The sequence below is a fragment of the Streptomyces gobiensis genome (assembly GCF_021216675.1).
GTDB classification, from domain to species: Bacteria; Actinomycetota; Actinomycetes; order Streptomycetales; family Streptomycetaceae; genus Streptomyces; species Streptomyces gobiensis.
In genome coordinates, this window is record NZ_CP086120.1 from 3,222,501 (window position 1) to 3,279,610 (window position 57,110).

Here is a 57,110-nt window from a genome sequence, read left to right on the forward strand (position 1 = left end):
AGAGACCAGCGAGAAGCGACTGTTTACTAAAAACACAGGTCCGTGCGAAGCTGTAAGGCGATGTATACGGACTGACGCCTGCCCGGTGCTGGAACGTTAAGGGGACCGGTTAGTTCTGCTTTGGCAGGGCGAGGCTGAGAACTTAAGCGCCAGTAAACGGCGGTGGTAACTATAACCATCCTAAGGTAGCGAAATTCCTTGTCGGGTAAGTTCCGACCTGCACGAATGGCGTAACGACTTCTTGACTGTCTCAACCATAGGCCCGGTGAAATTGCATTACGAGTAAAGATGCTCGTTTCGCGCAGCAGGACGGAAAGACCCCGGGACCTTTACTATAGCTTGATATTGGTGTTCGGTTCGGCTTGTGTAGGATAGGTGGGAGACTGTGAAGCCCGTACGCCAGTATGGGTGGAGTCGTTGTTGAAATACCACTCTGGTCGTGCTGGATGTCTAACCTGGGTCCGTGATCCGGATCAGGGACAGTGTCTGGTGGGTAGTTTAACTGGGGCGGTTGCCTCCTAAAGGGTAACGGAGGCGCCCAAAGGTTCCCTCAGCCTGGTTGGTAATCAGGTGTTGAGTGTAAGTGCACAAGGGAGCTTGACTGTGAGACTGACGGGTCGAGCAGGGACGAAAGTCGGGACTAGTGATCCGGCGGTGGCTTGTGGAAGCGCCGTCGCTCAACGGATAAAAGGTACCCCGGGGATAACAGGCTGATCTTCCCCAAGAGTCCATATCGACGGGATGGTTTGGCACCTCGATGTCGGCTCGTCGCATCCTGGGGCTGGAGTCGGTCCCAAGGGTTGGGCTGTTCGCCCATTAAAGCGGTACGCGAGCTGGGTTTAGAACGTCGTGAGACAGTTCGGTCCCTATCCGCTGTGCGCGTAGGAGTCTTGAGAAGGGCTGTCCCTAGTACGAGAGGACCGGGACGGACGGACCTCTGGTGTGCCAGTTGTTCTGCCAAGGGCATGGCTGGTTGGCTACGTTCGGAAAGGATAACCGCTGAAAGCATCTAAGCGGGAAGCCTGCTTCGAGATGAGGACTCCCTCCCCCATGAGGGGTTAAGGCTCCCAGTAGACGACTGGGTTGATAGGCCAGATATGGAAGACCGGTAACGGTTGGAGTTGACTGGTACTAATAGGCCGAGGGCTTGTCCGCAGTTGCTCGCGTCCACTGTGTAGGTTCTGAGGTAACGACCAGAACCAGAACCGGTTTTTTTGGTTGTGAACTTCATAGTGTTTCGGTGGCCTTGGCGAAGGGGAAACGCCCGGTTACATTTCGAACCCGGAAGCTAAGCCTTTCAGCGCCGATGGTACTGCATGGGGGACCGTGTGGGAGAGTAGGACGCCGCCGAACAATCATTGATGAGAAGCCCCGTTGGGAAACCAACGGGGCTTCTCTGCGTTGCCGTCGCCAGATACGGTGTCGGGATGAGCGGCGGCGCACAGGTGATGTGGGACGAGGCGGTCACCGGCTATGACTTCGGTCCCGGGCATCCGATGGATCCGGTCCGGCTTGCCCTGACCATGCGGCTTGTCGAGGCTTTCGGACTTGACCGGAAGGCCGATGTGGTGGCGGCCAATACCGCCGGAGACTCCACGCTGCGGCTGGTGCACCGTGCCGACTACATCGAGGCTGTACGACGGGTATCGGCGGCGCCGAAGAGCGCGGATGGTTCCTACGGTCTGGGGACCGAGGACGATCCGGCGTTCGCCGGAATGCATGAGGCGTCCGCGCTGATCGCCGGTCAGTCCGTCGGGGCGGCCGAGGCGGTGTGGCGCGGAGAAGTGCCGCATGCCGTGAACTTCGCGGGCGGACTGCATCACGCCATGGCAGGGGCGGCGGCGGGCTTCTGTGTCTACAACGACGCCGCCCTCGCCATCGCGCGACTGCTGGAGCTGGGCGCCGAGCGCGTCGCCTACGTGGATGTGGATGTGCACCATGGTGATGGGGTGCAGGCGGCGTTCTGGGGTGATCCGCGGGTGCTGACCATCTCCGTGCATGAGCACCCTCGCCTTCTCTTTCCCGGCACCGGCTGGCCCGAGGAGGCCGGGGGACAGGGCGCTGAGGGCACCGCGGTCAATGTCGCGTTGCCGCCGGGGACGACGGATGACGGCTGGCTGCGTGCGGTGCATGCGGTGGTGCCGGAGCTGTTGAGTGCTTTCCGGCCCAGTGTGCTGGTGAGCCAGCATGGTGCCGATACACATATCGAAGACCCGCTCGCACATCTGGCGGTGACGGTGGACGCGCAGCGGGCGGCCTCGGTGGCCCTGCATGAGTGGGCGCACGAGTATGCCGATGGGCGGTGGGTCGCGCTGGGAGGCGGGGGCTACGCGGTGGTGGATGTGGTGCCGCGCAGCTGGGCGCATCTGGTGGGGATCGCGGCCGGAGCGCCGATTCCGCCGGAGACCGAGGTGCCGGAAGAGTGGCGGCAAGAGGCGTACCTGATGACGCGGCAGACGGCGCCACTGCGGATGACGGATGGGGCCGATCCGCAGTGGCGGGACTGGCACGAGTCGGGATACGACCCGGCGGACCCGGTGGACCAGGCCGTGCTCGCTACTCGGCGGGCGGTTTTCCCGGGGCATGGCCTGCTGCCCTAGGTACGTGTGTGCGAAGGGTGATGGTGCGGGGTTTCCGGCCCGTATGACGGGCTGGACGCGTAAGCATGGCGGCCGTGTTGAGTGTGGACGCCCTTCGGGCGCATCTGCTGGCGGCCAGGCTCGCGGGAACGATCGCGACCACGCGGGAGAAGAGCCTGCGCCGCTACCGGCTCTTCGCGGCCCGCGACCCAAGGACGCTGCTCGGGCTGGAGCCCGAACGGGACTGGACCGTACCGCAGCTGCTGACGTTGATGGCGAAGGAGTGCGGGGTATCAGCCGACCCGGCGACGGTTTCCGGTCAGGATACGATCGATCCCGACCAGACCATTGCGGCTCTCGATGCCTTCGCCGAACGGCTCGCGCTGGCTGCGCTGCGGCGTACGCCTGTGTTGCTGGGTACCGGGCATCCTGACCGGCTCCTTGGGTTCTACGCCGATTTGGCCTATGCCCTGTCGGCGGCGGGGTGTTCTGTTCTCACCCCAGCGAAGGGGAGATGTATCGACATAACGACCCGGTTTGGCGTACGCCCGTACAACCTTTGCTACGTGCGGGGAGTCGCATTGATCCACGCGGCGGGAGTGCGGCCCGGTTCCGGTGCGCCGGGCGCACACAGCCATTCTCCGCTGCCGCTTCGGATCGCGCTCGCCGCCGCGACGGCCACCGGAAGTCCGCTGCCAGGGCTCGTGATTGGGGACCATGGTTGGGTTTGCGGTGCAGGTCAGCTAGGCATTGAGGCTATGGGACCGGCCGATACGGACGACCCCGCGGTGTTCGTCGGTCAGGCCGAGGGACGGGTGTCCGTGGCCGTTCCACTTGATGACGCTGTGCGGTCCGAGCACTACCGCCCACTCACGCGCTATGTACTCAATCGGGCGTGTCTGTCCCAGTAGGAGGCCGATCGCTACTCCTCTTCCCCACTTGCATCACCCGCCCCTAATCTGGGGAGGAGCGCACATGCGAGCAGGAGTCACCGGAGGGGAAGCCGGTGCCCGACATGTGCGGAAGGTTCAGGTGTGATATGGCTGCTGAGGCAAGGCCTCTGAACGAGGTTGTGTTCCTGACCGTGGCGGAAGTCGCCACGGTGATGCGTGTATCCAAGATGACCGTGTACCGGTTGGTGCACAGTGGTCATCTGCCGGCGATCCGGGTGGGCAGGTCCTTCCGGGTCCCTGAGCAAGCTGTTCACGAATACCTCCGAGAGTCCTATGTGGGGGTGGAAAGCGCCTGACAGGCGATCCGTGACTGCCCTCGGATTACGACCATCACTCGGCGGCGGGTAGGCTGGGCCGACGTAGGTAGTGTGGGCTCGGACGCCCCGCACCGAGTGAATCGAAGTGAGCGAGGGTAGTCGTGGGCTCTGTTATCAAGAAGCGGCGCAAGCGGATGGCGAAGAAGAAGCACCGCAAGCTGCTCAAGCGCACGCGTGTGCAGCGCCGCAACAAGAAGTAAGCAGTAAGCAGCAAAGCGAGCGCGCAGCACGCAGGTCTTAAGACCGATCTTCCGCAGCCCTCCCACCGCATCGTCGGTGGGAGGGCTGCGGTGTGCGGACATGCGGTGTGCGGACATGGGTGTGCCGACATGCGGGCGTAGCGGACCGTATGGATCGCGTCACTTTGGGCATCCAGAGGTCACGACAGCGCAATATCCACCCGATACGGTGGCCACGGGCGTGGACGCAGCGGTGAGGGAGGGGTTTTGGGCAGGGTCGTACTCATCACTGGAGTCGCCCGGCAGCTGGGCGGTCGCCTGGTGCGGCGTATTCAACGCGAACCCGATGTGGACCGGGTGATCGCCGTGGATGCCCTGGCGCCAGCGCACCATCTCGGCGGCGCGCAGTTCGTCCGGGCCGACATCCGGCAGCCCGCGATCGGCAAGCTGCTCGCTGAGCACGCTGTCGACACGGTCGTCCACATGGATGTGAACGGCACCCCGCTGACCCCGCGCAGCGGCCGGGCGTCGGTCAAGGAGACCAACGTCATCGGCACCATGCAGCTCCTGGGAGCCTGCCAGAAGGCGCCTTCCGTGCGGCGCCTGGTGGTGAAGTCCAGTACGAATGTCTACGGCTCCGCGCCCCGCGACCCCGCTGTCTTCGTTGAGTCGACCGCACCCAAGGCGCTGCCCAGCGGTGGCTTCGCCAAGGACACCGTCGAGGTCGAGGGGTATGTGCGCGGCTTCGCCCGGCGCCGTCCCGATGTGGCGGTCACCGTGCTGCGTTTCGCGAACATCCTGGGGCCGTGTGCGGACTCCTCATTCGCCGAGTACTTCAGATTGCCGGTGCTGCCGACCGTATTCGGCTATGACCCGCGGCTGCAGTTCGTACATGAAGACGATGCGATCGACGTGCTGTCGCTGGCGGCCGGAGAGCCGCGGCGCGGCTCGCTGAACGCCGGGACGTTCAATATCGCGGGCGACGGCGTACTGCTGCTGTCGCAGTGCGCGCGGCGGCTCGGGCGGCCCACGCTGCCGCTGCTGCTCCCGGCGATCAGCTGGGCCCGTACGGCGCTGCGTGCGGTCGGCGTCACGGACTTCTCGCCGGAACAGATCCGGCTGCTCACCCATGGCCGGGTCGTGCTCACCACGCAGATGCGTGAGGCCCTCGGTTTCGAACCCAGGCATACAACGGCCGATACCTTCGCCGACTTCGCGCGGACCCATGGACCCGGGCTGCTGCCGCCGGAGACCCTCGCCCATGCCGTCGACCGGATACAGGAGGCCGTCCGCAATGGCTGACGCCAAGGTCATTCCCTTCGACGACGACCGTTCGCGAGGTACGGGCAATACGGCGGGGCGGGGTCGGCGCAGCGGGCGGCGTAAGGGCGACGCGGCGCCGTCGCTGGCCTCCGTGCCCGTAACCGGGCAGTCACCCGCACAGCAGGCGGAGGCGGCCCCGGAGCCGCCTTCGGGGCCGCTTGCGGAGTCCCGGCTGCTGGACCGGCTGCTGGGCGGTGGCTGGGACCGTAAGGCGGCCCAGGGGCTGTCTTTTCTACGGCGGCGGGTCACCGGGGAGTACGAGGTCGACGACTTCGGCTATGACGCGGAGCTGACCGACCAGGTGCTGATGTCGCTGCTGCGGCCGATGTACGAGAAATACTTCCGGGTTGAGGTGCGGGGGGTTGAGAACATCCCGGCGGATGGCGGCGCGCTGGTGGTCGCCAACCACTCGGGGACGCTGCCGTGGGACGGGCTGATGCTTCAGGTCGCCGTCCATGACCACCATCCGGCCGACCGGCATCTGCGGTTGCTCGCCGCCGATCTGGTCTTTGTGCTGCCGGTCGTCAACGAGCTGGCCCGTAAGGCCGGGCACACTCTCGCCTGCGCGGAGGACGCCGGGCGGCTGCTGGAGCGCGGCGAGGTCGTCGGGGTGATGCCCGAGGGCTTCAAGGGGATCGGGAAGCCCTTTTCGGACCGCTACAAGCTGCAGCGCTTCGGCCGGGGCGGCTTTGTCTCCACGGCGCTGCGTGCGGGGGCGCCGATTGTGCCGTGCTCGATCGTGGGGGCGGAGGAGATATACCCGATGCTCGGCAACGCCAAGACGGTGGCGCGGCTGCTTGGGCTTCCGTACTTCCCGATTACGCCGACGTTCCCCTGGCTGGGGCCGCTTGGCGCGGTGCCGTTGCCGACGAAGTGGACGATCCAGTTCGGGGAGCCGATCCCTACGGATGGTTATCCGGCGGAGGCGGCGGATGATCCGATGCTGATGTTCAATCTGACGGATCAGGTGCGGGAGACGATTCAGCACACGCTGTACAAGTTGCTGGTGCAGCGTCGGTCGGTGTTCTTTTAGGCCCCTGTCCCACCCCTTCCCGTAACTGGGGGCGCTGCCCCCAGACCCCCGGTCCTCAAACGCCGGACAGGCTCATGTGAGCCTGTCCGGCGTCGTGCTACTTGTCGTCGTCTACCTCCAGGCCCAGGCCGGGGAGGCCGCCGGGGAGGAGGGGCGGGATGGTGACGTCCGGGGGCGGGGGCTGGAGGGAATCCTTGCCACTGCCGCTGGAGTCGGTTTCGCTTTCCTGCGCGGGTGGGTCGAGCAGGCCCGACCCACCAAGGAGGCCGTCTTCCCGCTCCTCGGGGTTCGAGTTCGACGGGCTGGGCGGCTCGCTGTCGGCCGTGCGCCCGTCGGAGGGCTGGTCCTCCGAGGAAGGCGTGCCCGGCTGGGTGCCGGGCTCCTGGCCGGTGTGGTCACCGGTCTCCGGCCTGCCCTCGGACATCCTGCTGTCCGGCTCGGGCGGTAGCAGCGACCGGATCGGGATGACCTCATCGTCTATGGCGTCGAAGACCGAGCTCACCTCGTCGCCGACATCCTGCAGCTGCGCCGGAAGCTTCTGGCGCAGCTGGGCCCAGCCGCTGCGATGCGTCTTGGCGAAGGAGGACAGCGACTGCATTGGAGCGATCTTGCCATCGCGCTCATACGCCTGGCTCAGCAGTCGGTGCCCCTCTGAGGCGTCGTGCCGCATGGAGCTGAGCGCCCTGCGGACATCGCCCAGCGCCTCGTGGTCCAGCGGACCCGATCTGCCGCGCTCCATGAGGCGTCGGGCTTCGTGCAGCCGGGTCGAGGCATGGTCCAGGTGCACCCTGCCGCGATCGGTGTCACCACCGGCCAGGTCGAGCTTGAGGTCTTCCATGCCGCGCTTCAGCCCGTAGAGCGTGTCGCCGGGCAGGGCGTTCGTACTGGCCGCTGCGACACCGCTGAAGGCGCCCGCCGCGACGCCCACCGTCAGTCCGCCCGCTGCGAGGCCCTTGGTCAGCCGCGATCTGGGGCGCAGCTTGCTCAGCGATCCCAGCGGGACGGCCCGATGCGCTCCTTTGCGCGAGCGGGTGCGCTGCTCGGGTACCAGCGTGCCGCCCTCCGCGAGGTGTGTCTCCATCGCGGCGATCAGCCGGGCCCGGTGAACGGTCTTCACCTCATGATCCAGCTCCGGCTTCGGCAGGGCGTCCAGCTCTCTGGCCAGCGCGAGCATCATCGCCTGGTCGGCCTCGCCCGGTGGCCCCTCCGGGCTGGCCGGGCTGGTCGAACCGTTCAGAACGGCGCCCTCGGTCCGGACACCGCTGCCTGCGCCCTCGGGGTCTTGCTCCTCGAGGGCCTGGGCGAAGGCGTTGGCCCGCCGATTCGTCGATACGGATCCGATCACGGGCGGCACCTCCTCTCGTCAGCACGGTCGACTCCCGGCTCATACGGAAGGTTGCACGGCCTCTGCGGGCTCACCCATTCGGGTGAAGATCCGGCGGGTAAAACGAGGCCGCGGGGAGTCTGCAACCCCCACAACGAGCGGCAGCGCACTCGGGTTACGGAGTGGCGATGATGTGACCGGGAGGTTGACCGAGAGGTCATCCAGGGTCACGAAGAGTCACCGTGCGTCGTCCGGAAGGAGCCGGGCCAGCGTACGAACGGCCCGATACTGAAGGGTTTTGATCGCCCCCTCGTTCTTGCCCATGATGCGTGCCGTCTCCGCGACCGAGAGGCCCTGCAGAAAGCGGAGCGTCACACACTCCTGCTGCTGCGGGTTGAGCCTGCGGACGGCCTCCAGCAGGGCGGCGTTGGAGAGGGATTCCAGCACCGAGTCCTCGGGGCTGCGCTCGACCTCGTTGGCGTCGAGCATTTCACCGGTGGTCACCTCCAGCCGGAAGCGGCTCGACTTGAAGTGGTCGGCGACGAGGTTACGGGCGATGGTGACCAGCCAGGCGCCGAAGTCGCGGCCCTGCCAGGTGAAGGTGCCGATGCGGCGCAGGGCGCGCAGGAAGGTCTCGCTGGTGAGGTCCTCGGCCGTGGCACGGCCGCCGACGCGGTAGTAGATGTAGCGGTAGACGGTGTCGGAGTACTGGTCGTAGAGCTGTCCGAACGCTTCGGACTCGCCGTCCTGGGCGCGTTCGACCAGATCCATCATGCGGCGGCTGTCGCTGTCGGTCGCGGGGCGGCGGGCCGTGGAGGTGCCGGCGGCTCCGGCGCGGCTGCGTCTGCCCACGGCGGTCGCTGCCGCTGTGCTGGTGGCTCCGTCGGCCAGGGCGTAGGCAGGGCCTACGGGGACGGGCGCGGCGAAAGCCGGGATGGCGTACGCGGTGGGGACGGAGACGAGTGCGCGCAATTGGTCGACGACCGTCGTGCGCAGCGTAGCCAGGCCCGAGGCGTCAACCCCGACGTGTGGGTACACGGGACTCCCAGAGGCAGAGCTTTCATCACGTGCAGTTCGGGACCGAACGCCCGGTGGTGGGGCGTATAGGTACCGGATTGCGTCTGAGGAGAATAACGCTTCGTACAGGCCGTGCTACGCCTAGTTGCCAAAATCGTCGATTCAGTTCGCTCTCTTACGTATTGGTGGTCGATCACATATCGAACAAGTGCCGCTTATTGATCGGTTGAGCGTGCGGTTCGGTCGATTCCCGGGCGAGTTGTGGTTGAGCTGATATAGGGGGACTGCCGGGGCGCGGGAGGGGGTAAGAACGCACGATGGCCCGCTGGCGGGCTCGCCGGACAGCGGGTGCGGGTGCCGGAGGCCTAGCGGCGACGGCGTTGCAGGGCTACGAGGGCCACCGTGCCGCCCGCTACGGCGCCTACTCCGGCGGCCGCCGGTATGCCGACTCTGGCCGCCTTCCGGCCGGTCCGGTAGTCACGTAGTCGCCAGCCGTTTTCGCGAGCGTGTACGCGTAGCCGGTTATCAGGATTGATCGCATATGGATAGCCGACGAGCGAGAGCATCGGGATGTCGTTGGCCGAGTCGCTGTACGCGGCGCAGCGGTCGAGGTCCAGATCCTCCGCGGCGGCCAGGGCGCGTACGGCCTCCGCCTTCGCGGGGCCGTGCAGGGGCTCGCCGACGAGCCGCCCCGTATAGACGCCGTCCACCGACTCGGCCACGGTGCCCAGCGCGCCGGTCAGGCCGAGCCGCCGGGCGATGATCGTCGCCGTCTCCACCGGGGCCGCGGTGACCAGCCACACCTTCTGGCCCGCGTCCAGATGGGCCTGGGCCAGGGCGCGGGTGCCCGGCCAGATCCGGTCGGCCATGTACTCGTCGTAGATCTCCTCGCCGATGCGCATCAGCTCGGCGACACGGTGGCCCTTGACGATGGACAGGGCGCTGCTGCGGACATCCTCCATGTGCTCCGGGTTCTCGGACCCGGCGATACGGAAGCAGGCCTGCTGCCAGGCGAAGCGGGTGAGATCGCGGGTGCGGAAGAACCTGCGCTTGTACAGACCCCGGCCGAAGTGGAAGAGCGCCGCGCCCTGCATCACGGTGTTGTCCAGGTCGAAGAAGGCTGCGGCGCGGGTGTCACCGGGGGTCGGGAATTCGGACTCGTGTTCGTGTTCGGTTTTGCGAGCCGCCTCGGCGGCGGCCTCGCCAGCGAGAACGCTCCGCGCGGTCGCGGAGCGCTTACGAGGGGTGAGCCATGCCAGTCCGCCCATACGGCGAGCATAGCCACTTTGTTCTAGTGGTCCGGTTACGTGCGGATGTCCGGGGTGGAACGGGCGGGACAATGGCCGCATGAAGACTGTGACCCTCATCGGAAAGCCTGGCTGTCACCTCTGCGACGACGCTCGCGAAGTCATCAGGGAAGTGTGCGCGGAGGTGGGTGCGGCCTGGGAGGAGAAGGACATCAATCAGGACGCTGAGCTGCATCGCAAGTACTGGGAGCAGATTCCGGTGGTGCTGGTTGATGGGGCGCAGCATGACTTCTGGCGGGTGGATCGGGGGCGGTTGCGCCGTGCGCTCCGGGCGTAGCCGGCGGGGGTTTCCCCGATCCCGCCCCTTCCCGGAAACCGGGGCTTTCGCCCCGGGGCCCCGGGGTTGGTCCGGTGCGGGCCGGTGGCCGGGTGTTGTGCCCACCCACAGCCCCTCGCGGGGCTGCGAGTGCCCACAACAACGGGCGGGTGTGCGTGTGGCGCCGGTCACTTCGGGGGGACAAAGCGGACAGTATCTTTGTGCACGCGTTCACAAAGGCATAGCCTGTGCCCGACGGAGCGGTTCAGGCGCGTGCGGCGCACATGGCCGCTCACCGCTTCGCGTAAACGGCAGGAGCACCGTGGCAACTGGCCGAACCCACCGACCGGCGACCCGCAGCCGAGGGATTCCCGAGGCTACCGTCGCCCGGCTTCCGCTGTATCTGCGGGCGTTGACCGCGCTCTCCGAGCGCTCGGTGCCCACGGTCTCCTCGGAGGAGCTGGCGGCCGCCGCCGGGGTGAACTCGGCGAAGCTGCGTAAGGATTTTTCCTACCTTGGCTCCTACGGGACACGCGGGGTCGGCTATGACGTGGAATACCTCGTTTACCAGATCTCCCGGGAGCTGGGGCTGACCCAGGACTGGCCGGTTGTCATCGTCGGTATCGGTAACCTCGGCGCCGCGCTGGCCAACTACGGCGGCTTCGCGTCCCGGGGCTTCCGGGTCGCCGCGCTGATCGACGCCGACCCGGCGATCGCGGGGAAGCCCGTCGCGGGCATTGAGGTGCAGCACACCGATGGGCTCGAGAAGATCATCGATGAGAACGGCGTCTCGATTGGTGTGATCGCCACGCCCGCGGGTGCCGCGCAGCAGGTCTGTGACCGGCTGGTGGCCGCCGGGATCACCTCCATCCTCAACTTCGCGCCCACCGTGCTGTCCGTGCCGGACGGGGTGGACGTCCGCAAGGTCGATCTGTCGATAGAGCTACAGATCCTCGCCTTCCATGAGCAGCGCAAGGCCGGTGAGGAGGTGCCCGAGCAGGACACCGCGCCGCCCGCGGCGCCGCCCGCCGCCTCCGTCACCAAGCGCGCCGCCACCGCACCCACCTCCGGCAGCGCCGCCAGTCGTGCCGGGCACGAGTCGGGACCTGACGGGGATGTCCCCGCCGTGATGCCCGCATGAGTCTTCTTGTCGTCGGACTGAGCCATCGCAGCGCGCCGGTGAGCGTGCTGGAACGTGCCGCCCTCGCCCCTGAGCTGCGTGGCGGGCTGCTGCAGGACGTGGTCGGCGCCGAGCCCGCTACGGAGGCGGCGGTGCTGTCGACCTGCAACCGGATCGAGCTCTACGCCGACGTGGACAAGTTCCACGCCGGGGTCGCCGAGCTGTCCACGCTGCTGGCCCAGCACAGTGGTGTCGGCCTGGAAGAGCTCACTCCTTATCTCTACGTCCACTACGAGGACCGGGCCGTACACCACCTCTTCTCGGTGGCCTGCGGGCTGGACTCGATGGTCGTCGGCGAGGGGCAGATCCTCGGCCAGATCAAGGAAGCGCTCGCCGTCGCCCAGGCGCAGCACAGTGCCGGGAAGCTCCTCAACGACCTCTTCCAGCAGGCGCTGCGCGTCGGCAAGCGGGCACACACCGAGACCGGCATCGACAAGGCCGGTCAGTCGCTGGTCACTTTCGGTCTGGAACAGCTCGCCGGTGGGGTCGAGGTGGACAAGTGGGTGAGGGGCAAGCGCGCGCTGGTGATCGGCGCGGGCTCGATGTCCTCGCTCGCGGCTACGACGCTTTCGCGTGTCGGTGTGACCGAACTGGTGATCGCCAACAGGACGTTGGAGCGCGCTGAGCGGCTGGCCGCCACCGCGCAGGCCAGTGCCGTGCCGATCGACGCGGTGGCCGAGGAGCTGCCGCGCGCGGACATCGTCGTCTCCTGCACCGGAGCGACCGGGCTGGTGCTGACGGTCGGAGCGCTCGAGCGCGCCGTCGCCGAGCGCCGCGCGGCCGGTACGGCGGGCATGGCGCCGTTGGCGCTGCTGGACCTGGCCATGCCGCGGGATATCGACGCCGCAGCGCACCGGGTCGAGGGCGCCCGGCTCGTCGACATCGAATCGCTCGCGGAGGCCGCCGCGGACGCGCCGATGGCCGCCGATGTGGACGCGGTACGCGGCATAGTGGGTGATGAGGTAGCCGCCTTCGGCGCCGCCCAGCGGGCCGCGACGATCACCCCGACCGTGGTGGCGCTGCGCACCATGGCCGCCGATGTGGTGGCCAGTGAGATGGCCCGGCTCGACGGCCGGCTGCCCGAGCTCGATGACAAGCAGCGGGCGGAGATCATCCAGTCCGTGCGCCGTGTCGTCGACAAGTTGCTGCATGCACCAACCGTGCGTGTGAAGGAGCTCGCCGGGGAGCCCGGGGGCGCCGGATACGCCGACGCGCTGCGGGAACTCTTCGACATCGACCCCCAGACGGTCGCCGCAGTCAGCAAGCCGAACAACAGGAGCGGCAATGAGCACTGAAGCCCTGAAGCTGGGCACCCGCCGCAGTAAGCTCGCCATGGCCCAGTCCGGGCAGATCGCCGAGCAGGTGAAGCAGCTCACCGGGCGTCCCGTGGAGCTGGTCGAGATCACCACATATGGTGATGTGTCCAGAGAGCCCCTGGCCCAGATCGGCGGTGCGGGCGTGTTTGTCACCGCGCTGCGCGAGGCCCTGCTCAGCGGTGAGGTCGACTTCGCCGTGCACTCGCTCAAGGATCTGCCCACCACCCAGCCCGAAGAACTCGCGCTGGCCGCCATCCCGCCGCGCGCCGACCCGCGTGACGCGCTGGTCGCCCGGGACGGGCTGACCTTTGAGCAGCTGACCGCGGACCCGGAGCGGGTCGCGCGGATCGGCACCGGTTCGCCGCGCCGGATGGCACAGCTCAACGCGTGGGCACGCGCGATCGGCCGGGACATCGAAACAGTTCCGATCCGGGGGAATGTCGACACCCGAATCGGGTTCGTGCGTTCCGGTGAGCTTGACGCGGTCGTGCTCGCCGCCGCCGGACTCACCCGTATCGGCCGGCTCGACGAAGCCACCGAGCTTCTTGACCCCGACTCAGTCCTGCCCGCTCCCGGCCAGGGGGCACTGGCAGTCGAGTGCGCGGCGTCCAACGCGCACCTGACCGCCCAGCTCGCCGAGCTCGACGACCCGTTCACGCGGGCCGCTGTGACCGCCGAGCGAACCCTGCTCGCCGCCTTGGAGGCCGGCTGCAGCGCACCCGTGGGTGCGCTGGCCGACCTTCCCCCAGTTCTCGGCTCCGCTCGAGACTGGGGGGACCTCCATGTCGACGGGCAGGTTGTCACCGAAATGCGCCTGCGCGGCGTCGTCGGCACGACCGACGGCTCAACGCTGGTGCAGCTGTCCACCACCGGTTCCGTACCGGCGTCCGCCGAAGAAGCCACGGCACAGTCCCAGCGAATGGGCCGTGAACTCGCCGACGCGATGCTCGCCAAGGGTGCGGCCGGTCTGATGGGGGAGCGAGCACTTTGAGCCCCACCACCGCCCAGAACCCGGCGACGCCGAAGACCCAGTCGGCAACGCCACGACCACAGCGCTTGTATGGCGCACACGGACACGTCACCTTCCTCGGTGCCGGGCCGGGGGACCCGGGACTGCTGACCCTCCGCGCCGTCGAGGCACTGGCGCAGGCCGATGTGCTGGTCGCTGACCCACAGGTCTACGACGTGGTACGGACCCACGCCCGGGCAGGTGTGGACGCACCGCTGCAGACCGCGGCTGACGAGACATCGGCCACAGCTGCCGGTGCAGCAGATCTTGTCATGGCGGCCGCGCGCGCTGGCAAGCGGGTGGTACGTGCGGTCACGGGCGACCCCGGACTGGACGCGGACGCGGCCCAGGAGATGCTGGAGTGCGCAGCCGAGGGCATCACCTTCGAGGTGGTACCCGGCATCGCCACAGCGGTAGGCGTACCCGCCTACGCCGGGGTGCCGTTGCGTGACGCACACGGCACCGATGTCCGCTTCATCGACGCGCGGACCGCCGATGACCGGTGCTGGACCGAGCTGGGCGCCAGCGACGCCACCGCCGTTGTCTCCACCACCCTGGATACGGTGGTGGCCGCCGCCGGTGAGCTGGTCGCCGCGGGCCGTAAGCCGGACACCCCGCTGACCGTGACCATCGCGGGCACGACGACGCGGCAGCGCACCTGGACCGCGACGCTCGGCTCCATCGCGCAGACGCTGAAGCAGGCCAAGGTGCTGCCCACGGCCAATGGCCCGGCGGGCTGGGGAGATCAGCCCGTCATAGCCGTGGTCGGTGAACGCAGCGCGCCCGCCCAGCGCGACCAGCTGGCCTGGTTTGAGTCCAAGCCGCTGTTCGGCTGGAACGTTCTGGTACCGCGGACCAAGGAGCAGGCCGCTTCGCTCTCCGACCAGCTCCGGTCGTACGGCGCTGTCCCCTCCGAGGTCCCGACCATCGCCGTTGAACCCCCGCGCACCCCGCAGCAGATGGAGCGCGCGGTCAAGGGCCTGGTCACCGGCCGCTATGAGTGGATCGCCTTCACCTCCGTCAACGCGGTGAAGGCCGTCCGGGAGAAGTTCGAGGAGTACGGTCTCGACGCCCGTGCCTTCGCCGGGATCAAGGTGGCGGCCGTGGGGGAACAGACCGCCAAGGCGCTGGTCACCTTTGGGGTGAAGCCCGATCTGGTACCCAGCGGTGAGCAGTCCGCGGCCGGGCTGCTGGAGGACTGGCCGCCGTATGACCCGGTGTTCGACCCCATTGACCGGGTCTTCCTGCCACGCGCCGATATCGCCACCGAGACGCTGGTGGCGGGCCTGATCGAGCTGGGCTGGGAGGTCGACGACGTCACGGCGTACCGCACCGTGCGCGCCTCGCCGCCGCCCGCCCAGACCCGCGAGATGATCAAGGGTGGCGGCTTTGACGCGGTCCTTTTCACCTCTTCGAGTACGGTCCGCAATCTCGTCGGGATCGCGGGCAAGCCGCACAATGTGACGGTCATCGCCTGTATCGGTCCGGCCACCGCCAAGACGGCGGAGGAGCATGGGCTGCGTGTCGACGTCCTCTCACCGGAGCCCTCGGTGCACAAGCTTGCTGAGGCGCTTGCGGAGTTCGGCGCCCAGCGCCGGGTGGCGGCCATCGAGGCGGGTGAACCTGTCAAGCGGCCGAGCGAGAAGCGGCCGACCCGGAGGAGGGCACGTTCTTGAGCACCTATGGCAGCTACCCGGCAGCGCGGCCGAGGCGGCTGCGCACTACGGCGGCGATGCGGCGGCTGGTCGCCGAGCACCGGCCGCACCCCGCTGATCTGATCCTCCCGGTCTTCATCCGGGAGGGCGTCAGCGAACCGGTGCCGGTCTCCGCCATGCCGGGCGTGGTGCAGCACACCCGGGACAGCCTGCGGAAGGCCGCCGTTGAAGCGGTCGAGGCGGGCGTCGGCGGGATCATGCTCTTCGGCGTACCGGAGCGGAAGGACGCCATCGGCTCCCAGGGCACCGACCCCGACGGCATCCTGCAGGTCGCCCTGCGGGATGTGCGTGCCGAGATCGGTGATGAGCTGGTCGTCATGTCCGACCTGTGCCTGGACGAGTACACGGACCACGGTCACTGCGGTGTGCTGGACGAGCAGGGGCGGGTCGACAACGACGCCACCCTGGAGCGCTACGCGGAGATGGCGCGGGTGCAGGCAGCCGCGGGCGCGCATGTGCTGGGGCCCAGCGGCATGATGGACGGCCAGATCGGGTACGTACGCCGGGCCCTGGACGAGGCCGGGCACCAGGATGTCTCGCTCTTCGCCTACACGGCCAAATACTCCTCAGCCTTCTACGGGCCGTTCCGGGAGGCCGTGGGCTCCTCGCTGAAGGGTGACCGCAAGACGTATCAGCAGGACCCGGCCAACGCCCGGGAGTCCCTGCGCGAGCTCGCGCTGGACCTCGCCGAAGGCGCGGACATGGTGATGGTCAAGCCCGGCCTGCCGTATCTGGATGTGCTCCGTGACTTCACCGAGCGGGTGGATGTGCCGGTCGGGGTGTATCAGATCTCCGGTGAGTACGCGATGGTTGAGGCCGCGGCGGAGAAGGGCTGGATCGACCGGGAGCGGGCGGTCCTGGAGACGCTGACCAGCTTCAAGCGGGCGGGCGCGAGCATGGTGCTGACGTACTGGGCGACGGAGGCCGCGCGCTGGCTGGGGCGCGAGCGGTAGCTCCCGTCACGGGGAGGGGAGCTGGGGGGTGCCGTAGACCGGGCCGTAGGGGGTGTCGTCGGCCTTGGCCAGGGCGGCGGGGGAGATCCGGCGCAGGCAGTCGGCGGCGGAAGGGCCCGTGCAGCCCAGCCGTTCCGCCAGGGCCGTGCCGTCCCGCAGTGCCTCCTTACGGGTCCGGTGTGCCGCCTCGTCCGCGCATGAACCGCCCCGCACGATCGCCCGGCGGAACAGATAACCGGAGCCGGGTGCGGCGAGTTGGGCGCACTCGCCAACGAGGGTGACATCGGACGGGTCGCCGCCGAACGCCTTGGCGTTGCGCTGCACCCAGCGCAGCACGGCCTGCTGGTCTTCCAGGCCGAAGTTGCCGGAGTCCTTGAGCGAGGGATGGGCGAGGTAACCCAGCGGCCCTTGACGGTGGTTGGCGGTGACGAGGATGGTGCCGCCCTCGGCGGCAGGGGGACTGGTGTCACGCAGCCACACCGTGATGGGCCTGTTGGCGCCGACCGACACATTCCGCGGGGTGCTGACATTGAGGTAGAGGCAGTCCTCGTCACCCCCGGACGACGGCGGGCAGGGTGGGCCGGGCGCTGTGCCGTCCCGTACGCCGCTCCAGTTGGCCGCGGGCTGCGGCGACCTCCAGCGCAGTGGCCCGGTGGGCGGGGCGGCGTAGGGGATGCCCTGGAAGATCCGGGCGTCATCGGTGACCGTGCCTCGTATGGCCCCCTGGTCGCTGCGTACGACCGAGGGGTCCGGGTCGCCGCCACCGGTCGTACGGGCGGCGGCGACCAGCGTGGCGGCCATCAGGACAGCGGCGATCGTGCCGAGTGCTGCTTTCCGTACCTTCGCCGCTGTCGTCAACATGCCATTGACGCTACGGAGTCGGGGGCCGCCGCGAAATCCAATTAACCCCCGGGTGGGGGTGGTGCCAGCACCCCCACCCGGGAAAGCTCTACAGGCGCTCGGGGGTGCGGATGCCCAGCAGCGCCATGCCCTGGTGCAGGGTGCGGGCCGTGAGATCGCAGAGGAAGAGACGGTTCTCGACAGCCGCCTCGCCATCGGCCTTCAGCACCGGGCAGTGCTCGTAGAAGGTCGTGTAGTGCGAGGCCAGCCCGTAGAGATAGGCGGCCAGCTTGTGCGGCTCGTAGGACTCGGCGACACCCGCCAGGGTCTCCGCGAACTCATCCAAGTGCAGGGCCAGCGCGCGCTCGGCCGGGGCCAGCTCAAGCTCCGGGTGTGCGACCGGCTTACGGTCACCGGCCTTGCGGATGATCGACTGGATACGGGCGTAGGCGTACTGGAGGTAGACGCTGGTGTCGCCGTTGAGGGAGACCATCCGGTCCAGGTCGAAGATGTAGTCACGGGACATCGACGTGGACAGGTCCGCGTACTTCACCGCGCCGATGCCGACCTGGGCGGCGCGCTCCGCGATCTCCTCTTCGGTCAGATCCTGTGCCTTCTCCCGTACGACCGTGGCCGCCCGGTCCACCGCCTCGTCGAGCAGGTCGACCAGCCGGACCGTCTCGCCCTCCCGGGTCTTGAACGGCTTGCCGTCCTTGCCCAGCACGGTGCCGAAGGCCAGCTGCCTGGCAGCGTCTGGGCGGCCTTCGGGCAGCCAGCCCGCGCGGCGGGCGGTCTCGAAGACCATCTTGAAGTGCAGCGCCTGGCGGGCGTCCACCACGTAGAGCAGGGTGTCGGCGTGCAGCGCGCTGACCCGGTCGCGGATCGCGGCGAGGTCGGTGGCGGCGTAGCCGAAGCCGCCGTTGGACTTCTGCACGATCAGCGGGGTCGGGCTGCCGTCGGGGCCCTTGACATCATCGAAGAAGACACACAGGGCGCCGTCGGAGCGGACCGCGACACCGGACTCCTCCAGCTCCTTCACGACCTGCGGGAGGTCGTCGTTATAGGCGCTCTCGCCGACGACGTCCTCGTCCCTGATCTCGACATCGAGCTGGTGGTAGACCGCCTGGAAGTAGATCTTCGACTCGTCGACGATCTTGTGCCAGATGTCCAGGGTCTCCTGGTCACCGGCCTGGAGCCGCACCACCCGGTTGCGGGCGCGGGTCTTGAACTCCTCATCGGAGTCGAAGACGGCCCGGGAGGCCTTGTAGAGGCGGTTGAGTCGCGCCATGGCGGCTGCGCCGCCATAGGACACTGCGGCTGCGCCGCCATAGAGCACCGCAGCTTCGCCCTCACCGTTGGCGGTGTCCGACTCATGGTCCAGCTCATGCGGGTGCTCGATCAGATACTGGATGAGCATGCCGAACTGGGTGCCCCAGTCGCCGATGTGATGGCGCCGGATGACCGTCTCACCACGGTGCTCCAGAATCCGCACGATGGCGTCACCGATCACGGTGGAGCGCAGATGACCGACGTGCATCTCCTTGGCGACGTTCGGCTGGGAGTAGTCGATGACGGTCCTGCCGGGCTCCTCGGCGTACGGGACTCCGAGCCGGTCGTCCGCGGCGCGGGCGGCGAGAGTGCTCAGGATCGCCTCATCGGTGACGGTGATGTTGAGGAAGCCGGGACCGGAGACCTCGATATCCTTGATCACCTCACCGGCCGGGAGCTGGGCCACGACCTGGGCGGCCAGCTCGCGCGGGTTGCCCTTCAGCTTCTTGGCGAGCGCCAGCATCCCATTGGCCTGGAAGTCCGCCCGGTCGCTTCGTCGCAGCAGCGGGTCCACGGCGGCGGCCTCCGGCAGCGCAGCCGAGAGGGCGTCCGAGACACGCTGATTGACCGTAGCGGCGAGGGAAGGGACCGAAGCCATGGGTGGGTAGCTCTCCTGTCGATGGGTTTCCAGTCAGTATCCCACGGCGCCGCTCACCATTTTGTGTCTGGGATAATGGGGCCGTCAGGCCCATGCGCGAGGAAGAAGGACGTAACGACCGTGGCTCAGAGCACTGAGACCGACTGGGTCTCCCGTTTCGCAGACGAGGTCATTGCCGAGGCGGAGCGCCGCGCCCCCGGCAAACCCATTGTCTGTGCCTCGGGCCTGAGCCCCTCCGGCCCGATTCACCTCGGCAATCTGCGCGAGGTCATGACCCCGCACCTCGTCGCGGACGAGATCAAGCGGCGCGGCTATGACTGTGTACACATCATCTCCTGGGACGACTACGACCGGTACCGCAAGGTCCCGGCCGGTATTGACCCGTCCTGGGCCGAGCACATCGGCAAGCCGCTGACCTCCGTACCCCCGCCGCCCGGTAGTGAGCACCCGAACTGGGCCGAGCACTTCAAGGCCGCGATGATCGAGGCGCTGGAGCAGCTGGGCGTCGAGTTCCGGGGCATCAGCCAGACCGAGCAGTACACCTCGGGGGCGTACCGGGAGCAGATCCTGCTCGCCATGCGGGAGCGGGCCCGTATCGATGCCGTCCTCGACCGGTACCGCACGAAGGACAAGGACAAGGGCAAGGCTGCTGGCGCGGGCACCGGCAAGAAGAGCCAGAAGCCGGTGGACGAGGCTGAGCTGGAGGCCGCCGAGGGCTCCGGCGCGGCGAGCGAGGACGACGGCAGCGCGGGAGGTGCGGGGTACTACCCGTACAAGCCGTACTGCACGGTCTGTGAGAAGGATCTGACGACGGTCACCGCGTATGACGAGGCTTCGACCGAGCTGACCTATGTGTGTGAGTGCGGGCACTCCGAGACGGTGCGGCTGAGCGAGTTCAACCGCGGCAAGCTGGTCTGGAAGGTGGACTGGCCGATGCGGTGGGCGTACGAGGGCGTGGTCTTCGAGCCCTCCGGCGTGGACCACTCCTCGCCCGGATCGTCGTTTGTGGTCGGCGGTCAGATCGTCCGCGAGGTTTTCGACGCGGACCAGCCGATCGGCCCGATGTACGCGTTCGTCGGGATCAGCGGCATGGCGAAGATGTCCAGCTCCAAGGGCGGCGTGCCGACCCCGGGCGATGCGCTGGAGATCATGGAGGCGCCGCTGCTGCGCTGGCTGTACGCGCGGCGTAAGCCGAACCAGTCCTTCAAGATCGCCTTCGATCAGGAGATCCAGCGCACGTACGACGAGTGGGACGCGCTGGAGCGGAAGATCAGCGAGGGCAGGGCGCAGCCCGCGGATGTGGCCGCCTACAACCGCTCGGTGCGCACGGCGGCCGGTGAGCTGCCGAGGACGCCCCGGCCGCTGCCGTACCGGACGCTGGCCTCGGTCGCCGACGTCACGCAGGGCGCGGAGGAGCAGATCCTGCGGATTCTGAGCGAGCTGGACCCGGAGAATCCGGTCACCTCGCTGGATGAGACCCGGCCACGGCTGAACTGTGCCGAGCGGTGGATCACCACGCAGGTTCCGGCGGACCAGCGCACCCGGGTGCGGGAGGAGCCGGACACCGAGCTGCTCGGTTCGCTCGATGAGGAGCAGCGGGAGTCGCTGCGGCTGCTGCTGGACGGGCTGGATGAGCACTGGTCGCTGGACGGGCTGACGACGCTTGTCTATGGGGTGCCGAAGGTGCAGGCCGGGCTGGCGCCCGACGCCAAGCCGACGCCGGAGCTGAAGGTTGCGCAGCGGTCGTTCTTCGCGCTGCTTTACCGGTTGCTGGTGGGGCGGGATACGGGGCCGCGGTTGCCTACGTTGCTGCTTGCGGTGGGGGCGGGGCGGGTGCGGAAGCTGTTGGGTGGGTGAGGGGGTTCTCCCCGATCCCGCCCCTTCCCGTAACCGGGGCTTCGCCCCGGGGCCCGGTTCTTTCGGTGCGGGCCGGTGGCCGGTGTGTTGTGCCCACCCTCCGCCCATGGCGGAGACTGCCCACAACACGTGTGGGCTAGCCTGCTACGCCCATTTCGGCGTTGTAGCGTTCGCGGAATTCGCGTAGGTAGGGGCGGAGGTAGCCCTCGCTGAGCAGGGTGCCGTCGCTGTTGGTGACGCCGGAGCGCTCGTGCAGGACGCGGGAGAGCTGGCGGGCGCTGGGGAAGCTGCCCTGTTCCGCTATGAACGAGCGGTAGGCACCGAAGTAGACCTCGTCCCGTGCCTCCCCGTCGGGGATGCCGATGGGGTTGTCCTCGGGTGCCTGTTCAGGGGCGGCCTGGCCCAGGGCGCGGCGGCGGCCGCCGGGTCCGACGGGGACTGTGACGGGGGGTTCGGGTTGTTGCTGCGTCTGGTGCGGGATGAACGCGGGCTGGGGCTGGGGTTCGGGCTCGGGTTCGTGGACTGGTTCCGGTTCGGGTGCCGGTGTGGGTTCGGCGATGGGTGTGGGTTGTGGGCGGGGGAGGGTGATGCCTGCTGCGGCCAGTCCTGCTGGGGCGGTCTCGGCCAGGGGGATGCCGTAGCGGGCGAGCTTGAGCGGCATGAGGGCTTCGACGGGGGCTCTGCGGCGCCAGGCGCGGCCGAAGCGGGCGCGGAGGCGGGCCTGGTAGACCAGACGGTCCTGTTCGAGCCGGATGACCTCGTCGTAGCTGCGGAGTTCCCAGAGCTTCATGCGGCGCCACAGGCGGAAGGTGGAGGGGAAGGCGAGCAGCCAGCGGGAGAGCCGTACGCCCTCCATGTGTTTGTCGGCGGTGATGTCGGCGATACGGCCGATCGCGTGCCGGGCGGCTTCGACGGAGACGACGAAGAGGATGGGGATGACGGCGTGCATGCCGACGCCGAGGGGGTCGGGCCAGGCGGCGGCGCCGTTGAAGGCGATGGTGGCGGCGGTGAGCAGCCAGGCGGTCTGGCGCAGCAGCGGGAAGCCGATGCGTAGCCAGGTGAGCAGGAGATCGAGGGCGAGCAGGACGACGATTCCGGCGTCGATGCCGATGGGGAAGAACGGGGCGAAGGCCCCGAAGCCCTTACGTTCGGCCAGATCACGCACCGCGCTGTAGGACCCGGCGAAGCCGATCGCCGCGATGACCACGGCGCCCATGATGACGACGCCGATGAGTATGCGGTGTGTGCGATTCAGTTGCGTCGCGGACACCCGCGATCCCCTCCCACCCTCGACACTGAGCGGCGCCTAGCCTGACACATGTGTCAAGTTCATGCCCGGAGTGAGGCGACGGCTTCCTTGGCGGCCTTCTCCGCGCCCTTGCGGATATCAGCGGCGCTGGGTGTCTTCGCGTCCTCCAGGCCCGCGCCCGAGTAGTCGACGGTGACGACGACATTGGCGGTCCGGACCACGATCCGCTGCTCGCGGTAGTCCTGGGACTTCTTGCCGTCCTTCTTGGTGATGTCGTAGCTGATGGCGGTCGCCGTGTCGCCGACACCACTGAGCTTGGCGTCCTTGACGCTTTTGGCTTCCTTGTTGCCGGAGATCGCGGCGATCTTGTCCTGGGCGTACTCGGTGGCGCGCTTGTCGCCGCTGCCGATGGCGACATCGGAGTCGTAGCGGCGCAGGGAGACGCTCAGCTCGCGGTATTCGAAGGTGCTGAGGTCCACGCCGCTCCACAGGCAACCGCTGTAGGCGTCGGCGTCCTTGGAGCCGAGGCTCTTGCCGGATGCCGGTTTTGCCTTCGGCACGGTCTTCTTGACGGTGTCCTTGGAAACCGTCTCGCACGCGTCGGGCAGCGTGCTGAACTTCACCGGCTCCGGGCTGGGCGCGGCTTCCTTGCTGGGGCCGGCGTCCGAAGCGGAGTCGCTGTCCTTCGTACCGGAGCCGGAGCCGAAGGAGCAGCCGGCGACCAGCAGCACGGGAAGGACGGCTCCGGTGAGGGCTCGTATGGCCAGGTGCGGAGTGTTACGGGGCATGGTTTCTTCACTTCCAGGTATGCGGATCAACTGTCGAGCCGCCCGGCCAGCTCTTTCGCGAGCTTCTGGGCCTTCTCCTGCAGCTCTTCGCTGTCGGGGAGGCGGCTCTTACCGGTGGACCACTGGTCGTACTCGACCGTGACGATGACATTGCCGGTGCGGAAGACCAGCGTGATGTCGCGGTGCACCCCGGAGTCGGCGGTGGTCAGCTCGTCATTGAGGTAGGCCGCGTCACCGATGCCCTCCAGGGGGCGGGGTGCGAGCGCCGGGCTGGAGGAGGGGGAGGCGCTGGTGCTGTCCTCGCTGGTTTCGGGGCTCTCCGCGCTGCCGGAGCTGTCGGCGCTCTCGGCGTCCTCAGCGTTCTTGGCGTCTTCAGGATCGCCGGAGCCATCGGTTTGGGGGGAGATGTCGCCCGATGGGCTGTCGTCGGCGGTGGGGGGTGTGGCGGGAATCTCGTCCTTGAGCGCCTTGGTGTCGTAGAGCTCGGCGGCCCGGTCGTCATCGCTGACGGCCGCCTCGTAGGAGACCACGCGCTCGAAGTCGATGGTGAGGTGGCGGCTGCCCAGGCTGGTGGTGTTCTTCCAGCGGCAGCCGACCCGGCGGTCGATGTCATAGGTGACGCTGGCGTCACCTTCCAGCGTGGTGGGAGCGCTGGCGTCAGCCGCGTCCGTGAGCAGCTCCCGCAAGGTGTCCTCGGCTACCGAGCCGCAGGGCTCGGGGAGGGAGCGGTGCTTGCCGGGCTTCGCGGCGCCGGTGGAGCCGGGGGTATCGCCGGGTTTGGGGTCGCTGGTGTCACCGGCGCCGTTGGACCCGCCGGTGCAGGCAGCGAGGCCCACGGCCAGCGCTGCTACGGCTGCGGCGCCGCCCATATATGCCCTCCGCCGCACGGGTGGCCTCCTCTGCTCGCTCGGCTGAATCCAAGAACACCGAAAACGTGTTGCCGTCGGCTGGGGACGGCGGAACACAATGTCTACCGCACGCACCGCGTGGGCGTCCGTTCCGCTGAGGAGTATGGGGCGCTACGTCTGCTTTTTTGCTGTTTGCTCTGTGGTGCGGTGAATCTTGGACTTCTGCAGGGGGAGCTGATCAGTCATGCCGTACACCGAGGTGCCCGGGGCGCGGGTTCCGATCCGGATGTGGACCGAACCGGCCACGGTTGAGGATGTCGCGATGCGGCAGCTGCACAATGTCTCGACGCTGCCGTGGATCAAGGGGCTGGCGGTCATGCCCGATGTCCACTTCGGCAAGGGCGCGACGGTCGGTTCGGTGATCGCCATGCGGGGCGCGGTCTGCCCGGCGGCGGTGGGCGTGGACATCGGCTGCGGTATGTCGGCGGTCAAGACCTCGCTGACCGCGAACGACCTGCCCGGTGATCTGTCCCGGCTGCGCTCGGGGATAGAGGCGGCGATCCCGGTGGGGCGGGCGATGCACGATGACCCGGTGGACCCGGGGCGGCTGCATGGCTTCCCGACGCGGGGGTGGGAGGACTTCTGGTCGCGCTTCGACGGGATCGCCGATGCGGTGAAGTTCCGTCAGGGGCGGGCGGTGAAGCAGATGGGAACGCTGGGGTCCGGCAACCACTTTGTCGAGGTGTGCACGGATTCAACGGGCGCTGTCTGGCTGATGCTGCACTCCGGTTCCCGCAACATCGGCAAGGAGCTGGCCGAGTACCACATCGGCCGGGCACAGCAGCTGTCGCACAACCAGGGCCTGGTCGACCGGGATCTGGCTGTCTTCATCGCGGACACTCCGCAGATGGCTGCCTACCAGCACGATCTGTTCTGGGCCCAGGAGTACGCCAAGAACAACCGCGCGGTCATGATGGGCCTGCTCCAGGACGTCGTCCGTAAGGAGTTCAAGAAGGCGAAGCCGCTCTTCGAGCCGGTCATCTCCTGCCACCACAACTATGTGGCCCAGGAGCGCTACGAGGGCATGGACCTGCTCGTCACCCGCAAGGGCGCGATCCGGGCGGGGTCGGGTGACTACGGCATCATCCCGGGTTCGATGGGCACTGGCTCGTACATCGTGCGGGGCCTTGGCAACCCCGCCTCCTTCAACTCCGCCTCGCACGGCGCGGGTCGGAAGATGAGCCGTAATGCCGCGAAGAAGCGCTACTCGGCGCGTGATCTGGTCGAGCAGACCCGGGGTGTGGAGTGTCGTAAGGACGCCGGTGTGGTGGATGAGATTCCGGCCGCGTACAAGCGGATTGAGCAGGTCATGGAGCAGCAGCGCGACCTGGTCGAGGTGGTCGCGAAGCTCAAGCAGGTTGTCTGTGTGAAGGGTTAGCGCGCTCAGCTCCCGCTGTTCCCGCTGTTCTCCCGGTGCTCGCGGTGGACCTTGCGGTTCGCCGCCTGGGCGCGTGGGCGGACGATCAGCAGGTCGACATTGACATGTGAGGGGCGGGTCACCGCCCAGGTGATGGTGTCGGCGACATCCTCGGCGGTGAGCGGGGCGGCGACGCCCTCGTAGACCGCGGCGGCCCTGTCGGCGTCGCCACGGAAGCGGGTGAGGGCGAACTCCTCGGTCTTCACCATGCCGGGGGCGATCTCGATCACGCGGATCGGTTCGCCGCACAGCTCCAGCCGGAGGGTTTCGGCGAGGGCGTGGGTGCCGTGCTTGGCGGCGACGTAGCCCCCGCCGCCCTCGTAGGTGCCGTGGCCCGCGGTGGAGGAGAGCACCACGATCGTGCCGTCCCCCGAGGCGGTGAGTGCCGGGAGCAGGGCCTGGGTGATGTGCAGTACGCCGAGGACGTTGACCTCGTACATCGCCGACCAGTCGGCCGGGTCGCCGCCGGCGACGGTCTCGGTGCCGAAGGCGCCGCCCGCGTTGTTGACGAGGACATCGACGGAGTCATAGCGGTCCAGGGTGGCCGCGAAGGCGTCGACGGAGGCACGGTCGGTGACATCAAGGGGGTGCGCGACGGCCCGGTAGCCCTGCCGGTTCAGCTCGTCGGCGAGCGCGTCGATACGGTCCTTGCGGCGCGCGGTGAGCACCACCCGGTATCCGGCGGCGGCGAGCTGACGGGCGGTGGCGGCGCCGATCCCGCTGCTGGCGCCGGTGATGACGGCGACGGGGGTGGTCATACGGTGCGGTGCCTTCCCTCGGGCGGATACTTCCTGCCGTACGCAGGCTAACGCGGCCTCGGTACGTACATGATCACGGCCACTCCGGCGAGGCAGATCAGCGCGCCCAGCACATCCCAGCGGTCCGGCCGGAAGCCGTCCATCACCATGCCCCAGGCGAGCGATCCGGCGACGAAGACACCGCCGTACGCGGCGAGGATCCGGCCGAAGTGCGGGTCGGGCTGAAAGGTGGCGACAAAACCGTAGGCGCCCAGCGCGAGCACTCCGGCGCCTATCCAGATCCAGCCACGGTGCTCACGTACGCCCTGCCAGACCAGCCACGCGCCGCCGATCTCAAAGAGCGCGGCGACGATGTAGAGGGCGATGGAGCGGGAAACGAACATGGGGGCAGGGTAGCCGTGCGGTTTCCCGCACCTGGCTGGCACCGACTCTCCAGCGCTACCTCACCGGGAGCCCGTGAGGGGCTGTCCCATACTGCGCCCAGCCCTGTCCCAGCTTATGAATGAGAGGAGCGGGAAGTCCTGACGGAGTAGGACATTCCGGTAGGACATTTCTGTCTGTCCCTGAGGGAGCGTGTGATGGTGCGGGAAACCGATGTAGTGGTCCTCGGCATGGGGCCCGGCGGTGAGCAGGTGGCCGGGCGGCTGGCCGAGGCCGGGCTGGAGGTGACCGGCGTCGAAGCCGAGTTGCTGGGCGGCGAGTGCCCGTACTGGGCCTGTGTGCCGAGCAAGATGATGGTCCGCGCGGGAAATCTGCTGGCCGAGGCCCGCCGCGTACCCGGCGTCGCCGGACAGTCAGCGGCCACTCCCAGCTGGGCGCCGGTGGCTCAGCGGATCAGGGACGATGCCACCGACAACTGGAACGACCAGGCGGCGGTGGACCGCTTCACCGGCAAGGGCGGGCACTTCGTACGCGGCCGGGGAACCCTGACCGGCCCCCGTACCGTCCGGGTCGACGACGACGAGTTCCGGGCCCGGCGAGGCGTGGTGGTGGCGACCGGCACCCGTGCGCAGATTCCGCCGATCGCCGGTATGGACGGCGTGCCGTACTGGACCAACCGCGAGGCGGTGGCCACCAAGCAACGCCCCTCCTCGCTGCTCGTCCTCGGCGGTGGGACCGTCGGTCTGGAACTGGCCCAGGCCTTCGCCCGCTTCGGTACCAACGTCACCGTAGTGGAGGCCGTTGACCGGCTGCTGCCGATGGAGGAGCCGGAAGCCGGTGAGATGCTCTCCGAGGTGCTGGCGGCGGATGGCGTAGCCGTACGTACCGGGGCGCGCGTCACGGCGGTACGGCACGCGCACGACACCTTCACCCTGACGCTGGAGGGCGGAGCGGAGCTGGCCGGACAGCATCTGCTGGTTGCCACCGGAAGGGCGGCCGACCTGGCAGCCATTGGCGTGGCGTCGGTCGGCCTGGACCCGGAGGCCAAGGAGCTGGCGGTGGACCCGCGGATGCGGGCGGCCGAGGGGCTGTGGGGCGTTGGGGACATCACCGGCCGGGGTGCGTTTACGCATGTGGCGCTGTATCAGGCGGACATCGCCGTACGGGACATCCTGGGTGAGCCCGGACCGGAGGCGGACTATCGCGCCGTGTCCCGGGTGACCTTCACCGATCCGGAGATCGGCGCGGTCGGCCTGACCGAGGCACAGGCCAGGGAGCGGGGGCTGACGGTCCGTACCGGCACGGCGCAGCTGCCGTCCTCGGCTCGCGGCTGGATCCACAAGACGGGCAACGAAGGCTTCATCAAGCTGGTCGAGGACGCGGAGAAGGGCTCCTTGGTGGGGGCCACATCCGCTGGGCCGATGGGAGGCGAGGTGCTGTACGGGCTCGCGGTGGCCGTCCAGAACGAGGTCCCGGTCGACCAGCTGCGCCACATGATCTACGCCTACCCCACCTTCCACCGAGCCATCGAAGACGCCCTGACCAACCTCACCTAACCCCGCTGCGGCCAACCGCCCCCCGCGTTGTGGGCACTCGCAGCCCCGCGAGGGGCGTGGGCCCACCCTGCTACGCAACCACCCACCTACACCAGCCACGACGCTCCGGCCAACCCCGAAACGGAGCTTGCGACGCTTGGTGGGCACAACACCCGGCCACCGTCCCGCACCCGGCCAACCCAGGGGCCCGGGGCGAAGCCCCGGTTACGGGAAGGGGCGGGATACGGGGAACCCCACCCACAACACCCCGCACCCGGGCGAAGCCCCACCACGCGGCGGAGCCGCGAAGCCCCCACCTACCCGCGCACAGCGACAACGCGCCGCAACGGCACCGGCATAGTCGCCCCACCCCGCGCGAGAAGCCGCAGCCAGCCCCGCGCCACCCCCCGCCGACGCTCGGACAGGCCAGGCAGATAGAGCGAGGACAGCAGCACATCCGCGTCCTCAGCGCTCCCCATCCGATAGGCGAAACGCCGCTGCCTGCTGTCAGCCAACCGCAGTCCTGCCCCGCTCAGGACCTGCGGCAGCCGTTCATGGAGCCGCTCATCGTTCGGGTAGCGGATGGGACGGCCGAGCGCGGCCAGCAGCCCGGCCAGCCACAGCCGGTCGGCGCCCCGCAGCGGCTCCCGGCCCGGCACGAGGGCGACCAGCAGGCCGCCCGGTGCCATGACACGGGCGATCTCGTCCAGCACCGCGGTCAGCGGGGTGAGGATCTGCAGCGACATCGAGCAGACCACCACCGGAAAGCTGCCGGAACCGAAGGGGAGGGCTTCGGCGCGGCCCAGTACCAGCGGCCCGGCGCCCCGTGTCCCGGCCGCCGCCAGCTCGCCAGGTGAGGCGTCGAGGCCCACATACTCCTGCGCGGCCAGCGCGGGCCACAGCGGAGCGCTGCCGCAGGCGAGATCCAGCACCGGAGCCTTGGAGGGCACTGCCTCCAGCAGCCAGGTGTACGCACCGGTACGGGCCAGCACCGCCTCGGTGATCCCGGGACGACGCTGGTGGAAGTCGGCGAGATACCCCGGCCAGTTCATCTCTTCTCACCCCCACGGGTGGTCGGCGAAGTGGCGCCGACCCGGAGCCGGGAGGGCGGATCAGCGCTCTCCCGGCCACCGTGTCCCACCCAGCTATGGGCGGTTGGCTCAGAGAAGCGTCAGGGTGAGCAGGGGGCGGCCGAGCCCGTACCCGTACCCATAACCGAAGCCGTAGCTCTGGCCGTAGAAGCCGTGGTGGCTGCTGCAGTGGCACTTCTTGTAGTGGCCCTTGTGGTGGCCGTCGCCGTGGTGGGCGATCGTGGGCGCCGACTGGGGTGCCGCCGAAGCGGTGGTGGAGCTTACGCCTACGGCGCCGAAGGCCAGGAAGGTGGCCGCGGTGCCAAGGGCGGCACTGCGCATCAGACGGGATCGCATGTTTTTCCCTCTCGTGTTTTCGAGTGTGGCGCGGTGGAGGGGCCGGGTGCCACCTCCACCTCCACCGCTAGCGGTTGACTTCTGGGCGAGTCGGTAATCGCTGAGCGCTCCAGCTGGGTGAACATATGGTCAGGGAAGTGACATAGACCATATGAAGGAACATGAAAACGATAGAAACCGAACAGTCGCGGGCGGCGCTGCGGGCAGCGGCATGGGTCATGCGCTGTCTGGGTGACCGCTGGCCGCCGGATGAAGAGGAGGCCGCCGAGCTGGCGGCCAGGCTGGAGGAGCGCTTGCTGGCGCCGGGCGAAGTGGCCTTTTCGGACGGCCGGCTCCCGGATGGGGTGTGGATCGTCCGCAGTGGCACGCTGGAGTTGGTCTCCGGCGCCGGGCGGCGCCGGGTGGTGATCGGGGTCGTACAGCCGAGCGGTATCGCGGGTGATGTGCCGCTGCTGCTGAGGCGCCCGGCCGTGTATACGGTCCGCGCGCTGACCGACGTCCAGGCTGGCTACTTGCCCGCCCGGTCCTTTCTCACCCTGCTGGAGAGCAGTCCCGTGCTGGCCCGGGCCTGGCTGACCGGTCTCGCCCACCGGCACGCCAAGGCGCAGGAGGCGCTGGCTCAGAGCGTGGGCGGCAACGCGGAGTGCCGGGTCGCCAGGCTGCTGCTGCGCGAGGCCCGTGGCGGTTCGGTCAGCTGCTCACAGGACACCCTGGCGAGGATGCTCGGTCTGCGCCGCCCCACTCTCAACCGGGTGCTCAAGGAGTTTGAACGGGACGGACTGCTGCGGCTGGGCTACCGGCGGGTGGAGCTGCTGGCCAGAGACGGGCTGCGGGACCGCGCGAGGGGCGGTGACTGAGGGCGTATGCAGCCGCATCCCGAGATATGGCCGAAATTCACCGGCGGTCGCGTCGTGGCTGGTCACCGAGGGGTAACGGGGGGACACCGGGTGACGCTGACTCAATCTTCAGCCGAAAGACGGCTTTTAGTTAGGCCTAAAGGTGGCATGCTGTTCTTGGGAGACGCCGACATCACGACTCCTGGGGGTATCCATGGTCTGGCGTAAAGGCGTTGAGGGCGATCACGCGGCGGAGCTCGCGGGGGCCCGGCTGGCGCGGCAAGCGACCGCGTCGTTGGCTGGGCTGCTGGCCGAGCGCGGTATGTCCCGTAAGGACTTGGCCGATTGTATGGGTGTGTCACCCGGAAGGGTCAGTCAGATTCTGTCCGGAGACGAGAACCTGACCATGCGGTCGCTCGCGGCGGTCGCCGAAGCGCTCAGTGCGCAGGTGGAGATCACGTTCTTCGATCCACCGATACCCAGCCAGCCGGAGCCCAGAGAATCCACGGCACCCGAGACCGGCCCCCTGACCGGCTCCTTCGTGTCATCGTCCCAATTCACCAACTAGCCAGCTCACGAACAGCCAGTCGGCTCATGAACTGACTGGTTCCTGTGTCTGGTGAGGCATGTGCTGCTTCTTCAGCTCCAGAAGCCTTGTGTCATTGCTGCGTTTGCCGTGCGCGTGCGCTAGCTCAAGCAGGCGCTCGCAGTAGTACTGGGCCTCGCCGAAGGCCCGTCTGACCTTGAGGATTTCCGCATGTGTGCGGTGACGCGCCTGCTGCTGGCATGCGTTCTCGATCTCCGACTCAAGGGTGGCCCATGCCTGTGCCGCGGTGCGCACTTCCTTGTAGCGCTCAGCGATCTCGCGCCGCATATTGCTGCGCGTTCTGCTGGGACGTCCGGGCACATCGACCCGCAGCAGCAGATGATGTCTGACGCTGTCGGCATAGATGCCAAGATCCCAGCAGTCCGGGAAGCCGCTGGCCAGACGGTGGCACCAGTCGGCCCGGTCGGTCCGCAGCCGCAGCGCCAGACTGTGCAGCAGCAGCGAGTTACCCAGGGTCAGCACCGCCATCACGGCATTCCCACTGCGCTGTTCCGACCGGCCCTTGGGAGCCATCCCTAATCCCGCCATGGCACCCACCGCCGCCGGCGGCACGCTCGACGCGTGGGGCAGCAGCAGGCCGCTGGCCAGCGCCGCCATGCCAGCCGTCCACAGCACCACGGCCACCGTCAACGCCGTCGAGCGGACCGTGCCCAGCAGACGTCCGTCCTCACGGAAGCGGTAGACCAGGCACACCCAGGTCACGGGCACACAGACGGCAGCGGGCAACACCCACGCTGACACCACGGACGCCTGTCCCCACGCCACCTCGTCCCCCATTCCGGTCGCAGACGGCGAGGCCCTTCGCGACGTCGGATCAGAGCAGCCTGACCACGTGTTGCCCAACCCCATGGCCCACTCGACTCGACACCTTCTCACGCAGCGCCCCAAGGCGACTACTGAGTGATGTTCCCACTATGGCCACTACCGCGTACAACGATCCGGCCAGCTCTCCGAGCGGGAGTAAGAATCCCGCCAGCTCATGGTGTCTCACCGGTGAACGCGTCGGACAGCGGCTTGCTGCGGTCGGGGCCGGAACGCAGCCAGACCTCGCAGCCCAACGTCGCGTCCAAGGGCTGTAGTACGTCCGGCCCAGGGTGCAGCCCCAGCACAGCCGCACGCAGGGCATCGACGTTCACCAGCCCGCTCTGGGCCAGCAGGGAATCGTCGAACAGGGCGAGCAGCTCGGCCCGGTTCTGGCGGAGCCCGGCATGGAAATCTGCGCTGAAGTTCCCTTTGGTGGAACGCTGGAGGACCGACTCAGGAACGATCCCTCGCATGACGGCCGCCAGCACCGGTTTGTACCGGGCGGGCGCATTGCGCTGATGCACCCGTACGGACAGCGCTGCCTCGATCACCCCGTCGTCGAAATAGGGCGCCGCGTACTCCACGCCCAGGCGGCTGGTGACCTCGTCCATCTGATGGATGCCGCTTCCTGCGGCCCGTACGCACTGGAGCGCCGTGTGCTGCCCTCGCTGCGGTGACAGCGGATCCGGTGCGCTGCCGGCGGCTTCCCGCAGCAGGCCGCGTACAGCCTCGACCGCTTCGGGTGTCGCCCAGGGAGGTATACGCGGGGTGGCACCCCAGGACAGCGAAGGAACATGCGGGCCGGGCTGGCTGGCTGGGCCGTGCGTGCCGGGCGATGTGGCGGGCTCCGCCGCGAGGCCGTCCGCGGCGGCGGCCAGCCACGCGCCGAATGTGTCGCGCCGGGTCAGCTCACGCAGCACCGGCCACAGCGGCCACCGCCGGTGGGCGTGCTGCCTGCGGATGCGGGCGAGCGCTGCCAGCGGACGGCGGCGGATGAGGTCGTGGAGGTGGGCGGGTGGTGCACAGAACAGCTCGTCGCCGCCGCCACCGCAGATATGCAGCCGCGATCCCCGGTCGGCCATCTGCTCGACGGTCGCCAAACTCCTGGCCCCGGCGCGCACCCATACGCTCGGCTCCGCGGTCGCGGCGTCCAGTCCGGTCAGCCCGGCGAACCACAGGGGGGTGTCGGCCGGGCCGGGCACCACATGCTCGATGTCCGGCAGCTCGGCGACGGCACGTTCGGCCCAGACACGGTCGTCGTTCTCCGGGTCCATGCCTTCCCACCGCAGGGTGACCAGCCGTGCCGCGCCCCGGGCCGCCAGGAAGCACAGGCTGGTGGAGTCCATGCCGCCGGACAGGTCCGCGCTCACCGTTCCGCCACCGGCCGTGCAGGACTCCACCGCGGTGGTCACCGCGCCGCGTACCGCGGACACCCCCTGCTCCGCCGGGAGAACCGGGTCCGGAGGGCTCCACCACCGGATGGAGCGGGCGCGCCCGGCCGGGTCGATCAGCAGACAGTGGTCGGGCCGCAGGGCCGCCAGCCCCTGCCACACGCACTGGTCATCCAGCGGATACGGCGGCACCGGAAACAACAGCCGCAGCGCCAGCCGCGGTATCTCAACGCCCGCCCCGGTCACCGACGCGAGCACACTCGCATGGCTGGCGGCCACCGTCACACCGGCCACCCGCGCGTGGAAGACCCGCCGTACGGCGGAGGCGCTGCCCCGCACCCGGACCTGGCCGTCCATCGAGGTGACCAGATGGAAGCTGCCCGCCAGGCCCTCGGCCGCCCGCTCCGTCTCCGTGATGTCCCGCATCCGCTCCAGCCGCGCCGACAGCGCATCGGCGGTGACCGGGCAACGCCCGATCACCGCCAGCCGTGCCGCCCCCGCCTTGGCCACCCTCACCTGTCCGTCCGGCCAGCTGCCCAGCAGCCACGGCCGCCCCGAACCATGAGCGATCACCTTGGCCGCACGGGGGCGCAGCACCCGCGCCGCGGCGAGACCCGCTTCACCGTCCGGCAGGACCGCGAACCACACCTCACCCGACATGGCGTCCGCTTCAGCCAAGGAAGGGCTCGTAGAGGGGGAGCGACGGAAGGAAGTCCAGCTCTGGCCCCTCCGGGATGCCCCGGGTCAGCTCGGCGAACTCACCGACCTCCACCAGCGCCGGAGGCTCGTACACCTGGTCACGGCTTTCCATCGAGATCCCCTTCCGGTGTTTTCTGCTGCGGCGCGGGGGTCCGCACGCCGTCCCATGGCTGTCCAGCCAGCCATGGGTTAGGCGGGAAGGGTGATGGAGTCATTCGAAGGAGCGGAACATCGTTCGGACGTCTCATTCTGGGACCTGCACCAACGGACGTGCCGCGCAGCACACCTGACGCACGATACGAAGCGCAGGTCAGGGCCACACCAGACAGTAGGGCTGGTGCCCCGCGTCGTGCAGGCGGTGACTGAAGTCCTGCCACTCGTGCAGCAGTTGGTAGACGTCGTAAGCGTCGCGCGGGCCGCCTCGGTCGGGAACCGTGGACCAGATGAAGGCTGCCGCGCCGACCGACTCCTCGCCAACGCCGCGCAGCGGGTCCACGACCGTCATGGGCAGCTTGACCACGGCGTAGTCGGGGTGGAGCACCACAAGCTCCAGCGGAGGGACGCGGTGCAGCGGTATGCCCTGGATACCGGTGAGAACCATCGCGGCCATGGTCTCCGGCTTGATCTTGGTGAACATGCCCTGACCCAGTTCATCGCCGCCGAGCTCCTCCGGGCGCATGGAGATGGGGACCCGCGCCGCCGTCGCGCCATCGGGGGCACCGAAGTATTTGTAGGTCACCCCCACTCGGCTGCCACCCTTGCTGTTCTCCGTGTCCGCCGCCTCGCGTCGGTGTCGGCCGCGCGGCACGCTCTCCGGCTCGAGGTCCCCGGCGCCCTCGCCCAGTCCGCCTCCGCGCATGTCACCACCTGACTACTCGCGGCCCCCGCCGCGCAACCCGATCATCGTCTCAGAGACATCCCCTCGATACGGCCAGCGAAACGCCCGGCCGCACAAGCGCGCGAAGCTCTGACACCATGGCTTGCGTGAGCTATCCGTTCGAAGCACCAGTATCGCAGTCGCTCTTCGACCGTGCGGCCGTCGTGACACCGGGAGGCGTGAACTCTCCGGTGCGGGCGTTCCGTGCCGTGGGCGGTACGCCCCGGTTCATGGTGTCCGGCACCGGCCCGTACCTCACGGACGCGGACGGTCGGGAGTATGTAGACCTTGTTTGTTCGTGGGGGCCGATGATCCTCGGCCATTCTCATCCGGCGGTGAACGAAGCCGTCCTCGCAGCCGTATCGCGGGGGACGTCCTTCGGTACGCCCGGGGAGGGTGAGGTCGAGCTGGCCGAGGAGATTGTGGCCCGTATCGCCCCTGCTCAGCAGGTACGGCTGGTCTCCTCGGGTACCGAGGCCACCATGTCCGCGATCCGGCTGGCCCGCGGTTTCACCGGGCGGGCCAAGGTCATCAAGTTCGCCGGGTGCTACCACGGGCATGTGGACGCGCTGCTCGCCGCCGCCGGGTCCGGGGTGGCGACCTTCGGGCTGCCGGACACCCCGGGGGTGACCGGGGCGCAGGCCGGGGAGACGCTGGTACTGCCGTATAACGATCTGGCGGCGGTACGGGACGCGTTCGCCGCGCATCCGGGTGAGATCGCCTGCGTGATCACCGAGGCTTCGCCGGGGAACATGGGCGTCGTACCGCCCCGGGAGGGCTTCAACGCCGGGCTGAAGGCGCTCTGCCAGGAGAACGGCGCGCTTTTCATCTCCGATGAGGTCATGACCGGCTTCCGGGTCAGCAAGCAGGGCTGGTACGGGATCGATGGCGTCAGCCCGGATCTGATGACCTTCGGCAAGGTGATGGGCGGCGGCTTCCCGGCCGCGGCCTTCGGCGGCCGGGCGGATGTGATGGCGTATCTGGCCCCAGCGGGGCCGGTCTATCAGGCGGGGACGCTCTCCGGGAACCCGGTCGCCACCGCCGCCGGTGTCGCCCAGCTCCGGCAGCTCGATGACGCGGCGTACGAGAAGGTCGACGCCGCATCGGCCGCCGTGCGCTCGCTGGTGACCGAGGCGCTGGGCAAGGAGGGCGTCGCGCACCGGTTGCAGACCGCGGGCAATATGTTCTCGGTCTTCTTCACGGACCAGGACGTCACCGACTACGCCTCGGCCAAGGCTCAGGAGTCCTTCCGCTTCACCGCCTTCTTCCACTCCATGCTGGAACAGGGCGTCTACCTGCCGCCGTCCGCCTTTGAGTCCTGGTTTGTGTCGACCGCGCACGATGACCGGGCCATCGAGCGGATCGCCGCCGCCCTGCCCGCTGCCGCGCGGGCCGCCGCCGGGGCGGTGGCGGCATGAGCGGCGAGAAAGATGTGACCGTTGTCCATCTGATGCGGCACGGTGAGGTGGAGAACCCGGACGGGATCCTCTACGGCCGTCTCCCCGGCTATCACCTCTCCGACCTGGGCCGCCGCATGGCCGACCGGGTCGCCGAGCAGCTGGCCGACCGGGATATCACCAAGGTCATCTCCTCCCCGCTGGACCGTGCCCAGGAGACCGCCGCCCCGGTCGCCAAGGCGCACGGCCTGGACGTCAGCACCGATGAGCGGCTGATCGAGGCGGGCAACCTCTTCCAGGGCAAGACCTTCGGTGTCGGTGACGGAGCCCTGCGCAGGCCTTCCAACTGGAAGCATCTGCGCAACCCGTTCCGGCCGTCCTGGGGTGAGCCGTATGTGGACCAGGTCGTACGGATGATGGGCGCCCTTGACGCGGCCAAGGAGGCCGCCCGTGGCCATGAGGCGGTGTGCGTCAGCCATCAGCTGCCGATCTGGATTGTGCGCAGCTATGTGGAGCGGCGTCGGCTGTGGCATGACCCGCGGAACCGGCAGTGCACGCTTGCTTCGCTGACGAGCTTTACGTATGTCGGCGACAAGATCGTCTCGGTGAGCTATACGGAACCGGCTCGTGATCTGGTGCCTCGGCATTTGCTGGCTGGGGGCAGGCCGGTCAAGGGCGCGAAGGGCTTCGGCGCCTGACGCAGCCGCCCGCCCGCACAGCGGGGCTCCGCCCCGGGCCCGGCTTCCCGGCGCGGGGTTTCCCCTATGCCCGCCCCTTCCGGCTGTGCCGGTATGCGGCTCCGCCGCGTGGCGGGGCTTTGCCCGGTTGTGGGTGCTGTGGGTGGGTGTCCCCGTATCCCGCCCCTTCCCGGAAACCGGGGCTTCGCCCCGGGGCCCCGGGGGTTGGCCGGGTGCGGGCCGGTGGCCGGTGTTGTGCCCACCCGTTCCGCCCTGCGGAACGATTGCCCACAACATGGGTGGGGGTCTGGGGGCGTCAGCCCACAGTTTCGGGAAGGGGCCGGGTTAGGGGACTCCCACCCACGGCAACGGCGCTCAGCCACCACCGACGGACGGAGTCCGGCGCAGGCGGGCCGAAGCCCTCGAGGCGCCCCCGGCGCCGAGAGGCGCGAGGGCGCCGTTAAGGAGGGGCGGGCGCCGTTAGGGAGGGGTGGGGAAGATTCCTTGGGGGCGCATGCGAAACTTTTCACATGAGTTCTCACCCCGCTCTCCGGAGGCCCGCGCTGGCCTCCCTCGTCATGGTCGGCGCTCTGGCGCTGACCGCCTGCGGCGGCGACAGCGGGACAGGATCAGGCGGCGGTCAGTCCAACTATGTCCAGGGCACCGGTGTGATCACTTCGGTACAGCGCGGTGAGCGGCAGGCCGCGCCCGAGCTCTCCGGAGAGACCGTCGACGGGGGGACCATCGATGTTGCGGACTACCGCGGCAAGGTCGTCGTCCTGAACGTCTGGGGCTCATGGTGTCCGCCATGCCGCGCGGAGATGCCGCATCTGGTCAAGGTCGCCGAGGAGATGAAGCCCCAGGGGGTGCAGTTCATCGGCATCAATACCCGGGACACCCAGAAGGTGCCCGCGCAGCGGTTCGAGAAGGAGTTCGAGGTCCCGTACCCGAGCCTGTACGACCCCACCGGGAAGCTGCTGCTGCGGTTCCCCAGGGGAAGCCTCAACCCACAGGCGATCCCGTCGACCCTCGTACTCGACCGCGAGGGCAAAATCGCGGCGCGTGCCCTCAAGGCCCTCAGCGAGGACGAGCTGAACAAGATGATCAAGCCGATCGTCGCCGAGAAGTGACCTGTGCTGACTCTCGCCGCGGCCACCGATGTCAATGAGACCGTCCTCAGTGGGGCACTGCTCGCCGCGCTGCCCCTCGCTCTCTTCGGCGGTCTGGTCTCCTTCTTCTCCCCGTGCGTACTGCCGCTGGTGCCCGGCTATCTCTCCTATGTCACCGGCGTGGGCGGAGCGGACCTGGCGGAGCAGCGGCGCGGTCGGATGCTGGCCGGGGCGTCGCTGTTCGTGCTGGGCTTCACGGCCGTCTTTGTCTCGGGCGGGGCGCTCTTCGGCTATGCGGGACAGTCGCTGCTGGAGCACCAGCAGCTGATCAACCGGGTGCTCGGCGTCTTTATGATCTTGATGGGGCTGGCCTTTATGGGCCTGCTCAAGGGCTTCGGGCAGCGGGAGTTCCGCTTTCATAAGAAGCCCGCGCTGGGCCTGGCGGGCGCACCGCTGCTGGGTGTGGTGTTCGGCGTCGGCTGGACACCGTGTATCGGCCCCACCCTCGCCGCCGTCAACGGGCTCGCCCTGAATCAGGCGAGCGCCGGACGGGGCGCGCTGCTGATGACCGCCTATTGCATCGGGCTCGGGCTGCCGCTCATCCTGGCCGCGGTCGCCTTCCGGCGGGCGCTAGGCGCCTTCGACTGGATCAGGCGCCACTATGTGTGGGTGATGCGGCTGGGCGGTGGGATGCTCATCGCCCTGGGGGTGCTGTTCGTCAGCGGCGGCTGGGATCTGATGCTCGCGGAAATGCTGAGCTGGACCAACAACTTCACTGTCGGGGTCTGATCCATGAGCAATACGGACGTCGAAGAGCGCGACGCGGGGGCCCAGCTCTCCACCGCCCCTTCGGAAGAGCCAGCCCAACCGGCCGGCCCCGCCCTGGGGGTGATCGGCTGGGCCCGCTGGTTCTGGCGCCAGCTCACCTCGATGCGGATCGCGCTGATCCTGCTGCTGCTGCTCTCACTCGCCACCATCCCTGGCTCGCTGATCCCGCAGAACAGCGTCGACGACTCCAAGGTCGCCCAGTTCCAGGAGCGGCATGAGACGCTGACGCCGGTCTACGAGAAGCTCCAGCTGTTCGACGTCTACAGCTCCGTGTGGTTCTCCGCGATCTACATCCTGCTGTTCATCTCGTTGATCGGCTGCATTGTGCCGCGCAGCTGGCAGTTTGTGGGCCAGCTGCGCGCCCGTCCGCCGCGTGCCCCAGGGCGGCTGACCCGGATGCCCGCGTACACCACCTGGCACACCGACGCAGAGCCGGGGCGGGTGCTGAGCGCGGCTCGGAAGCTGCTGGGCCGGAAGCGGTTCAGGGTGGCACCGAAGGCCCCCGGGGATTCCTCTCTCGCCGCCGAGAAGGGCTATGTGCGCGAGGCGGGCAACCTCGTCTTCCATATCGCGCTGATCGTCATGCTGATCGCCTTCGCGGCCGGTCAGCTCTGGAAGTCCGAGGGCGGCAAGCTGATTGTCGAGGGCGATGGATTCTCCAATACCCTCACGCAGTACGACGACTTCAAGGGCGGTTCCCTCTACGATCCGCAGGACCTTGACTCCTTCGGTTTCACTCTGGACAAGTTCCACTCCAGCTTTGAGCCCAGCGGCCCGCAGAAGGGCACACCGCGCGAGTTCCGCGCGGATGTCACCTACTGGGAGGGCGCCGACGGGGCAGAGAAGAAGACCGCGATCGAGGTGAACCGCCCGCTCCAGGTGGGGGACTCCAAGGTCTATCTGCTCGAACACGGCTACGCCCCCGTGGTCACCGTCAAGGACGGTCAGGGCGAGGTCGCCTATGAGGGCCCCGTCCCGTTCCTGCCGCAGGACGCCAACGTCACCTCCTCGGGAGTCGTCAAGGTCCCCGACTACCGCGACAAGGACAACAAGAAGAGCCAGCTCGGCTTTCAGGGCTTCTTCGTGCCCACCTTCGAAGAAGACAGCGGCACGATGTTTTCCCAGTTCCCCGCGGCGATCAATCCGGTGCTCTTCCTCACCGCCTACCACGGTGATCTGGGCATCGACGCCGGGCTGCCGCAGAACGTCTACCAGCTCGAAACCAAGAAGCTGAAGCAGTTCAAGACCAAGGACGGCAAGCCCGTCGCGAAGAAGCTGCAGCCCGGCGAGACGATGACGCTGCCCAATGGCGCGGGCGAGCTGAAGTTCGAGGGTGTGCAGCGCTGGGCGACGTTCCAGATCTCCCAGGCGCCCGGCAAGGGCTGGGCATTGGGCGGTGCGCTCGCCGCGGTGCTGGGGCTCGCCGCGTCGCTGTTCATCCAGCGCCGCCGCGTCTGGGTCCGGACCTCGGCAGGCCCCGATGGCCGTACCGTCGTCGAGATGGCCGGGCTCGGCCGCAGCGAGTCCGCGAAGGTGCCCGAGGAACTGGGTGAGCTGGCCGAGGCGCTGCGGGCCGAGGCGCCCGTCGCGAAGGAAACCCCCGCCGAATCTGCTGAAGGAGAGCCTCAGTGATTATCGCTGCCCCGGCCAACGCCGAGCTGGCCGATATCAGCAATGTGCTGGTCTACTCGGCGATGGCGGTTTATGTGCTCGCCTTCGTCGCCCATATCGCGGAGTGGCTGTTCGGCAGTCGTAGCAAGGTGGCGCGCACCGCTGCCGCGCTCACCCCGGAGAAGGCCCCGAAGAAGGCGGCGCAGGGCGCCACGCGGGGTGGTGGCGGCACAGCTGTGCTCGACCGGCCCAAGGTTGTCACCCGTTCCGCTGGTGGGTCCCGTGCCGATGTCCCGGACGGTCCGGGGGCGGCCGGTGAGGACGAGCAGGGCGATATGTACGGCCGGATCGCCGTCGCGCTCACCCTCCTGGCCTTCCTGGTGCACGCGGGGGGCGTGCTGAGCCGCGCGCTGTCGGTGCAGCGGGTGCCGTGGGCCAATATGTATGAGTTCTCCACGACCTTCTCCATGGTTGTGGTCGGCGCGTACCTCGCCTTTCTGGCGGCCAAGAAGAACGTCCGCTGGATTGGGCTGCCGCTGGTCACCACCGTGCTGCTTGACCTGGGGCTGGCCACCACCGTCTTCTACGCGGAGAGCGACCAGCTGCCGCCCGCGCTGGACTCGTACTGGCTGGTCATTCATGTCTCGCTGGCCATCGTCTGCGGTGCGCTCTTCTATCTGGGCGCGGTCGGCTCGGTGCTGTATCTCTTCCGGGACCGCTACGAGGCCAAGCTGGAGGGCGGTGCCAAGCCGGGCCGTTTCGCCACCTCTGTGCTGGAGCGGTTGCCGTCGGCGGCCTCGCTGGACAAGTTCGCCTACCGCATCAACGCGGCGGTCTTCCCCTTCTGGACTTTCACGATTGTCGCCGGGGCGATCTGGGCGGAGAGCGCTTGGGGCCGCTACTGGGGCTGGGACGCCAAGGAAGTGTGGTCCTTCATCACCTGGGCCGCTTACGCGTGCTATCTGCACGCCCGTGCGACCGTCGGCTGGAAGGGCCGCAGGGCCGCCTACCTGGCGCTCTTCGCCTTCTGCTGCTTCCTCTTCAACTACTACGGGGTCAACATCTTCGTGAACAGCCTGCATTCGTACGCGGGCGTCTGACCGGGGGGTCTTTCCCCTGACCCTCCCCTTCCCGAAACTGGGGGCTGACGCCCCCAGATCCCCCAGCCCAAGCCTCTCGCCGATACCGGGGCGCTCTTTGCTGAGGTGGGAGCCCACCCCCAATGGGGGAGGCGGTCAATGCGGCCTGTTACGTGAGGAGCCTGGCGGCTGCGCCGGTGTGCTTGCCGTCTTCTTCGTCGACCCGGTCAATGAGGATCATCGCCACATCGTCCGCCAAGCGGCCCTCAGCGTGGCGGACCAATGCCTGGTGCAGTTCTTCCAGGAACTCCGGCGGCGTGGTGCTCGCGCGTATCTCCTGGATGGTCTCCGGCAGGGCGAAGAAGTCGTTGTCGCGATTGCGGGCTTCGATCACGCCGTCGGTGTAGAGCAGCAGACGGTCGCCGGGTAGGAACGGATAGCTCTCGGACTTGGCGGGAGGGCCGGTTTCGAGGTCTTCCAGGCCGAGAGGCGGCAGTGGCGAGGCGGGCATCAGGCCCTGAACCCTGCCCTGGCGCAGCACCAGCGGAGGCGGATGGCCACGGTTGACCAGTTGCACCACGTGTTCGTCCGGCACCTGGGCGATGAGCGCGGTGGTGAATCCCTCCAACAGAGCTTCCGGAGCGTACGCACCCGGCACGTCGGCCTCCCGTCGCAGCGCAGCCGCGCAGTGGTTCATGACCTCCGGCAGCTCGTCCTCATAGTGCGCGGCCTCCCGAAACGCACCCAACGCCACCGCGACCGCGCGCACGGCAGACAGCCCCTTGCCCCGTACGTCTCCCATGATCAGCCGGACCCCGTACCGCGTCTGCACAGCCTCGTACAGATCACCGCCGATCTGTGCCCCCGTCTCAGCCGCGAGGTACAGGCTGGCCGCCCGCACCGGACCCAGGCGCTCGGGGACGGGCCGCAGTACGACCTCCTGAGCCGCCACGGCGATCCTGCGCACCTGGTCGAGTTCGCTCTGCCTGCGCGCACGTACCGCGTTGCTCAGGGTGATGCTGGCCACGGATACCACAAGCAGCCCCAGGAAGTTGCCGAAGACCAGCTGTGTACCCCACGCCTGGTTGTAGGTCGCGGTGGTCACATTCACGGCCAGAGCGAGGGCTGCCGCGGAGAGGGTCCCTGTCGGGCCCATCGTCAGCGCGGCCAGTGCCGGCGTTGTGGTGAGGACAGGGCCGGTGACCAGATCGTGTGCGGGCGAGAGCTCGATACCCAGCACGCCCAGCGCGATCGCGAAGGGCACACACTGCGCCAGCGTGAAGAGGACCCCACTATGGCCTCCCGCTCCTGGTCGAGGAGGCGAGCGGAAGAGCGACCGCATGGGTCCAGCATGCCTCGCTGAAGTTGAGTGCTCCACTCAACGCTCTTGTGGCGCAAGGAACCCGGAGAGCCGTGGCCTACTGGCCCGGCGCTACTGCGCCCTCAAGTAAACCGGTGAGATCCGCCAACTCAGGCAGGGCCGACGGTGTGTGCCCGCACCACGGGTGGGGGCCCGGGGCGCAAGCCTACGGTTTCGGGAAGGGGCGGGGATTGGGGAAAACCCCCGGTTACCAGGTCAGGCCGCGGGTGAGCAGGTCGAGCAGCGCGAACGTGAAAAGGACGATCCCGATCACACCGTTCACCGTGAAGAACGCCCGGTTGAGCCTGCTCAGATCCCCCGGCCTGACAATGGCGTGCTCATAGCCGAAGGCCGCCACGACAATCACCAGTCCCGCCCAGAGGAACGGCCCCGCGCCCGTGGCCAGGCCGTACCAGATGAGCAGCGCCATCGTGACGGCATGGCAGCCGCGGGCGCCGTACAGCGCGGCGGTGATGCCGAAGCGGGCCGGGACGGACTTGACGCCCTCCGCACGGTCCGCGGCCACATCCTGGCAGGCGAAGATCAGGTCGAAGCCGCCGATCCAGATGCCGACGGCCAGCCCCAGAATGACCGCGTCCCACGACCACGCCCCGGTGACCGCGAGCCAGGCGCCCACCGGGCCGATGGCCTGGGCGAGGCCGAGTATGGCGTGCGGGAAATTGGTGAACCGCTTCCCGTACGGATAGACCACCATCGGTACGACCGCCAGCGGAGCCAGCGCCAGACAGAGCAGGTTGAGCAGTGCGGCCGCACCGAGGAAGATCACCAGGGCGATCAGGGCACCGGCCCACGCCGTACGCACGGACACCGCGCCGGTGACCAGCTCACGCCCGGCCGTGCGCGGATTTCGGGCGTCGATCTCCCGGTCGATGATGCGGTTCGCGGCCATCGCGAAGGTGCGCAGGGACACCATGGCGACGGTGACCAGGAGCAGATCCCACCCGTGAACGGTGCCGCTGACCTGGAACATCGCGGTGAGCGAGGCGATATACGCGAAGGGCAGCGCGAAGACCGAGTGCTCGATCATCACCAGCCGCAGAAAGGCTTTGACCCTGCTGGGGCCCGGGCCGACAACACCCTCAGCGGTGCTCACAGGCCGTACTCCTGCCAGCGCCTGGTCACCCGGTCGGCCACCTCCGGATCGGACTCGATCATGTGCGGCCAGCCGCCATCGCGCGTATAGCCCTCCTCGGGCCACTTCGCGGTGGCGTCGATGCCCGCCTTGCCACCCCAGAACTGCTGGTAGGAAGCGTGGTCCAGGTGGTCCACCGGGCCCTCGACCACGCTCAGATCCCGCGCGTAGTCCGTGTTGCCCAGCGCACGCCAGGCCACCTCGTGCAGATCGTGGACATCGCAGTCGGCGTCCACGACCACGATCAGCTTGGTCAGCGACATCATGTGCGCGCCCCAGATCGCGTGCATCACCTTCTGCGCGTGCTTGGGGTATTTCTTGTCGATCGAGACAATCGCGCAGTTGTGGAAGCCGCCTGCCTCCGGCAGGTGGTAGTCCACGATGTCCGGAATAATGATCTTGAGCAGGGGGAGGAAGAACCGCTCCGTGGCCCGTCCCAGTGGGCCGTCCTCGGTCGGTGGACGGCCGACCACGATGGACTGCAACAGCGGCCGCTTGCGCGTGGTGACGCAGTCGATCGTCAGCGCCGGGAAGTCCTCCTGCGGCGTATAGAAGCCGGTGTGGTCGCCGTACGGGCCCTCCGGCAGCATCTCGCCGGGCTCCAGCCACCCCTCCAGCACCACCTCGGCCTGCGCCGGGACCTGCAGGGGCACGGTCTTGCAGTCGACCATCTCCACCCGCTTGCCCTGCACAAAGCCAGCGAAGAGATACTCGTCGATATCGCCGGGCAGCGGCGCGGTCGAGGCGTAGGTCACCGCGGGCGGGCAGCCGAAGGCGATGGCGACCGGCAGCTTCTCGCCCCGCTTGGCGGCGACCTGGTAGTGGTTGCGGCTGTCCTTGTGGATCTGCCAGTGCATCCCGATGGTCCGGCGGTCGTGCCGCTGCAGCCGGTAAAGCCCCAGATTCCGTACCCCGGTCTCCGGGTGCCTGGTGTGCGTCAGGCCCAGATTGAAGAACGAGCCGCCGTCCTCCGGCCAGGTGAACAGCGCGGGCAACTGGTCAAGGTCGACCTCGTCGCCCGTGCGGACGACCTCCTGCACGGGAGCGTCCTTGACCTTCTTCGGCGGGACGTGCGTCATCCCGGCCAGCTTGCCGAAGGCCTCCCGCATCCCGACGAAGCCCTGCGGCAGCTCCGGCTTCAGCAGGCCGCCGATCTTGTCGCTGATCTCCCCGTACGACGTCAGGCCGAGCGCCTTGAGCAGCCGCCGGTCGGTGCCGAATACATTCATCGCCAGGGGCATCGCCGAGCCCTTGACGTTCTCGAAGAGCAGCGCCGGGCCGCCCGCCTTGTTGACCCGGTCGACGATCTCGCCCACTTCCAGACGGGGGTCAACCTCGGCCTTGACGCGTTTCAGATCGCCATCCCGCTCAAGCGCCCGCAGGAGCGAGCGGAGATCGTCGTATGCCATGCCTGCCAGTATCGGGTATCGCCTCGCCAGGCATGCCGCGGGGCAGCCGCCGGGCAGCGCGCCCTTCACTTGCGGCTCCCATTACGCTTGACCTTGTATCGGGGCTGATGTCTCAGGCCCACCCGCGCCACGTCAGGACGTACTCAGGGGGCGTTCCACATGAAAGTTCTTGCCATCCTGCTGTTGCTGGCGGTGTGGGTCTACGCCTTTATCGACTGCCTCAACACTCCTGAGAACCAGGTGCGGAAGCTGCCGAAGGTCGTATGGGTGATCATCGTCCTGCTCTTCGGTCAGGTCCTGGTGGGCCCGATCGCCTGGTTCGCGGTCGGCCGCCCCCGTAAGAACGCCGCGTACGGCGCCACCCGCGCGGAGGAGCGCCGGTGGGTCGCCCCGGATGACAATCCGGACTTCCTCAAGTCCATCAAGGACGAGGACACCCCGCCGCCGGCCCAGGACGGCCCGCGCCAGGAGGCCCCGCCTCCCGCTGAGGAGCTCAGCCTGGAGGAGTGGGAGGAAGAGTTCCGCCGTAAGGACAACGGCCCGGACGACACCCCGCCAAAGGCCTGACCTGCGGCCGAGTAAGTCCGCGGCAAAGGCTGCGCAAATAGGCAGACATTCACGGAACCGGCATGCCCGGTGTTCCCCTCTTTCCCGGCATCGAGACCGCAATGCCGTAAGGGAACGGGGATGTCATGCCGGACGAGGGTGGGATAGGTATAAGCCGACGGGGCCTGCTGGGTATGGGAGCCGGGGCCCTGGTCGCCATGGGGGCCGCCGGATGCGGGGCAGCCTCCGGGTCGGGCAAGGGGGGCGCGGGGGAGGAAAAGCAGCAGGCCAAGGCGATAGGTGACGGCTCAACGGCCGACACCGGACCACAGCCGAATCAGCCGTCGCAGCCGGAGAAGCTGGAGCCGGGGCAGACGCCCCCGCAATTTGTGATCTTTTCCTGGGATGGCGCCGGCGAGGTCGGGAACGGCCTCTTTCCGCGCTTCCGCAAGGTCGCCGAAGATCACGGCGCGGCGATGACCTTCTTTCTCTCCGGGCTGTATCTGCTGCCGGAGTCCAAACAGAATCTTTACGGTCCGCCGAACAACCCGGTCGGCGCCTCCGACATCGGCTATCTCAAGGACAGCAACATCCGGGAGACCTTGAAGAACCTGCGCGCCGCCTGGCTGGAAGGCCATGAGGTCGGTACGCACTTCAACGGGCACTTCTGCGGCGGCTCGGGCTCGGTCGAGAAGTGGACCCCGCAGCAGTGGCGGTCCGAGATCGACCAGGCCATGTCGTTTGTGACGAAGTGGCGTACGAACACGGGCTTCAGCGATCTTGAACCGCTGCCCTTCGACTACCGCAAGGAGCTCATCGGCGGCCGCACCCCGTGCCTGCTGGGCCAGGACAATCTGCTGCCGACCGCGGCGGAGCTGAACTGGCGCTACGACGCCAGCTCCGCCGGCGGGTTGCAGATCTGGCCCGCGAAGAAGCAGGGCATCTGGGATCTGCCGCTGCAGTCCATACCGTTCCCCGGGCACTCTTTCGAGGTGCTCTCCATGGACTACAACATCCTCGCCAACCAGTCGCAGAACTCCACGAACGCGCCGCCCGCCAACTACCCGGGCTGGCGCAAGCAGGCCACGGACGCGTATATCGCGGGCTTCCAGCGCGCCTATGAGACCAACCGGGCGCCCCTGTTCATAGGCAACCACTTTGAGCGGTGGAACGGCGGCATCTATATGGACGCCGTTGAGGAGGCGATCAAGCACATCGCCGATGAGAAGCGGAAGGATGTGCGCCTGGTGTCCTTCCGGCAGTTTGTCGACTGGCTCGATGTGCAGCATGCGGGGGTGCTGCGGAAGCTGCGTGGCCTGGGCGTGGGCCAAGAGCCCACCGGCGGCTGGAAGACCTACCTGACCTGACCTGACCGGCCCCCCAGCCCCCGGCCCCCGCCCGAGCCCCAGCGTGCCGGTCAGCTCCAGGGGCTGGGGCCGATACCGCCGGGGGCCCCGCGGACCGCCCGCCGCTGGGGCGTCCGGCGAAGCCAGAAAGCCGCGAGAACGCCGCCGATCAGACCGAAGAGGTGACCCTGCCAGGAGACGCCCGCCGCGGTGGGCAGCACACCCCACAGAATCGAGCCGTAGAGCAGCAGCACCGTGATACCGACGGTGATGTCGAGCGCGTCCCGCTCGACAAAGCCCCGCACCAGCAGATAGCCGAAGAGGCCGAAGACAACACCGGAGGCGCCCGCCGTATTGGAGCCGTCCGGAGCGGTGAGCCAGACGCCGAGCCCGCTCACGACGATGATCACCAGCACCACGCCGATGAAACGGGCCAGGCCGCGCACCGCGGCGAGGAAGCCGAAGATCAGCAGCGGCACGGTGTTGGCCATGACATGGTCCCAGCCGAAGTGCAGAAAGGCCGCCGGGAAGATATCCAGGACCTCGTCCAGATCCCGCGGCTGTATGCCGTACTCCCGGACGATGGGACCGGCGGGACCGTCAATGGCCTCCAGCAACCACATCAGCACGACCCAGGAGAGCATGAACGCGCCCGCGGCCATCGCTCTGGAGCGCCGTGTCGGGCCCGGGCGCGGGCCCGTCCCGCTTGGTCCGTACGCCATGCAGACCCCCCGGTCCTCTATACGTATTACTACAGCGTAGACAACGTCTAGAGCAGTTTGGAGAGTTCCGGGGACCTCATCGCCGCATACGTCAGGGCGGCCAGCAGATCCTGGGGGTTGAGTTTCTCGGCGACGGGCGGGGCAGCGACCGCAAGCGCCTCACCAGGCGCGAAGGTCAGCTTCAGCGGGAGCTTCGCGGGCTGGCCCGCGCGGCCCTCGTCGAACTGTCCCAGGTCCACGGTCAGCGTGGAGAGCGTGTCATGCCGGATCGCGAGGTCCGCTACGACCTTCTTGTTCGGTGCCTTCTCCAGTACGGAAAGATCCAGGTCGCCGATCTGCCGCTGCACCGGCCGCAGCGCGGCGGCCAGCACCTTGCCCGCGTCGCGCGCGGGCAGGGTGAGCGTGACATGCTCGGCGCCCTCCTTGGTGCCCGCCGAGGTGAACGTCGCGTGTTTGCCCAGGGACTCCTGCACCGCGGTCACGATCCGCTGCTGCACCGGGGCGCTCTGCAGCACCGCGGTGGCCTCGGCCAGCCGCTCGGCGTGCTGCCCCGCCTCACCGCCCAGTACCTCGCTGAACTCACCGAATTCCCTGGGGTTGATACGCACCCACTTGCCGCTCAGTGCCGACTGCGCCGCCGCGAGTGAGGAGGGCAGCTCCTTGGTGAGCCGTCCCAGCTCCTGGGCGTCCTTCAGCGCGAGACCGGTGCCGTTGATCTCCTTGGCCAGCGCTTCCAGACTGAGCTGGACATAGAGCTTCCTGTCGACCGACTTGAACGAGAAGACGTCCACGCCACCGAAGTTGACGGCCGTCGCGCTGTCGGCCCGGTCCGTATCGGTCAGGTCCCTCAGCGGCTTGTCCGCCCCGACCGAGACCGCCAGCTCCAGATCGGCCAGCAGCTGGGCGTTCTCCCGGGCCTTCTTGCCCTTGCCCACACCCTTGCCCTGCTGGAGATACGTATAGATCTGATCCGGCGTCGCGTCGATGCGGGCCGTGGCGGTGACCGACTCACGCGCGCCCAGCTTCTCGACGGCGTTCTTGACCTTCATGGCGGCGCCGACGCGCTCGGTGGTGCTGCATGCCACGGTGCTGGTGAGGAGGAGGGCGGCACAGCCGAGGACGGCACCTTTCCGGCGGTGCGCCTTGCGCGTGATGTTGATGGCGGGCTCCTGATCCGAACTCCTGGTCCGACGGTGGGCTCCGCGCCGACGATGCCGGAGCCCACCCCATTGTGGGGCCTGCTCCCTGGGTCTGGTCGCGGGGTACGCCGCCCCGCGCGACGCCCGTACGCTCGGTGGTGTGACTGATACCGCCCAGCGCCGCCCCTGGATCGTCGGAGTGTCCGGGGCCTCCGGAACGCCGTATGCCGCCGCCGTGCTGCGCGGGCTGCTGGCGGCCGGGGAGCAGGTCGACCTGGTGGTCAGCCGGGCCTCCCGGCTGACGCTGCTGGATGAGACCGGGCACCCCTTCCGGGACGGCCACTGGCGGGAGGACCTGCGGCGCTGGCTCGCGCTGGGGGCGGACGGCACGCCGGACGCGTACGCGGTGGACCTCACCGGGGACGCCGTACGGCACTGGCCCGCGGGGGATCTGGCCGCCGGGCCGTCGTCCGGGTCGTACCCCTGCAAGGGCATGCTGATCGTCCCGGCCTCCACCGCCTGTGTCGCCGGGGTGGCGCTGGGCCTGTCCAAGGATCTGCTCCAGCGGGCGGCGAGCGTGACGCTGAAGGAGCGGCGGCCGCTGGTGGTCGCGGTCCGGGAGACACCGCTCAGCGGTCAGACCCTGAAGCAGCTGGTCGCCCTGGACGAGGCCGGTGCGGTGGTGCTGCCCGCCTCGCCCGCGTTCTACGCTGGTGCCACCCATATCCAGCACCTGGTCGACTTTGTCGCCGGACGTGTCCTGGACGCCGTGAATGTGCCGCACAAGCTCTACCACCGCTGGGAGGGTGAGCTGGGTAGTGCAGGCTCCCAGCGTTCCATGCCTTAGATTCATCCACGGAAGTCAGGTCACGCGGGACAACCGGAAGGCAACGGGACAACGCATGGACGCGGTGGACAGGCAGCTCATCCAGGCCCTTCGGGAGAACGGCAGGGCCTCCTACGCTGAGCTGGGCCGACTCGTGGGGCTCTCGGGCCCCAGCGTGACCGACCGCATCAACCGGCTGGAGGCCGCCGGGGTCATCACCGGTTACCGCGCCACCGTCGACGCCCCGTCCCTGGGGCTCGGCGTCACCGCACTGATCGGTATCTCGCTCTCCGACGCCACCGACCATGAGGATGTGGCCGCGCGGCTGCGCGATCTGGCGGAGATCGAGGACTGCTGGTTCATCGCGGGCGACGACTCCTACATGCTCAAGGTCCGGGCGAGCAATGTGGACGGTCTGGAGCGGACGATCCGCCGGCTGTCCGGCACCAAGGGCGTCTCCCGGACCCGTACGACGATCGTGCTCTCCACAAAGTGGGAGAACCGGGTGGGGGAGCTGCCCGAGGAGAGCTAGGCGGTGGGGCGTACGCTCGGGTGAGCGCGCGAAGCGGATATTTGCGGACTGAGGAGGCGCGACGCATGGACGCTGGGCTCAAGCGTGAGCTGGAGGAGAAGGTCCGCGCTGGGGAGCGGCTGACCCGCGAGGACGGCATCGCTCTGTATGAGTCCGATGATCTGGCGTGGCTGGGCGGGCTCGCCCACGAGGTGCGTACGCGCAAGAACGGCGATGTCGTTCACTTCAACGTCAACCGTCATCTGAATATGACGAACGTGTGCACCGCGTCGTGCGCCTACTGCTCGTTCCAGCGGAAGCCGGGCGAGAAGGACGCGTACACGATGCGCATCGAGGAGGCGGTCCGGCTCGCCAAGGCGATGGAGGGCGACAACCTCACCGAGCTGCATATCGTCAACGGCCTCCACCCCACGCTGCCGTGGCGCTACTACCCGCGCTCGCTGAGCGCGCTCAAGGAGGCGCTGCCGGAGACGGTGTCGCTGAAGGCGTTCACCGCCACGGAGATCCACCACTTCGAGACCATCTCGGGGATGGACGCGTCCGAGATCCTGGACGAGCTCATCGACGCCGGTCTGGAGTCGCTGACCGGCGGCGGCGCGGAGATCTTCGACTGGGAGGTCCGCCAGCACATCGTGGACCACCGGACCCACTGGGAAGACTGGTCGCGGATTCACCGGCTGGCGCATGCGAAGGGGCTCAAGACGCCGTGCACGATGCTGTACGGCCATATCGAGGAGCCCCGCCACCGGGTGGACCATGTACTGCGGTTGCGCGAACTCCAGGACGAGACCGGTGGCTTCCAGGTCTTCATCCCGCTGCGCTATCAGCACGACTTCGTGGATATGCAGGACGGCAAGGTCCGTAACCGGTTGCAGGCCCGTACGACGATGGCGACGGGGGCCGAGGCGCTGAAGACCTTCGCGGTCTCGCGTCTCCTGTTCGACAATGTCCCGCACGTCAAGGTCTTCTGGGTTATGCACGGGGTGCAGACCGCGCAGCTGGCGCTGCAGCACGGTGCGGACGACATGGACGGCTCGGTTGTCGAGTACAAGATCACGCACGATGCGGATGACTTCGGTACGCCGGACAAGCTCACCCGCGAGGATCTGCTGGACCTCATCCGCGATGCGGGGTTCCGGCCGGTGGAGCGGAACACCCGCTACGAGGTGATCCGCGAGTACGAGGGCCCCGACCCGGCCCGCCGCGAGTCCCCCCAGCCCATGCGGCTCTGAACTTAACGGCGTCCTCGCGCCTCTCGGCCCCAGGGGGCCTCAAGGGCTTCGGCCCCCTGCGACGGACTCCGTCCGTCGGTGGTGGCTGAGCGCCGCTGTCGGCGGAGGGATTCCCCTAACCCGGCCCCTTCCCGAAACTGTGGGCTGCCGCCCCCAGACCCCCACTAGCGTTGTGGGCACTCGGGCCGCCCGAGGGGCGATGGGGGTCCCCCCATGCCCTTAAGGCTATGGGGGAGGGTGGGCACAACCCGCCCACCGGCCCGCACCGGCAAACCCGGGGCCCGGGGCAAAGCCCCGGTTACGGGAAGGGGCGGGATACGGGGACACCCACCACGGCAACCCGCAGCCGGGCGAAGCCCGCCACGCGGCGAAGCCGCACATCGGTACAGCCGGGAAGGCGGGGGCACCTCCTGGGGGCACCTCCCTGGGGGCACCCCCAGCGGTAGCTGGGGGAGGAGTCTGGGGGAGGGATACGGGGAAGCCCACCCGCGGCACCCCGCAGCCGGGCGTAAACCCCGCCGCGCGGGGGAGCCGCGTATCGGGTGCAGCCGGGAAGGGGCGGGAATTGGGGAAACCCACCCCGGCACCCCCAGAGCCGGGTGGAGCCCCGCTGCGGCGCGGAGCCGCGTATCGGTGCAGCCGGGAAAGGGGGCACCCCCGGGGGTACCCCTGGGGGCACCTCCCAGACGGAGTCTGGGGGAGGTAGCTGGGGGAGCCGGTACGGGGGCGCCCGCCCACGGCACCCCGCGGCGGGGGAGGGGCAAACCGGGTCGTACAGTCAAGCGCATGAGCCTTCGGTTTGCGCTCGACCCGGAAATAGACCACCGGGTCACGGACGGCATATGCGCCCTGTGGGCCGACGTGGTCAACGCCGGTGGCGCCGTCGGCTTCGTGCCCACCGTCACCACGGAAGACGTCCGGCCCGGACTGCTGACGCATCTGCGTGCGATGAGCGAGAACCGCTGCCGCGTGCTTCTCGGCTTCGACGAGCACAATGAGGTGAAGGCCACCGCCTTCTTCACGTTCAACGCCCACCGGCTGATGCGACACTGGGTGTGGCTGTACACCGTGATGGTGCACCCTGCCCAGCAGGGCAAGGGCGTCGGCCGTGCGCTGATGGCCGCGGCCGAGGAGGCCGCCCGGGGCATGGACGGCATCCGGAGCATCCGGCTGAACTGCCGTGGCGGCCTCGGCCTTGAGCACTTCTACGGCTCGTGCGGCTACAAGGAAGTCGGCCGGGTGCCCGACGCCATCAAGGTCGCGGACGACGACTTCCGGGACGACATCATCATGTGGCTGCCTCTCGTATGACCTCTCAGCAGAAGGAAGAAACCGCCGTGAACGCAACGATCCGCTACACCCTGATGCGGCTGGGCCTCTTCGTCGGTTGTTTCGCCGTCCTCGCGGTGCTGGCCCAGGTGGGTGTGATCCCCGCGGGCATTGGCACGTCCAACCCGCTGTGGATTTTCCTGCTGGCCGTCGTTGTCTCCGCGCCGCTCAGCTTTGTGCTGCTGCGTAAGCAGCGGGACGAGATGTCCGAGCAGATCGCCCCACGGGTGGAGCGGGTCTCCGGCAACGTCAAGGGCAGGCTCGCCGCGAACCGCAATCAGGAGGACGAGGTCGCGTAACCGCGTCACCGCCTCACCGCGTAACCCTCGTCACACCGTTCCGCGCACCCCACCGGGAATCAACGTTTCCCGGTGGGGTGTTGTGCTGTCACGTGTCCCGTACTCAAAGGATGTCTTTGAGTGAGCCAAAGACCGAGTGTTAGCGTGAGGCCCATGATGACCGCAGCCAGCCCCCTTGCTCTGACGAGTGTTCCGCTCGTGGCACGGCTGCACGTCGATCTCTGCCGCTGTCTGTCCGCGGCCTGTCGCATCAGCTAACACCAGCGACATCCGGCGGCCGGACCACATTTCCGGCGCTTCTCATCTCCTCTTCCTTCCACCTTTCGTATCACCGGAGTGTGTCCGTGTCGTCCACCACGTCTGCGCGCATACGTGTGCCCAAGGTGCCCTTCTGGGCCCAGATTCTGCTTGGTCTCGCCCTCGGTCTGCTGCTCGGCTGGGCCGCCCGCAGCGGTGACATATCCTGGCTGGGGACCGCCCTCGACAAAATCGGCAGCACCTTCGTCCAGCTGCTGAAGCTGGCCGTCGCCCCGCTGGTCTTCTTCGCGATCGCCATCTCGATCACCAATCTGCGCAAGGTCTCCAACGCCGCCCGGCTGGCCAGCCGCACGCTGCTGTGGTTTCTGGCGACCTCGCTGATCGCCGTCGCGATCGGCCTGAGCATCGGGCTGCTCACCAACCCCGGTGCGGGGACCGGGCTGACCCCGGAGGACGGTGCGAAGCCGGACGGCTCCGGCTCCTGGCTGGACTTCCTCACCGGGATCATCCCGACGGACGTCATCACGCCGTTCACCGAGCTGAACGTCCTGCAGATCGTCTTTATGGCCGCTGTGGCCGGTATCGCCGCCCTCAAGCTGGGCGAGAAGGCGGCCCCGCTGCTGGCCTTCGGCGAGTCGGTGCTGGCGCTGCTGCAGAAGGCCCTGTGGTGGGTTATCCGGCTGGCTCCGCTGGGCACTCTGGGCCTGATCGGCCGCGCCATCAATGAGTACGGCTGGGATCTGCTCGGGCAGTACGCGACCTTCACCGTCGACGTCTACATCGGCTGCCTGCTGGTGATGTTCGGTGTCTATCCGCTGCTGCTGCGGTTCGTCGGTGGCGTCAGCCCGCTTCAGTTCTTCCGTGGCGCCTGGCCCGCCATCCAGCTGGCCTTTGTATCCCGCTCCTCGGTCGGCACCATGCCGGTCACCCAGAAGGTCACCGAGCGGCTTGGGGTCCCGAAGGAGTACACCTCCTTCGCGGTGCCGTTCGGCGCGACCACCAAGATGGACGGCTGCGCGGCGGTCTATCCGGCGCTCGCCGCGATCTTTGTCGCGGAGATCTTCGACGTCAGCCTGGGGATCCAGGAGTATCTGCTGATCGCGTTCGTCTCGGTCATCGGGTCGGCCGCCACGGCTGGTCTGACCGGTGCGACGGTGATGACGACCCTGACCCTGTCCACGCTGGGGCTTCCGCTGGAGGGTGTGGGTCTGCTGCTGGCGATCGACCCGATCCTGGACATGATCCGCACCGCCACCAACGTCACCGGCCAGGCGGTTGTCCCGGTGCTGGTCTCCGCCCGCGAGAAGATCCTCGACACCGAGGCCTTCGACTCCGCCAAGAGCTTCGACATCGACGATGTGGACGCGGAGGCGGACGGGGACACGGACGGGGACTCGGAGCAGGACGAGAAGGAGCTGGTGGCTGCCCGGGCCTGATGCTTTCGCGGCCCGGGACGAGGGCGCCCCCACTGCCGGTGGGGGCGCCCTCGTTCTGCTGTATGCCTCGGCGGTGCGGTTGTGCCGACCGCACCGCGGGATGATCCTGAAAGCACGGGTGAGGTGGTGCTATGAGCTCATCGTCCGAGGCGGAGGCAGACCTTCGTGGCCCGCTCGATGTGACGCGCGCGGCCACCGCGGTGCTGGATGCCCAGGGCGTGGTCATGGGGTGGAGCCCGGCGGCGGAGGAGCTGCTGGGCTATACAGCGTCCGAGGTGCTGGGGCGCCGCCTGGACACGCTGCTGGCGCGTCCCGAGGACATGCGCTGGCCGCCCCGGCGGGGCAAGCCCCGGACTGTGCGGAGTGAGGCGTTCGAGGTACGTCATCGGGACGGGCACATTCTGCGGCTGGCGATGATCATGAGCGTGCTGTCGGCCGGAGGGACGGGGCCGACCTGGATCATCGTCGCGGCGGACCTGGAGGAGCTGCAGCGCTGGGAGGCCCATCAGGCGATGCTGCGGGGCCTGGTCACCCAGTCGCCGATCACGCTGACCATCTACGACACCGACCTGCGGCTGGCGTGGACCAACGCCGCCTCGCAGGAGGAACTGGGCGCCCCGGTCGCCGACTATGTGGGCTGGCCCGAGTCGAAGCTGTTCACAGAGGGCGAGGTGCTGACCGAGGGCTACCCGGCGTCGTTGGAGCGGGTCATGCGGCGGGTGCTGGTCACCGGGGAGCCTGTGGTGGGTCTGCACTACCGTGGCCGCCCGCCCGCGGACCGTCGGCACGACTACTTCTGGTCCTGCTCGTACTACCGCCTGCAGGATGCGCGGGGGCACACGCTGGGTGTGTGCGAGGAAGCGGTCGACATCAGCAACCAGTACCAGGCACAGCAGCGGCTGGCCCTGCTGGTGCGCGCTGGTGAACGCATCGGCACTTCGCTGGATGTGCGGCGCACCGCTGAGGAGCTTGCCGACGTCGTCATTCCGGTGTTCGCCGACGCGGTCGCGATCGATCTGCTGGAGGATGTGCTGGGCGGTGAGGAGGTCGCCGCGGGGGCGGCGCCCGTGCATGACCGGATGCGGCGGGCGGGCCACCGGGCGCGTACGGAGAGCGCCGCGGTCGTGGTGGGGCCCGACCCCGGAGAGCCGGTGCACTATCCCCCGACTTCGGCGCAGGCGCGGAGCCTGGCCTCCGGGCAGCCGATCCTGGAGCACCGGGCGGAGGCGGCGGCCGACGCGGGCCAGGGCGGTGTCCATTCGAGACTGGTCGTACCGCTGCGTGCGGGGGGCGCCACCATGGGGCTGGTCACGTTCCTGCGGGACCGTAACCCTGATCCCTTCGACGCCGACGAGCGTTCGCTCGCCGACGAGCTGGCCGCGCGTACCGCCATCTGCGTGGACAACGCCTGCCGGTTCAGCCGCGAGCATGCCGCCGCCCTGATGCTCCAGCGCAGCCTCCTCCCGCGGGGACTGCCGCCGCAGACGGCCGCCGATGTGAGCTACCGCTATCTGCCCGCCGACACCCAGGCCGGTGTCGGCGGCGACTGGTTCGACCTCATCCCGCTGTCCGGAACGCGGGTCGGGCTGGTCGTCGGCGATGTCGTCGGCCATGGCCTGCGCGCCGCCGCCACGATGGGACGGTTCCGTACGACCGTACGTGCCCTGGCCCGGCTGGACCTCGCCCCGGACGAGCTGCTTTCGCGTCTGGACGATCTGGTGGGGCAGACAGCCAAGGAGCGTTCCGCCCTGTGGGACGGGGAGATCTCGGAGGCCGAGCCCGAGGATGAAGAGGCCATGGGCGTGACCTGCTTGTATGCCGTGTACGACCCGGTATCCGGGCGGTGCACCGTGGCCCGGGCGGGGCATCTGCTGCCCCTGGTGGTCGACCCCCGCACCGGTGCCGTCATCTATCCGGAGATCCCGCCGGGGCCGCCCCTGGGACTGGGGGGCCTGCCCTTTGAGAGCGCGGAATTCGACCTGCCGGAGGGCAGCCTTATCGCCCTGTTCACCAACGGTCTCGTTCAGTCCCCCGACGGGGATATGGAGGCCGGGCTCCAG

Annotated in this window: 53 protein-coding genes and 2 rRNA genes (2 of these 55 cut by a window edge); 34 read left to right on the top strand and 21 right to left on the bottom strand. The window is 68.4% G+C overall.

The window, feature by feature from the left end; translation table 11 throughout:
- From test1122_RS15060 to test1122_RS15095, 8 genes are all read left to right on the top strand, one after another.
- A 23S ribosomal RNA gene (locus test1122_RS15060) occupies positions 1-1,155 on the top strand (it extends 1,971 nt beyond the left edge of the window).
- Between the two features lie 81 nt (positions 1,156-1,236).
- A 5S ribosomal RNA gene (gene rrf / locus test1122_RS15065) occupies positions 1,237-1,353 on the top strand.
- Positions 1,354-1,427: 74 nt separating this feature from the next.
- The gene (locus test1122_RS15070; RefSeq protein WP_232269681.1) at positions 1,428-2,600 is read left to right on the top strand and encodes an acetoin utilization protein AcuC; all 1,173 of its coding nucleotides are present in this window, start codon (positions 1,428-1,430) and stop codon (positions 2,598-2,600) included.
- 74 nt (positions 2,601-2,674) lie between these two features.
- Positions 2,675-3,490, top strand: a complete 816-nt coding sequence (locus test1122_RS15075; protein ID WP_232271917.1) for a phosphatase — start codon at positions 2,675-2,677, stop codon at positions 3,488-3,490.
- Between the two features lie 128 nt (positions 3,491-3,618).
- On the top strand, positions 3,619-3,828 hold the full coding sequence (locus test1122_RS15080; RefSeq protein ID WP_232269682.1) for a helix-turn-helix domain-containing protein: 210 nt from the start codon (positions 3,619-3,621) through the stop codon (positions 3,826-3,828).
- A 122-nt stretch (positions 3,829-3,950) separates the two neighbouring features.
- Complete coding sequence (locus test1122_RS15085; RefSeq protein ID WP_003948845.1) at positions 3,951-4,049, top strand: 30S ribosomal protein bS22; 99 nt, start codon at positions 3,951-3,953, stop codon at positions 4,047-4,049.
- A 246-nt stretch (positions 4,050-4,295) separates the two neighbouring features.
- On the top strand, positions 4,296-5,330 hold the full coding sequence (locus test1122_RS15090; protein ID WP_232269683.1) for an NAD-dependent epimerase/dehydratase family protein: 1,035 nt from the start codon (positions 4,296-4,298) through the stop codon (positions 5,328-5,330).
- A complete protein-coding gene (locus tag test1122_RS15095) occupies positions 5,323-6,384 on the top strand; it encodes a lysophospholipid acyltransferase family protein (protein WP_232269684.1) in 1,062 nt (353 codons plus the stop codon). Before test1122_RS15090 ends, test1122_RS15095 begins: the two co-directional genes overlap by 8 nt.
- A gap of 97 nt (positions 6,385-6,481) precedes the next feature.
- Here the strand turns inward: test1122_RS15095 and test1122_RS15100 are convergent, their stop codons facing one another.
- From test1122_RS15100 to test1122_RS15110, 3 genes are all read right to left on the bottom strand, one after another.
- Positions 6,482-7,729 (bottom strand): DUF5667 domain-containing protein, encoded by a 1,248-nt coding sequence (locus tag test1122_RS15100; protein ID WP_232269685.1) that lies wholly within the window; start codon positions 7,727-7,729, stop codon positions 6,482-6,484.
- A 216-nt stretch (positions 7,730-7,945) separates the two neighbouring features.
- On the bottom strand, positions 7,946-8,746 hold the full coding sequence (locus tag test1122_RS15105; protein ID WP_232269686.1) for an ECF subfamily RNA polymerase sigma factor, BldN family: 801 nt from the start codon (positions 8,744-8,746) through the stop codon (positions 7,946-7,948).
- A gap of 344 nt (positions 8,747-9,090) precedes the next feature.
- Positions 9,091-9,993, bottom strand: a complete 903-nt coding sequence (locus tag test1122_RS15110; RefSeq protein ID WP_232269687.1) for an HAD family hydrolase — start codon at positions 9,991-9,993, stop codon at positions 9,091-9,093.
- A gap of 79 nt (positions 9,994-10,072) precedes the next feature.
- Between test1122_RS15110 and test1122_RS15115 the strand changes: the two genes are divergently transcribed.
- From test1122_RS15115 to hemB, 6 genes are all read left to right on the top strand, one after another.
- Positions 10,073-10,309, top strand: coding sequence for a glutaredoxin family protein (locus tag test1122_RS15115; RefSeq protein WP_232269688.1), 237 nt, complete (start codon positions 10,073-10,075; stop codon positions 10,307-10,309).
- Positions 10,310-10,610: 301 nt separating this feature from the next.
- The gene (locus test1122_RS15120; RefSeq protein WP_232269689.1) at positions 10,611-11,429 is read left to right on the top strand and encodes a redox-sensing transcriptional repressor Rex; all 819 of its coding nucleotides are present in this window, start codon (positions 10,611-10,613) and stop codon (positions 11,427-11,429) included.
- Positions 11,426-12,763: a glutamyl-tRNA reductase gene (locus tag test1122_RS15125; protein WP_232269690.1), complete on the top strand. Its 1,338-nt coding sequence runs from the start codon at positions 11,426-11,428 to the stop codon at positions 12,761-12,763. The genes test1122_RS15120 and test1122_RS15125 overlap by 4 nt, the downstream gene beginning before the upstream one ends.
- Complete coding sequence (gene hemC / locus test1122_RS15130; RefSeq protein ID WP_232269691.1) at positions 12,753-13,775, top strand: hydroxymethylbilane synthase; 1,023 nt, start codon at positions 12,753-12,755, stop codon at positions 13,773-13,775. The genes test1122_RS15125 and hemC overlap by 11 nt, the downstream gene beginning before the upstream one ends.
- Positions 13,772-15,469: a bifunctional uroporphyrinogen-III C-methyltransferase/uroporphyrinogen-III synthase gene (locus test1122_RS15135; protein ID WP_422396989.1), complete on the top strand. Its 1,698-nt coding sequence runs from the start codon at positions 13,772-13,774 to the stop codon at positions 15,467-15,469. Before hemC ends, test1122_RS15135 begins: the two co-directional genes overlap by 4 nt.
- Positions 15,466-16,461 carry a porphobilinogen synthase gene (gene hemB / locus test1122_RS15140; RefSeq protein ID WP_232269692.1) on the top strand — a complete coding sequence of 332 codons (996 nt, stop codon included), beginning with the start codon at positions 15,466-15,468 and terminating at the stop codon, positions 16,459-16,461. The genes test1122_RS15135 and hemB overlap by 4 nt, the downstream gene beginning before the upstream one ends.
- 6 nt (positions 16,462-16,467) lie before the next feature.
- On the opposite strand, the gene test1122_RS15145 is transcribed toward hemB, so the two are convergent.
- Both test1122_RS15145 and argS read right to left on the bottom strand, forming a co-directional pair.
- Entirely contained in the window at positions 16,468-17,322 is an 855-nt protein-coding gene (locus test1122_RS15145) for a carboxylesterase family protein (RefSeq protein ID WP_232269693.1), read from the bottom strand.
- Between the two features lie 88 nt (positions 17,323-17,410).
- A complete protein-coding gene (argS, locus tag test1122_RS15150; RefSeq protein WP_232269694.1) occupies positions 17,411-19,228 on the bottom strand; it encodes an arginine--tRNA ligase in 1,818 nt (605 codons plus the stop codon).
- A 75-nt stretch (positions 19,229-19,303) separates the two neighbouring features.
- Between argS and lysS the strand changes: the two genes are divergently transcribed.
- On the top strand, positions 19,304-21,085 hold the full coding sequence (gene lysS / locus test1122_RS15155) for a lysine--tRNA ligase (protein WP_232269695.1): 1,782 nt from the start codon (positions 19,304-19,306) through the stop codon (positions 21,083-21,085).
- A 136-nt stretch (positions 21,086-21,221) separates the two neighbouring features.
- Here lysS and test1122_RS15160 read toward each other — a convergent pair whose 3' ends face one another.
- The 3 genes from test1122_RS15160 to test1122_RS15170 are packed head-to-tail and all read right to left on the bottom strand — an operon-like array spanning position 21,222 to position 24,009.
- Positions 21,222-22,355, bottom strand: a complete 1,134-nt coding sequence (locus tag test1122_RS15160) for a DUF2637 domain-containing protein (protein WP_232269696.1) — start codon at positions 22,353-22,355, stop codon at positions 21,222-21,224.
- 59 nt (positions 22,356-22,414) lie between these two features.
- Positions 22,415-23,122: a DUF3558 domain-containing protein gene (locus test1122_RS15165; RefSeq protein WP_232269697.1), complete on the bottom strand. Its 708-nt coding sequence runs from the start codon at positions 23,120-23,122 to the stop codon at positions 22,415-22,417.
- Between the two features lie 26 nt (positions 23,123-23,148).
- On the bottom strand, positions 23,149-24,009 hold the full coding sequence (locus tag test1122_RS15170) for a hypothetical protein (protein ID WP_232269698.1): 861 nt from the start codon (positions 24,007-24,009) through the stop codon (positions 23,149-23,151).
- Between the two features lie 205 nt (positions 24,010-24,214).
- On the opposite strand from test1122_RS15170, the gene test1122_RS15175 reads away from it, so the two are divergent.
- Positions 24,215-25,408: an RtcB family protein gene (locus tag test1122_RS15175; RefSeq protein ID WP_232269699.1), complete on the top strand. Its 1,194-nt coding sequence runs from the start codon at positions 24,215-24,217 to the stop codon at positions 25,406-25,408.
- A 5-nt stretch (positions 25,409-25,413) separates the two neighbouring features.
- On the opposite strand, the gene test1122_RS15180 is transcribed toward test1122_RS15175, so the two are convergent.
- Both test1122_RS15180 and test1122_RS15185 read right to left on the bottom strand, forming a co-directional pair.
- A complete protein-coding gene (locus tag test1122_RS15180) occupies positions 25,414-26,205 on the bottom strand; it encodes an SDR family oxidoreductase (RefSeq protein WP_232269700.1) in 792 nt (263 codons plus the stop codon).
- 47 nt (positions 26,206-26,252) lie between these two features.
- On the bottom strand, positions 26,253-26,588 hold the full coding sequence (locus tag test1122_RS15185; RefSeq protein WP_232269701.1) for a YnfA family protein: 336 nt from the start codon (positions 26,586-26,588) through the stop codon (positions 26,253-26,255).
- 195 nt (positions 26,589-26,783) lie between these two features.
- Here test1122_RS15185 and test1122_RS15190 point away from each other — a divergent pair, with 195 nt between their 5' ends.
- The gene (locus test1122_RS15190; protein ID WP_232269702.1) at positions 26,784-28,142 is read left to right on the top strand and encodes a dihydrolipoyl dehydrogenase family protein; all 1,359 of its coding nucleotides are present in this window, start codon (positions 26,784-26,786) and stop codon (positions 28,140-28,142) included.
- 296 nt (positions 28,143-28,438) lie between these two features.
- Here test1122_RS15190 and test1122_RS15195 read toward each other — a convergent pair whose 3' ends face one another.
- Together test1122_RS15195 and test1122_RS15200 are read right to left on the bottom strand one after the other, a co-directional pair.
- A complete protein-coding gene (locus test1122_RS15195) occupies positions 28,439-29,173 on the bottom strand; it encodes a class I SAM-dependent methyltransferase (protein WP_232269703.1) in 735 nt (244 codons plus the stop codon).
- A 108-nt stretch (positions 29,174-29,281) separates the two neighbouring features.
- Entirely contained in the window at positions 29,282-29,548 is a 267-nt protein-coding gene (locus test1122_RS15200; protein ID WP_232269704.1) for a hypothetical protein, read from the bottom strand.
- A gap of 161 nt (positions 29,549-29,709) precedes the next feature.
- On the opposite strand from test1122_RS15200, the gene test1122_RS15205 reads away from it, so the two are divergent.
- Positions 29,710-30,405, top strand: coding sequence for a Crp/Fnr family transcriptional regulator (locus tag test1122_RS15205; protein WP_232269705.1), 696 nt, complete (start codon positions 29,710-29,712; stop codon positions 30,403-30,405).
- 193 nt (positions 30,406-30,598) lie between these two features.
- Complete coding sequence (locus test1122_RS15210) at positions 30,599-30,952, top strand: helix-turn-helix domain-containing protein (RefSeq protein ID WP_232269706.1); 354 nt, start codon at positions 30,599-30,601, stop codon at positions 30,950-30,952.
- A 24-nt stretch (positions 30,953-30,976) separates the two neighbouring features.
- On the opposite strand, the gene test1122_RS15215 is transcribed toward test1122_RS15210, so the two are convergent.
- The 4 genes from test1122_RS15215 to test1122_RS15230 form a co-directional block, all read right to left on the bottom strand.
- Positions 30,977-31,693 carry a hypothetical protein gene (locus tag test1122_RS15215; protein WP_232269707.1) on the bottom strand — a complete coding sequence of 239 codons (717 nt, stop codon included), beginning with the start codon at positions 31,691-31,693 and terminating at the stop codon, positions 30,977-30,979.
- 275 nt (positions 31,694-31,968) lie between these two features.
- Entirely contained in the window at positions 31,969-33,864 is a 1,896-nt protein-coding gene (locus test1122_RS15220) for an asparagine synthase-related protein (RefSeq protein ID WP_232269708.1), read from the bottom strand.
- A complete protein-coding gene (locus test1122_RS15225) occupies positions 33,857-33,997 on the bottom strand; it encodes a lasso RiPP family leader peptide-containing protein (protein ID WP_232269709.1) in 141 nt (46 codons plus the stop codon). Before test1122_RS15225 ends, test1122_RS15220 begins: the two co-directional genes overlap by 8 nt.
- A 198-nt stretch (positions 33,998-34,195) precedes the next feature.
- Entirely contained in the window at positions 34,196-34,744 is a 549-nt protein-coding gene (locus test1122_RS15230) for a hypothetical protein (RefSeq protein ID WP_232269710.1), read from the bottom strand.
- Positions 34,745-34,860: 116 nt separating this feature from the next.
- On the opposite strand from test1122_RS15230, the gene hemL reads away from it, so the two are divergent.
- From hemL to ccsB, 6 genes are all read left to right on the top strand, one after another.
- On the top strand, positions 34,861-36,180 hold the full coding sequence (gene hemL / locus test1122_RS15235) for a glutamate-1-semialdehyde 2,1-aminomutase (protein WP_232269711.1): 1,320 nt from the start codon (positions 34,861-34,863) through the stop codon (positions 36,178-36,180).
- A complete protein-coding gene (locus test1122_RS15240; RefSeq protein ID WP_232269712.1) occupies positions 36,177-36,857 on the top strand; it encodes a histidine phosphatase family protein in 681 nt (226 codons plus the stop codon). The genes hemL and test1122_RS15240 overlap by 4 nt, the downstream gene beginning before the upstream one ends.
- 509 nt (positions 36,858-37,366) lie before the next feature.
- The gene (locus tag test1122_RS15245; RefSeq protein ID WP_232269713.1) at positions 37,367-37,966 is read left to right on the top strand and encodes a TlpA family protein disulfide reductase; all 600 of its coding nucleotides are present in this window, start codon (positions 37,367-37,369) and stop codon (positions 37,964-37,966) included.
- A gap of 3 nt (positions 37,967-37,969) precedes the next feature.
- On the top strand, positions 37,970-38,734 hold the full coding sequence (locus test1122_RS15250; RefSeq protein WP_232269714.1) for a cytochrome c biogenesis CcdA family protein: 765 nt from the start codon (positions 37,970-37,972) through the stop codon (positions 38,732-38,734).
- Between the two features lie 3 nt (positions 38,735-38,737).
- Positions 38,738-40,405, top strand: coding sequence for a cytochrome c biogenesis protein ResB (gene resB / locus test1122_RS15255; protein ID WP_232269715.1), 1,668 nt, complete (start codon positions 38,738-38,740; stop codon positions 40,403-40,405).
- A complete protein-coding gene (ccsB, locus tag test1122_RS15260; protein ID WP_232269716.1) occupies positions 40,402-41,484 on the top strand; it encodes a c-type cytochrome biogenesis protein CcsB in 1,083 nt (360 codons plus the stop codon). Before resB ends, ccsB begins: the two co-directional genes overlap by 4 nt.
- A 148-nt stretch (positions 41,485-41,632) precedes the next feature.
- Here the strand turns inward: ccsB and test1122_RS15265 are convergent, their stop codons facing one another.
- From test1122_RS15265 to test1122_RS15275, 3 genes are all read right to left on the bottom strand, one after another.
- On the bottom strand, positions 41,633-42,727 hold the full coding sequence (locus test1122_RS15265; RefSeq protein WP_338423540.1) for a PP2C family protein-serine/threonine phosphatase: 1,095 nt from the start codon (positions 42,725-42,727) through the stop codon (positions 41,633-41,635).
- Positions 42,728-43,031: 304 nt separating this feature from the next.
- Positions 43,032-43,937, bottom strand: coding sequence for a menaquinone biosynthesis prenyltransferase MqnP (gene mqnP, locus test1122_RS15270; RefSeq protein ID WP_232269718.1), 906 nt, complete (start codon positions 43,935-43,937; stop codon positions 43,032-43,034).
- The gene (locus test1122_RS15275) at positions 43,934-45,385 is read right to left on the bottom strand and encodes a menaquinone biosynthesis decarboxylase (RefSeq protein ID WP_232269719.1); all 1,452 of its coding nucleotides are present in this window, start codon (positions 45,383-45,385) and stop codon (positions 43,934-43,936) included. The genes mqnP and test1122_RS15275 overlap by 4 nt, the downstream gene beginning before the upstream one ends.
- Positions 45,386-45,544: 159 nt before the next feature.
- Between test1122_RS15275 and test1122_RS15280 the strand changes: the two genes are divergently transcribed.
- Together test1122_RS15280 and test1122_RS15285 are read left to right on the top strand one after the other, a co-directional pair.
- The gene (locus test1122_RS15280; RefSeq protein WP_232269720.1) at positions 45,545-45,952 is read left to right on the top strand and encodes a PLD nuclease N-terminal domain-containing protein; all 408 of its coding nucleotides are present in this window, start codon (positions 45,545-45,547) and stop codon (positions 45,950-45,952) included.
- Positions 45,953-46,077: 125 nt separating this feature from the next.
- Positions 46,078-47,298: a polysaccharide deacetylase family protein gene (locus tag test1122_RS15285; RefSeq protein ID WP_232269721.1), complete on the top strand. Its 1,221-nt coding sequence runs from the start codon at positions 46,078-46,080 to the stop codon at positions 47,296-47,298.
- A gap of 50 nt (positions 47,299-47,348) precedes the next feature.
- On the opposite strand, the gene test1122_RS15290 is transcribed toward test1122_RS15285, so the two are convergent.
- Positions 47,349-47,939 (bottom strand): rhomboid family intramembrane serine protease, encoded by a 591-nt coding sequence (locus tag test1122_RS15290; RefSeq protein WP_338423541.1) that lies wholly within the window; start codon positions 47,937-47,939, stop codon positions 47,349-47,351.
- A gap of 107 nt (positions 47,940-48,046) precedes the next feature.
- Complete coding sequence (locus test1122_RS15295) at positions 48,047-49,084, bottom strand: hypothetical protein (RefSeq protein WP_232269723.1); 1,038 nt, start codon at positions 49,082-49,084, stop codon at positions 48,047-48,049.
- 214 nt (positions 49,085-49,298) lie between these two features.
- Here test1122_RS15295 and test1122_RS15300 point away from each other — a divergent pair, with 214 nt between their 5' ends.
- From test1122_RS15300 to test1122_RS15330, 7 genes are all read left to right on the top strand, one after another.
- Positions 49,299-49,985, top strand: coding sequence for a UbiX family flavin prenyltransferase (locus tag test1122_RS15300; RefSeq protein WP_232269724.1), 687 nt, complete (start codon positions 49,299-49,301; stop codon positions 49,983-49,985).
- 55 nt (positions 49,986-50,040) lie between these two features.
- Positions 50,041-50,496 carry an Lrp/AsnC family transcriptional regulator gene (locus test1122_RS15305; protein ID WP_232269725.1) on the top strand — a complete coding sequence of 152 codons (456 nt, stop codon included), beginning with the start codon at positions 50,041-50,043 and terminating at the stop codon, positions 50,494-50,496.
- A 65-nt stretch (positions 50,497-50,561) separates the two neighbouring features.
- A complete protein-coding gene (mqnE, locus tag test1122_RS15310) occupies positions 50,562-51,728 on the top strand; it encodes an aminofutalosine synthase MqnE (RefSeq protein WP_232269726.1) in 1,167 nt (388 codons plus the stop codon).
- A 786-nt stretch (positions 51,729-52,514) separates the two neighbouring features.
- Complete coding sequence (locus test1122_RS15315) at positions 52,515-53,039, top strand: GNAT family N-acetyltransferase (protein ID WP_232269727.1); 525 nt, start codon at positions 52,515-52,517, stop codon at positions 53,037-53,039.
- A complete protein-coding gene (locus tag test1122_RS15320) occupies positions 53,036-53,356 on the top strand; it encodes a DUF4229 domain-containing protein (protein WP_232269728.1) in 321 nt (106 codons plus the stop codon). Before test1122_RS15315 ends, test1122_RS15320 begins: the two co-directional genes overlap by 4 nt.
- Positions 53,357-53,700: 344 nt before the next feature.
- The gene (locus tag test1122_RS15325; RefSeq protein WP_422396990.1) at positions 53,701-55,050 is read left to right on the top strand and encodes a dicarboxylate/amino acid:cation symporter; all 1,350 of its coding nucleotides are present in this window, start codon (positions 53,701-53,703) and stop codon (positions 55,048-55,050) included.
- Between the two features lie 131 nt (positions 55,051-55,181).
- Positions 55,182-57,110 carry the 5' portion of a SpoIIE family protein phosphatase gene (locus test1122_RS15330; RefSeq protein WP_232269730.1) on the top strand. Its footprint extends 534 nt past the window's final position, so only the first 1,929 of its 2,463 coding nucleotides appear in the window; its start codon is at positions 55,182-55,184; its stop codon lies beyond the right edge, outside the window.

Coding starts and splice junctions, on each gene's coding strand:
- test1122_RS15070 (WP_232269681.1), top strand. CDS start 1,428: ATGAGCGGCGGCGCACAGGTGATGTGGGACGAGGCGGTCACCGGCTAT.
- test1122_RS15080 (WP_232269682.1), top strand. CDS start 3,619: ATGGCTGCTGAGGCAAGGCCTCTGAACGAGGTTGTGTTCCTGACCGTG.
- test1122_RS15095 (WP_232269684.1), top strand. CDS start 5,323: ATGGCTGACGCCAAGGTCATTCCCTTCGACGACGACCGTTCGCGAGGT.
- test1122_RS15110 (WP_232269687.1), bottom strand. CDS start 9,993: ATGGGCGGACTGGCATGGCTCACCCCTCGTAAGCGCTCCGCGACCGCG.
- test1122_RS15115 (WP_232269688.1), top strand. CDS start 10,073: ATGAAGACTGTGACCCTCATCGGAAAGCCTGGCTGTCACCTCTGCGAC.
- test1122_RS15125 (WP_232269690.1), top strand. CDS start 11,426: ATGAGTCTTCTTGTCGTCGGACTGAGCCATCGCAGCGCGCCGGTGAGC.
- hemC (WP_232269691.1), top strand. CDS start 12,753: ATGAGCACTGAAGCCCTGAAGCTGGGCACCCGCCGCAGTAAGCTCGCC.
- test1122_RS15145 (WP_232269693.1), bottom strand. CDS start 17,322: ATGTTGACGACAGCGGCGAAGGTACGGAAAGCAGCACTCGGCACGATC.
- argS (WP_232269694.1), bottom strand. CDS start 19,228: ATGGCTTCGGTCCCTTCCCTCGCCGCTACGGTCAATCAGCGTGTCTCG.
- lysS (WP_232269695.1), top strand. CDS start 19,304: ATGGGGCCGTCAGGCCCATGCGCGAGGAAGAAGGACGTAACGACCGTG.
- test1122_RS15165 (WP_232269697.1), bottom strand. CDS start 23,122: ATGCCCCGTAACACTCCGCACCTGGCCATACGAGCCCTCACCGGAGCC.
- test1122_RS15175 (WP_232269699.1), top strand. CDS start 24,215: ATGCCGTACACCGAGGTGCCCGGGGCGCGGGTTCCGATCCGGATGTGG.
- test1122_RS15180 (WP_232269700.1), bottom strand. CDS start 26,205: ATGACCACCCCCGTCGCCGTCATCACCGGCGCCAGCAGCGGGATCGGC.
- test1122_RS15185 (WP_232269701.1), bottom strand. CDS start 26,588: ATGTTCGTTTCCCGCTCCATCGCCCTCTACATCGTCGCCGCGCTCTTT.
- test1122_RS15190 (WP_232269702.1), top strand. CDS start 26,784: ATGGTGCGGGAAACCGATGTAGTGGTCCTCGGCATGGGGCCCGGCGGT.
- test1122_RS15195 (WP_232269703.1), bottom strand. CDS start 29,173: ATGAACTGGCCGGGGTATCTCGCCGACTTCCACCAGCGTCGTCCCGGG.
- test1122_RS15200 (WP_232269704.1), bottom strand. CDS start 29,548: ATGCGATCCCGTCTGATGCGCAGTGCCGCCCTTGGCACCGCGGCCACC.
- test1122_RS15205 (WP_232269705.1), top strand. CDS start 29,710: ATGAAAACGATAGAAACCGAACAGTCGCGGGCGGCGCTGCGGGCAGCG.
- test1122_RS15210 (WP_232269706.1), top strand. CDS start 30,599: ATGGTCTGGCGTAAAGGCGTTGAGGGCGATCACGCGGCGGAGCTCGCG.
- test1122_RS15225 (WP_232269709.1), bottom strand. CDS start 33,997: ATGGAAAGCCGTGACCAGGTGTACGAGCCTCCGGCGCTGGTGGAGGTC.
- test1122_RS15230 (WP_232269710.1), bottom strand. CDS start 34,744: ATGCGCGGAGGCGGACTGGGCGAGGGCGCCGGGGACCTCGAGCCGGAG.
- hemL (WP_232269711.1), top strand. CDS start 34,861: ATGGCTTGCGTGAGCTATCCGTTCGAAGCACCAGTATCGCAGTCGCTC.
- test1122_RS15240 (WP_232269712.1), top strand. CDS start 36,177: ATGAGCGGCGAGAAAGATGTGACCGTTGTCCATCTGATGCGGCACGGT.
- test1122_RS15245 (WP_232269713.1), top strand. CDS start 37,367: ATGAGTTCTCACCCCGCTCTCCGGAGGCCCGCGCTGGCCTCCCTCGTC.
- resB (WP_232269715.1), top strand. CDS start 38,738: ATGAGCAATACGGACGTCGAAGAGCGCGACGCGGGGGCCCAGCTCTCC.
- test1122_RS15275 (WP_232269719.1), bottom strand. CDS start 45,385: ATGGCATACGACGATCTCCGCTCGCTCCTGCGGGCGCTTGAGCGGGAT.
- test1122_RS15280 (WP_232269720.1), top strand. CDS start 45,545: ATGAAAGTTCTTGCCATCCTGCTGTTGCTGGCGGTGTGGGTCTACGCC.
- test1122_RS15285 (WP_232269721.1), top strand. CDS start 46,078: ATGCCGGACGAGGGTGGGATAGGTATAAGCCGACGGGGCCTGCTGGGT.
- test1122_RS15290 (WP_338423541.1), bottom strand. CDS start 47,939: ATGGCCGCGGGCGCGTTCATGCTCTCCTGGGTCGTGCTGATGTGGTTG.
- test1122_RS15305 (WP_232269725.1), top strand. CDS start 50,041: ATGGACGCGGTGGACAGGCAGCTCATCCAGGCCCTTCGGGAGAACGGC.
- mqnE (WP_232269726.1), top strand. CDS start 50,562: ATGGACGCTGGGCTCAAGCGTGAGCTGGAGGAGAAGGTCCGCGCTGGG.
- test1122_RS15315 (WP_232269727.1), top strand. CDS start 52,515: ATGAGCCTTCGGTTTGCGCTCGACCCGGAAATAGACCACCGGGTCACG.
- test1122_RS15320 (WP_232269728.1), top strand. CDS start 53,036: ATGACCTCTCAGCAGAAGGAAGAAACCGCCGTGAACGCAACGATCCGC.